The organism is Lentzea sp. NPDC054927 (assembly GCF_053610285.1).
Genome location: NZ_JBSGXZ010000004.1, coordinates 57,672 through 115,342, shown reverse-complemented (window position 1 = coordinate 115,342; position 57,671 = coordinate 57,672). Strand labels below are relative to the sequence as shown.

At 68.3% G+C, this 57,671-nt stretch carries 50 protein-coding genes and 1 pseudogene (2 of these 51 cut by a window edge); 19 read left to right on the top strand and 32 right to left on the bottom strand.

Going from position 1 to position 57,671, the window contains the following annotated elements; all coding sequences use genetic code 11:
• From ACWGE0_RS08655 to ACWGE0_RS08630, 6 genes are all read right to left on the bottom strand, one after another.
• On the bottom strand, positions 1 to 141 hold the start of the coding sequence (locus ACWGE0_RS08655) for a hypothetical protein (RefSeq protein WP_452260315.1). 600 nt of this gene lie to the left of the window's left edge; only the first 141 of its 741 coding nucleotides appear in the window; its start codon is at positions 139 to 141; its stop codon lies beyond the left edge, outside the window.
• Positions 138 to 755 carry an RNA polymerase sigma factor SigM gene (gene sigM, locus ACWGE0_RS08650; RefSeq protein ID WP_319964737.1) on the bottom strand — a complete coding sequence of 206 codons (618 nt, stop codon included), beginning with the start codon at positions 753 to 755 and terminating at the stop codon, positions 138 to 140. Before sigM ends, ACWGE0_RS08655 begins: the two co-directional genes overlap by 4 nt.
• A gap of 171 nt (positions 756 to 926) precedes the next feature.
• Positions 927 to 2,444 carry a protein kinase family protein gene (locus tag ACWGE0_RS08645; RefSeq protein ID WP_452260314.1) on the bottom strand — a complete coding sequence of 506 codons (1,518 nt, stop codon included), beginning with the start codon at positions 2,442 to 2,444 and terminating at the stop codon, positions 927 to 929.
• Between the two features lie 37 nt (positions 2,445 to 2,481).
• A complete protein-coding gene (murJ, locus tag ACWGE0_RS08640; protein ID WP_452260313.1) occupies positions 2,482 to 4,122 on the bottom strand; it encodes a murein biosynthesis integral membrane protein MurJ in 1,641 nt (546 codons plus the stop codon).
• On the bottom strand, positions 4,119 to 6,413 hold the full coding sequence (locus tag ACWGE0_RS08635) for a DUF6049 family protein (protein ID WP_452260312.1): 2,295 nt from the start codon (positions 6,411 to 6,413) through the stop codon (positions 4,119 to 4,121). The genes murJ and ACWGE0_RS08635 overlap by 4 nt, the downstream gene beginning before the upstream one ends.
• On the bottom strand, positions 6,410 to 6,925 hold the full coding sequence (locus ACWGE0_RS08630) for an NUDIX hydrolase (protein ID WP_452260311.1): 516 nt from the start codon (positions 6,923 to 6,925) through the stop codon (positions 6,410 to 6,412). The genes ACWGE0_RS08635 and ACWGE0_RS08630 overlap by 4 nt, the downstream gene beginning before the upstream one ends.
• A 42-nt stretch (positions 6,926 to 6,967) precedes the next feature.
• Between ACWGE0_RS08630 and ACWGE0_RS08625 the strand changes: the two genes are divergently transcribed.
• Together ACWGE0_RS08625 and ACWGE0_RS08620 are read left to right on the top strand one after the other, a co-directional pair.
• On the top strand, positions 6,968 to 8,404 hold the full coding sequence (locus tag ACWGE0_RS08625; protein WP_452260310.1) for a CCA tRNA nucleotidyltransferase: 1,437 nt from the start codon (positions 6,968 to 6,970) through the stop codon (positions 8,402 to 8,404).
• Positions 8,405 to 8,499: 95 nt separating this feature from the next.
• Complete coding sequence (locus ACWGE0_RS08620; RefSeq protein WP_452260309.1) at positions 8,500 to 8,754, top strand: LuxR C-terminal-related transcriptional regulator; 255 nt, start codon at positions 8,500 to 8,502, stop codon at positions 8,752 to 8,754.
• Here ACWGE0_RS08620 and ACWGE0_RS08615 read toward each other — a convergent pair.
• Complete coding sequence (locus ACWGE0_RS08615; protein ID WP_452260308.1) at positions 8,683 to 10,017, bottom strand: MFS transporter; 1,335 nt, start codon at positions 10,015 to 10,017, stop codon at positions 8,683 to 8,685. The genes ACWGE0_RS08620 and ACWGE0_RS08615 overlap by 72 nt on opposite strands.
• Positions 10,018 to 10,254: 237 nt before the next feature.
• Here ACWGE0_RS08615 and ACWGE0_RS08610 point away from each other — a divergent pair, with 237 nt between their 5' ends.
• Positions 10,255 to 10,833 carry a YqgE/AlgH family protein gene (locus ACWGE0_RS08610; protein WP_452260307.1) on the top strand — a complete coding sequence of 193 codons (579 nt, stop codon included), beginning with the start codon at positions 10,255 to 10,257 and terminating at the stop codon, positions 10,831 to 10,833.
• Between the two features lie 32 nt (positions 10,834 to 10,865).
• Here the strand turns inward: ACWGE0_RS08610 and ACWGE0_RS08605 are convergent, their stop codons facing one another.
• Entirely contained in the window at positions 10,866 to 11,270 is a 405-nt protein-coding gene (locus ACWGE0_RS08605; protein ID WP_452260306.1) for an SdpI family protein, read from the bottom strand.
• 251 nt (positions 11,271 to 11,521) lie between these two features.
• Here ACWGE0_RS08605 and leuS point away from each other — a divergent pair, with 251 nt between their 5' ends.
• The gene (gene leuS, locus ACWGE0_RS08600) at positions 11,522 to 14,299 is read left to right on the top strand and encodes a leucine--tRNA ligase (RefSeq protein WP_452260305.1); all 2,778 of its coding nucleotides are present in this window, start codon (positions 11,522 to 11,524) and stop codon (positions 14,297 to 14,299) included.
• A gap of 375 nt (positions 14,300 to 14,674) precedes the next feature.
• Here leuS and ACWGE0_RS08595 read toward each other — a convergent pair whose 3' ends face one another.
• Entirely contained in the window at positions 14,675 to 15,400 is a 726-nt protein-coding gene (locus ACWGE0_RS08595; protein WP_452260304.1) for a TetR/AcrR family transcriptional regulator, read from the bottom strand.
• Positions 15,401 to 15,512: 112 nt separating this feature from the next.
• Between ACWGE0_RS08595 and ACWGE0_RS08590 the strand changes: the two genes are divergently transcribed.
• Positions 15,513 to 17,636: an MMPL family transporter gene (locus ACWGE0_RS08590; RefSeq protein ID WP_452260303.1), complete on the top strand. Its 2,124-nt coding sequence runs from the start codon at positions 15,513 to 15,515 to the stop codon at positions 17,634 to 17,636.
• Here the strand turns inward: ACWGE0_RS08590 and ACWGE0_RS08585 are convergent.
• Positions 17,567 to 18,649 carry a hypothetical protein gene (locus ACWGE0_RS08585; RefSeq protein ID WP_452260302.1) on the bottom strand — a complete coding sequence of 361 codons (1,083 nt, stop codon included), beginning with the start codon at positions 18,647 to 18,649 and terminating at the stop codon, positions 17,567 to 17,569. The genes ACWGE0_RS08590 and ACWGE0_RS08585 overlap by 70 nt on opposite strands.
• 121 nt (positions 18,650 to 18,770) lie before the next feature.
• Positions 18,771 to 20,681 carry a DUF2339 domain-containing protein gene (locus tag ACWGE0_RS08580; protein ID WP_452260301.1) on the bottom strand — a complete coding sequence of 637 codons (1,911 nt, stop codon included), beginning with the start codon at positions 20,679 to 20,681 and terminating at the stop codon, positions 18,771 to 18,773.
• Between the two features lie 112 nt (positions 20,682 to 20,793).
• On the opposite strand from ACWGE0_RS08580, the gene ACWGE0_RS08575 reads away from it, so the two are divergent.
• The 5 genes from ACWGE0_RS08575 (at position 20,794) to ACWGE0_RS08555 (ending at position 26,136) form a co-directional block, all read left to right on the top strand.
• Entirely contained in the window at positions 20,794 to 21,759 is a 966-nt protein-coding gene (locus ACWGE0_RS08575) for a LacI family DNA-binding transcriptional regulator (protein WP_452260515.1), read from the top strand.
• Complete coding sequence (locus tag ACWGE0_RS08570; protein WP_452260300.1) at positions 21,756 to 23,165, top strand: sugar ABC transporter ATP-binding protein; 1,410 nt, start codon at positions 21,756 to 21,758, stop codon at positions 23,163 to 23,165. Before ACWGE0_RS08575 ends, ACWGE0_RS08570 begins: the two co-directional genes overlap by 4 nt.
• Positions 23,162 to 24,067, top strand: coding sequence for an ABC transporter permease (locus ACWGE0_RS08565; RefSeq protein ID WP_452260299.1), 906 nt, complete (start codon positions 23,162 to 23,164; stop codon positions 24,065 to 24,067). Before ACWGE0_RS08570 ends, ACWGE0_RS08565 begins: the two co-directional genes overlap by 4 nt.
• A gap of 30 nt (positions 24,068 to 24,097) precedes the next feature.
• Positions 24,098 to 25,015, top strand: a complete 918-nt coding sequence (locus ACWGE0_RS08560; RefSeq protein ID WP_452260298.1) for a substrate-binding domain-containing protein — start codon at positions 24,098 to 24,100, stop codon at positions 25,013 to 25,015.
• A 242-nt stretch (positions 25,016 to 25,257) separates the two neighbouring features.
• Complete coding sequence (locus ACWGE0_RS08555) at positions 25,258 to 26,136, top strand: ribokinase (RefSeq protein ID WP_452260297.1); 879 nt, start codon at positions 25,258 to 25,260, stop codon at positions 26,134 to 26,136.
• On the opposite strand, the gene ACWGE0_RS08550 is transcribed toward ACWGE0_RS08555, so the two are convergent.
• Both ACWGE0_RS08550 and ACWGE0_RS08545 read right to left on the bottom strand, forming a co-directional pair.
• Entirely contained in the window at positions 26,114 to 26,788 is a 675-nt protein-coding gene (locus ACWGE0_RS08550; protein WP_452260296.1) for a hypothetical protein, read from the bottom strand. The two genes, ACWGE0_RS08555 and ACWGE0_RS08550, sit on opposite strands and share 23 nt — an antisense overlap.
• Positions 26,785 to 27,996 carry a right-handed parallel beta-helix repeat-containing protein gene (locus ACWGE0_RS08545; RefSeq protein WP_452260295.1) on the bottom strand — a complete coding sequence of 404 codons (1,212 nt, stop codon included), beginning with the start codon at positions 27,994 to 27,996 and terminating at the stop codon, positions 26,785 to 26,787. The genes ACWGE0_RS08550 and ACWGE0_RS08545 overlap by 4 nt, the downstream gene beginning before the upstream one ends.
• 47 nt (positions 27,997 to 28,043) lie before the next feature.
• Between ACWGE0_RS08545 and ACWGE0_RS08540 the strand changes: the two genes are divergently transcribed.
• Together ACWGE0_RS08540 and ptsP are read left to right on the top strand one after the other, a co-directional pair.
• Positions 28,044 to 28,889, top strand: coding sequence for a Dyp-type peroxidase (locus tag ACWGE0_RS08540; RefSeq protein ID WP_452260294.1), 846 nt, complete (start codon positions 28,044 to 28,046; stop codon positions 28,887 to 28,889).
• Between the two features lie 48 nt (positions 28,890 to 28,937).
• Positions 28,938 to 30,569, top strand: a complete 1,632-nt coding sequence (gene ptsP, locus ACWGE0_RS08535) for a phosphoenolpyruvate--protein phosphotransferase (RefSeq protein WP_452260293.1) — start codon at positions 28,938 to 28,940, stop codon at positions 30,567 to 30,569.
• Here the strand turns inward: ptsP and ACWGE0_RS08530 are convergent.
• From ACWGE0_RS08530 to ACWGE0_RS08515, 4 genes and pseudogenes are all read right to left on the bottom strand, one after another.
• On the bottom strand, positions 30,546 to 30,710 hold the full coding sequence (locus ACWGE0_RS08530) for a DUF397 domain-containing protein (RefSeq protein WP_452260292.1): 165 nt from the start codon (positions 30,708 to 30,710) through the stop codon (positions 30,546 to 30,548). The two genes, ptsP and ACWGE0_RS08530, sit on opposite strands and share 24 nt — an antisense overlap.
• Positions 30,711 to 30,718: 8 nt before the next feature.
• Positions 30,719 to 31,312 (bottom strand): annotated as a pseudogene (locus tag ACWGE0_RS08525) (Scr1 family TA system antitoxin-like transcriptional regulator); the annotation flags it as partial.
• 75 nt (positions 31,313 to 31,387) lie between these two features.
• On the bottom strand, positions 31,388 to 32,236 hold the full coding sequence (locus ACWGE0_RS08520; RefSeq protein ID WP_452260291.1) for a LysR family transcriptional regulator: 849 nt from the start codon (positions 32,234 to 32,236) through the stop codon (positions 31,388 to 31,390).
• A complete protein-coding gene (locus tag ACWGE0_RS08515; RefSeq protein WP_452260290.1) occupies positions 32,233 to 33,135 on the bottom strand; it encodes an oxidoreductase in 903 nt (300 codons plus the stop codon). Before ACWGE0_RS08515 ends, ACWGE0_RS08520 begins: the two co-directional genes overlap by 4 nt.
• A gap of 65 nt (positions 33,136 to 33,200) precedes the next feature.
• On the opposite strand from ACWGE0_RS08515, the gene ACWGE0_RS08510 reads away from it, so the two are divergent.
• Positions 33,201 to 33,791, top strand: coding sequence for a TetR/AcrR family transcriptional regulator (locus ACWGE0_RS08510; RefSeq protein WP_452260289.1), 591 nt, complete (start codon positions 33,201 to 33,203; stop codon positions 33,789 to 33,791).
• Positions 33,792 to 33,795: 4 nt separating this feature from the next.
• Here the strand turns inward: ACWGE0_RS08510 and ACWGE0_RS08505 are convergent, their stop codons facing one another.
• From ACWGE0_RS08505 to ACWGE0_RS08470, 8 genes are all read right to left on the bottom strand, one after another.
• Entirely contained in the window at positions 33,796 to 34,812 is a 1,017-nt protein-coding gene (locus ACWGE0_RS08505; protein WP_452260288.1) for a hypothetical protein, read from the bottom strand.
• Positions 34,797 to 35,273: an RNA polymerase sigma factor gene (locus ACWGE0_RS08500; protein ID WP_452260287.1), complete on the bottom strand. Its 477-nt coding sequence runs from the start codon at positions 35,271 to 35,273 to the stop codon at positions 34,797 to 34,799. Before ACWGE0_RS08500 ends, ACWGE0_RS08505 begins: the two co-directional genes overlap by 16 nt.
• 78 nt (positions 35,274 to 35,351) lie before the next feature.
• Positions 35,352 to 35,714 carry a hypothetical protein gene (locus ACWGE0_RS08495; RefSeq protein ID WP_452260286.1) on the bottom strand — a complete coding sequence of 121 codons (363 nt, stop codon included), beginning with the start codon at positions 35,712 to 35,714 and terminating at the stop codon, positions 35,352 to 35,354.
• An 18-nt stretch (positions 35,715 to 35,732) separates the two neighbouring features.
• Entirely contained in the window at positions 35,733 to 36,344 is a 612-nt protein-coding gene (locus ACWGE0_RS08490; RefSeq protein ID WP_452260285.1) for a hypothetical protein, read from the bottom strand.
• A 12-nt stretch (positions 36,345 to 36,356) separates the two neighbouring features.
• Positions 36,357 to 36,932: a hypothetical protein gene (locus ACWGE0_RS08485; RefSeq protein WP_452260284.1), complete on the bottom strand. Its 576-nt coding sequence runs from the start codon at positions 36,930 to 36,932 to the stop codon at positions 36,357 to 36,359.
• Between the two features lie 24 nt (positions 36,933 to 36,956).
• Positions 36,957 to 39,032, bottom strand: coding sequence for a N,N-dimethylformamidase beta subunit family domain-containing protein (locus tag ACWGE0_RS08480; RefSeq protein ID WP_452260283.1), 2,076 nt, complete (start codon positions 39,030 to 39,032; stop codon positions 36,957 to 36,959).
• Between the two features lies 1 nt (position 39,033).
• Positions 39,034 to 40,353 carry an FG-GAP repeat domain-containing protein gene (locus tag ACWGE0_RS08475; RefSeq protein WP_452260282.1) on the bottom strand — a complete coding sequence of 440 codons (1,320 nt, stop codon included), beginning with the start codon at positions 40,351 to 40,353 and terminating at the stop codon, positions 39,034 to 39,036.
• Between the two features lie 19 nt (positions 40,354 to 40,372).
• Positions 40,373 to 41,677, bottom strand: a complete 1,305-nt coding sequence (locus ACWGE0_RS08470; RefSeq protein ID WP_452260281.1) for an FG-GAP-like repeat-containing protein — start codon at positions 41,675 to 41,677, stop codon at positions 40,373 to 40,375.
• 135 nt (positions 41,678 to 41,812) lie between these two features.
• Between ACWGE0_RS08470 and ACWGE0_RS08465 the strand changes: the two genes are divergently transcribed.
• The 4 genes from ACWGE0_RS08465 to ACWGE0_RS08450 all read left to right on the top strand — a co-directional run bounded on the left by ACWGE0_RS08465 (position 41,813) and on the right by ACWGE0_RS08450 (position 46,936).
• Positions 41,813 to 44,731: a BTAD domain-containing putative transcriptional regulator gene (locus ACWGE0_RS08465; RefSeq protein ID WP_452260280.1), complete on the top strand. Its 2,919-nt coding sequence runs from the start codon at positions 41,813 to 41,815 to the stop codon at positions 44,729 to 44,731.
• Between the two features lie 105 nt (positions 44,732 to 44,836).
• Positions 44,837 to 45,235 carry an XRE family transcriptional regulator gene (locus tag ACWGE0_RS08460; protein WP_452260279.1) on the top strand — a complete coding sequence of 133 codons (399 nt, stop codon included), beginning with the start codon at positions 44,837 to 44,839 and terminating at the stop codon, positions 45,233 to 45,235.
• Positions 45,222 to 45,764 carry a hypothetical protein gene (locus ACWGE0_RS08455; RefSeq protein ID WP_452260278.1) on the top strand — a complete coding sequence of 181 codons (543 nt, stop codon included), beginning with the start codon at positions 45,222 to 45,224 and terminating at the stop codon, positions 45,762 to 45,764. Before ACWGE0_RS08460 ends, ACWGE0_RS08455 begins: the two co-directional genes overlap by 14 nt.
• On the top strand, positions 45,761 to 46,936 hold the full coding sequence (locus tag ACWGE0_RS08450; RefSeq protein WP_452260277.1) for an MAB_1171c family putative transporter: 1,176 nt from the start codon (positions 45,761 to 45,763) through the stop codon (positions 46,934 to 46,936). The genes ACWGE0_RS08455 and ACWGE0_RS08450 overlap by 4 nt, the downstream gene beginning before the upstream one ends.
• 84 nt (positions 46,937 to 47,020) lie before the next feature.
• Here the strand turns inward: ACWGE0_RS08450 and ACWGE0_RS08445 are convergent, their stop codons facing one another.
• Genes ACWGE0_RS08445 through macS form a run of 6 tightly spaced genes read right to left on the bottom strand, consistent with a single transcriptional unit; the run spans position 47,021 to position 53,107 of the window.
• Positions 47,021 to 48,199, bottom strand: a complete 1,179-nt coding sequence (locus tag ACWGE0_RS08445) for a glycine C-acetyltransferase (protein ID WP_452260276.1) — start codon at positions 48,197 to 48,199, stop codon at positions 47,021 to 47,023.
• Complete coding sequence (gene tdh / locus ACWGE0_RS08440) at positions 48,199 to 49,230, bottom strand: L-threonine 3-dehydrogenase (RefSeq protein WP_319964778.1); 1,032 nt, start codon at positions 49,228 to 49,230, stop codon at positions 48,199 to 48,201. Before tdh ends, ACWGE0_RS08445 begins: the two co-directional genes overlap by 1 nt.
• A gap of 36 nt (positions 49,231 to 49,266) precedes the next feature.
• The gene (locus tag ACWGE0_RS08435; RefSeq protein ID WP_452260275.1) at positions 49,267 to 50,721 is read right to left on the bottom strand and encodes an SDR family oxidoreductase; all 1,455 of its coding nucleotides are present in this window, start codon (positions 50,719 to 50,721) and stop codon (positions 49,267 to 49,269) included.
• Positions 50,722 to 50,757: 36 nt separating this feature from the next.
• Positions 50,758 to 51,267: a DUF1707 SHOCT-like domain-containing protein gene (locus ACWGE0_RS08430; protein WP_452260274.1), complete on the bottom strand. Its 510-nt coding sequence runs from the start codon at positions 51,265 to 51,267 to the stop codon at positions 50,758 to 50,760.
• 20 nt (positions 51,268 to 51,287) lie between these two features.
• The gene (locus tag ACWGE0_RS08425; protein WP_319964781.1) at positions 51,288 to 51,950 is read right to left on the bottom strand and encodes a response regulator transcription factor; all 663 of its coding nucleotides are present in this window, start codon (positions 51,948 to 51,950) and stop codon (positions 51,288 to 51,290) included.
• Positions 51,947 to 53,107 carry a MacS family sensor histidine kinase gene (macS, locus tag ACWGE0_RS08420; RefSeq protein ID WP_452260273.1) on the bottom strand — a complete coding sequence of 387 codons (1,161 nt, stop codon included), beginning with the start codon at positions 53,105 to 53,107 and terminating at the stop codon, positions 51,947 to 51,949. The genes ACWGE0_RS08425 and macS overlap by 4 nt, the downstream gene beginning before the upstream one ends.
• 124 nt (positions 53,108 to 53,231) lie before the next feature.
• Between macS and ACWGE0_RS08415 the strand changes: the two genes are divergently transcribed.
• Positions 53,232 to 54,428, top strand: a complete 1,197-nt coding sequence (locus ACWGE0_RS08415) for a diguanylate cyclase (protein ID WP_452260272.1) — start codon at positions 53,232 to 53,234, stop codon at positions 54,426 to 54,428.
• Here the strand turns inward: ACWGE0_RS08415 and ACWGE0_RS08410 are convergent.
• Complete coding sequence (locus ACWGE0_RS08410) at positions 54,425 to 55,576, bottom strand: AI-2E family transporter (RefSeq protein WP_452260271.1); 1,152 nt, start codon at positions 55,574 to 55,576, stop codon at positions 54,425 to 54,427. The two genes, ACWGE0_RS08415 and ACWGE0_RS08410, sit on opposite strands and share 4 nt — an antisense overlap.
• Positions 55,577 to 55,653: 77 nt before the next feature.
• Between ACWGE0_RS08410 and ACWGE0_RS08405 the strand changes: the two genes are divergently transcribed.
• Positions 55,654 to 57,671 carry the 5' portion of a hypothetical protein gene (locus ACWGE0_RS08405; protein ID WP_452260270.1) on the top strand. Its footprint extends 160 nt past the window's final position, so the window shows 2,018 of its 2,178 coding nt (coding positions 1–2,018); the start codon lies at positions 55,654 to 55,656; the stop codon falls past the right edge of the window.

Here is a 57,671-nt window from a genome sequence, read left to right as displayed (position 1 = left end):
GATCTCCCTGGCGTCAGCGTCCGCCTCGACCCTCGGACGCAGCTGTGCGGCGACCTCAGGGGGCAGCACGCCCGCGTGCAGGTCCGCGATGAGGTCAACAGACCACGGCGGACCCATCGGCACGCGCTCCATGCCGGTCATCGGCCCTCCCACTGACGTTGCTCTTGCACATTCACACCGTCAGCTGGGACGTTCGCATCTGCGATTCGGTTCCTGAGGTGCCCGAGAACTTTGGCGAGCTTGGCGCGACCTCGCGCACACCGGCTCTTCACCGTGCCTTCTGCGATGCCGAGCATCTTCGCCGTTTCGGCGACCGAATACCCCTCGACGTCGACGAGCACGATGGGCGCCCGCTGCTCCTCAGGCAGCTCCATCAACGCCTGCTGCACCATCAGACTGGTCTCGCGGTCGCTCATCGCGTCACGGGGCGCGACGGGCTCGCCGGGACCGGCCTCGGGCAGCGGCACTGTTGGTCTTGTTTGTCGTCGTCTCATCCGGTCGAGGCACGCGTTGACCACGATCCGGTGAAGCCAGGTGGTGACCTGTGACTCCGCGCGGAACGTCGAAGCCGCCCGGAAGGCCGAGATGAACGCCTCCTGGAGGGCGTCCGCCGCCTCCTCCGGGTCACGCAGCGTCCGCAACGCCACCGCCCACATCCGATCGCGGTGCCGTTTCACCAGCTCCGAGAACGCGTAGGGGTCACCTGCGGCGTGGGCCGAGATGAGATCGGCGTCCGAGCTGGCTGCGGCGGTCACGCTGGGAGGATAGCGAGGCTGATCACAGATCATCCGGCCGGGATCGCGAGTTCGTGCCGGTCGTCCGGTCACCTCTTCGGGTCAACCGCCGAAGGCGATTCGGGCCGAAGCGGTGGCCGGACGACCGGCTTCCAGACGAACTCGCCGCCGTCTGCGAAGCAGCGGCCAATGTCACTGGGCTCGCGTGTAAAGGATCTCTCGGATCTCGGACTGGTTCTTGCCGCCGCCCGAGTTCGTCAGCTGCGTGATCCAGATCAGCACGTGCCCGGTCGGTTCGTGCTCGTTGAGCTGGATCTGCGTCTGCCCGTCGGACAGGTCCGCGACCCCGATGACCTTGGTCTCCTCCAGCGGGGCGTCGAGCGAGGATGCCACCCTGATCTCGACGTGCGTGCCCTTGCTGGGTGAGGTGATGGTGATCGAGGCGAGCCGCACCGGTTCGGCGAACGACCCCATCAGGCCGATGCCCGGCTTCAGGGCCGGGAACTGCTGGAAGTAGTTGTCGGTCCGCCAGAACGTGGTGGCGTTGTTGTCGACCGCCCGGCTCGCCTGGTTCGCGTTGTCCGGCTGGTTCGTCACGTCGTAGACGCCGATCTGGCCCGGCTGCACCGGTCCGGCCGGCGTGGGTGCGGGCGCGGTCTGGCCGTTCGACCCCGGCTGGTTGATCACCACGGTCGGGCCGCCGCCCTTGGACGGTTCGTCGCTGAAGAAGCCGACGATCTGCACGCTCAGCCACACGATCACGGTCAGCGTGGCCACGGCGAGCACGCCGACGCTGATCCACAGCTTCTTCTTCTGCTGCTTGTCCTGCCGCGGACGCTGTGTCGTCCACACGACCTGGTCGTCGTCATCTTTGGCCGGCGACACGGCCGGGATCAACGAGGTCTGGGCTTCCTCGGCCGCGATCTGGTCCAGGACCTGCAGGATTGCCGCGGACGTCCGGATGCCACCCACCGAGGTGTCTTCCAGCGAACGCACGGCGACGGACGACAGGTCGTGCGGCAGGTACGGGTGCAATGCGTTCGGCGCGACCACGGATCCGTCCGGACCGGTCGGGGCGAGCGGCACGCCCTGGGGGCCGCCCGGCAGCGCCCACCGGCCGGTGAGCAGCAGGTACAGGATCGCGCCCAGGCCCTTGACGTCGTCGCGCGCGATCGCGTCCGGCCGAGGACCGGGGAACGCGAGGCGCAGGCGGCCGTCCGAGGTGACCCGGATGCGCTGCGGGTGGTCGGCGCCCAGCACGAGGCCGGCGTGGTGCGCGCCCTCGATGGCGGCGCCGAGCGGTTCGAGCAGGCGGGTCGCGGCGCCCGCCGGCAGCGGGCCCTCCGCGATGAGGTCCATCAGGTCGGTGCCCTGGGTCCACTCGGCGATGACCATGCCGAGGATGCCCTCGTCCTGGCGAATGCCGGTGCCGGGCGTCAACACGTCGATCACCCGCGAAACGCCGGGGTGCGTGAACGACGCCGCGTGCATCGCGCGTTCGACCGTCCGGCGGGCGCGGGCGGCAGCGTCGTTGTCCGCGAGATCGCCGAGCAACACGGTCACCGCGACGTCGCGGTTGAGCTGACCGTCTCTGGCGCGCCACAACTCCGCGTTCGACCGGGCGTCCGCTCCTGATTTCGCGAGCAGGCGGTAGCGGCCATTGCCGATGACGCCGCCGGGAACCAGGGCGGCGTGAACTCCGCTACTCACGGGCACGAGGGTACGGGACGACAGTCACGGGCCGGAGTCACCGCCGCCGCACCAAACGGTTGATCTTGTCGATGGCCGGCTTCATCTCGGGTACCCGGAATGCCGCCAGAAGGCCGAACGCGAGCGGCAAACCGATCAATGTCACCAGAACGACCTCGAACCAAGCGGCTACAACCGGATTCGAGAACCCGATCAGGTCCAGGACCAGCATGTTCGCGCCCTTGGCCACCGCGAACGCCAGTGAGGACGCCACCACGGTCAGGCAGACGGTCCAGATGGTGAAGCCGGTGCGGAGACGGCCGAGCCGGATCCGCAGCCACACCTGACCGACGATCGCGCCGAACACGAAGCTGAGCGACATCGCGATCGACACGCCGACACCGAGCTGTTCCGGCTCGGCCACCGCGACGAAGAAGTAGATCAACCCGATCCGGACCGCCACGATCAGCGCCTGGATCAACGTCGGCGTGCGGGCGTCCTTCATCGCGTAGAAGACACGCAGCTGCAGCAGCGTGATCGCGTACGGCACGAGGCCGAACGCCGACATGGCGAGCGCGATGCCGATGCCGCTACCGCCCTCGACACCCGACTTGCCGAACCCGAACGCGGCCAGACCGATCGCCACACCGGACACGGTCATCAGGGCGCTGAACGGCATCAGCAGGATCGTCGACATCCGGTTGCCGAACAGCAGGTCGCGGACGATCTGGTCGTTGTCGCCGTGCGCGGCCGCCCGGCTCATCTTCGGCATCAGGGCCGTGAGCAGCGAAACACCGAGCACGCCGTAGGGAACCTGAGCGATCAGCCACTGGAAGTTGAACGCGGTGAGCGCGCCGCCGGCCTCGGTCGCGGCGTTCGTCAGCACGGTCATGCTGGCGAAACCCAGCGCGACGTAGAGCAGCACCCAGAACGCGAGCCCGCCGAACTCCGACAGCCGAGAGTCCCAGCCGAACCGCCACTTGAACCGGAAGCCGGTCTTGCGCAGCGCCGGGATCAGCACGGACGCCTGAACGGCGACACCGAGCGCGGTGCCGAGACCGAGCACCAGCAGGTGCGTGTCGGTCATCCGCACGGGGTTGATCGTGAGGTCGCCCGGCAGGAGCGCGTAGACGGCGAGCACGCCGATGACGACGACGTTGTTCAGCACCGGCGCCCAGGTGGGCAGGCCGAACACGTGCCGTGCGTTCAACACGGCGCTGATCAGTGCCGTCAGGCCGTAGAACACGATGCCCGGCAGGATCAGGTACGCGAACGCGGTGACGACCTCGGGCTTCGCGTCGCCGCCGTCGGAGATGAAGAGGTCCGTCAGCAGCGGCGCGCACGCCACGGCGATGATCGTGCCGACACCGAGGATCGCCGTGCCCATGCTGATCAGCCACTGGGCGTACGACTCGCCGCCGTCACCGTCCTCCTTCTCGGCACGGACCAGCAGCGGGATCGCCACGCTGGTCAGGATGCCGCCGAGGAGCAGTTCGTTGATCATCGTCGGCAGCGTGGACGCCGCCTGGTACGAGTCGCTGAGCCAGCCGGCGCCGAGGACGGCGACCAGCAGCACCTTCGACAGCAGGCCTGTGACACGGCTGACGATCGTCGCGATCGCCATCGAGCCGCTGGCCCTGGCTACCGAGGGTTCCTGCTTCTGCTGCTCTGGTTCGGTGGTCGTGGCTGTCTCGCTCACGCGCTCGACTTCTCCGGTGTGACGTTCTCGATGGACGGTGCGTCACCGTTCTCGCCGTTGCGAGCGCGGACCCGCTTGTAGATGCGCCGCCCGGAAAGCAGGACGAGCGCGATCCCGGCGATCACGGTGATGATCACCGTGATGGTGCCGTAGGCGGACGACGACACCTCAAGCTTGACAGTGTCACCGAGAGCGACGCCCTCGGGAGTGGTCAGGCGGACGTTGACCGGGAACCTGCCGGACCGCAGCACCTCGACGGGCACCCGCACGACCCGCTCGCCACGGGCGGGAAGCACCTGGTCGGCGAGGTCGAGCTTCTTGATCCCCGGGGTGTCGGCCAGCGTGATCCGCACGGTCACCCGGACGTCGAGCTTGTTCGTCAGGGTCACGGGGATCGGGCTGTCACCGGAGCCGAGCAGGATCGGGCTGTTCGGCTGCGTCACGCCGACCATGCCGGTCAGGCCGTTCAGCTCGCCCTGGCTGACCTCGGCCGCGGACCTGGCGCCCTGCTCGTTGGACCGCCACGCGCCGGACATCGCACGCAGCAGGCCGAGCCACAGCGGGTCGGCCAGGTCGGCGGGCGACGCGTGCTGGGTGTCCTCCTGCTGCATCGCCGCGACCAGGCCGTTGAGCTGCGCGCTCTGGTTCGTCACGGAGTCGGCGATGACCGTCGAGATCTCCCGCGCGCCTGCCTCCGGCGGGTAGGCGACCTTGGCGTTCGTCACCGCGGGGGTGGCCTTCGTGAGCTCCTCGAGCCCGGTTTGGGCCGCGTAACCGCCGGCGAGCAGCGTCTGGGACGCCGTCAGGAACTCGGTGATCTCCGAGAGCGGCGCGTTCCACCGGCGCGGCGGCGCGACCAGCACGTTGCGGCCGTCGCCCTGCCATCCGGCCCGGAACACCAGCACGGCCAGCGCGTTCTGCACGGACACCGGCTGGTTCTCGAACGGCGCGGTCACGCCGGACAGCGTGCGCGGGCGCGAGTCACTGCCCTGCAGCGCGTCCGAGACCATCGAGTCGATCTTCACGGCCGTGACCGGGCGCTGGCCTGCGATGGTGACCGGTGCGGTGCCGGGCGCGTCCGCGAGACCTGTCGGGTCGAGCAGGACCGACTTCATGCCGGTGTTGGGCTTGTCCGGCAGCGGGGTGACCAGCTCGTCGAACGTCGACTGGTCCAGCACGCCGTCCTCGGGCCACACCAGGTTCGGCAGCGGCTGCACGGACAGGATGTCCTGGATGAGCTTGGGGCCGTCGGTCACCGCGAGGGTGCGCATCGAGGCGAGCTTCGCCCTGTTCAACGCCACGAGGTCCGCGTCGGCGTACGGCAGCGCGATCACGCAACGGCCGCTGACGGCGAGCTTGAGCCGGTCCAGCCACAGCCTGGCCTCGGTCTTGCCCTTGCCGTCCGCGCCACCGCGCACCTTGTAGCCGGTGCTCATGGCCTGGACGGTGCGCAGCAGGTCGGGGTCGATGGCGACGCACATGGCCGTGCTCATCGACGAGATGACCTGCTCGTAGGCCTGCAACAGGCCGTACAGCCGGCCGTTGACCGAGAGCGACGTCGCGAGCTCGTCGTCGATCAGCTCCGACTGACCCTCGCCGCCGAGCCGGACCAGCCGCGGCCGGTCCGCGATCGGCCACAGCACGGTGAGCTTGGCCGGTGTGGCCGTCTTGCCCTTGGTCTCGCCACCGGGCACGCCGAGCACCGGCAGCAGCGTGGACAGCGCCGCGAGCCGCGCCTGGCCGCCGAAGTCCGGCTTGCCGTTGACGTTGGCGAGGATCGGGTAGATGCCCGGCTGCTCGATCTCGAGCGAGGTCGGCTCGGTGCCGCGCAACGGCACCTCGAGCGTGAAGTCCTTCTGCTGGCCAGGCTCCAAGGCCTCGGCGACCGGCGTGAAGTTGGGCTGCACGGACTCGGCGGCCGCCGGTTCCCGCAACGCCTTGCGCAGGTCGTCCTCCGCGGCGAGCGGCTCACCGCGCTCCAGGCGCAGCACGATGTCGGAGACCTTGCGGTCACCGATGTTGGCGATCGTGCCGGTGATCTTGACCGTGGCCGGCGAGTCGCTGGTCACGAACCGGGGGGTGAGCTGGGCGATGTCGAGCCGCAGGAACTGCGGCGTCTGCTGGCCCGGCTGGGCGGACAGTGATCTGGTCGCCCACACCTCGGTGGCGGGCAGGAACGGCAGCGCGTCGACCCCGTCCGGTGGTGACTGCTCGACGGCGCCCGCGGGCGGCGTGGCGATCACCAGGAACGTGGCGACAGCGGCTGTGCAGACGAGCTTCCTCAGACTCACGCCGACCCCGCCCCGTTGCGGCAGCGGTCGGCGAGCAGTTCGGCGGCTCGGCGGACCAGGCGGCGCTCGTCGGCATACGCGAGTCGCTCGTCCAGTTCGCCGAGTGGCACCCACGCCACCTCGGTGACCTCCACGTCTTCGTCGGAAAGCTCTCCCCCCAGCGCTTCGAGGAGGAAGTGGTGAACCGTCTTGTGCACCCGGCGGTCGTCAGCGACGAACCAGTAGTCGATCGACCCCAACGGGCGAAGCACCCTGCTATGAATACCGGTCTCCTCGGCGACCTCGCGCACCGCGGTCTGTTCCGCGGTCTCGCCTGCCTCGATGTGACCCTTCGGCAAAGACCACAGCAACCGGCCGCGCCGGTCAAGTCTGCCGATCACCGCGGCCCGTTGTTCCGCGTCGAGCACCAGGCCACCCGCCGACGTCTCGTCGACCGTTTTGAGCCTCCTGCCCCTGCGCCTCTTCCGGCGCCCCGGCTTGGGACTCCCGGAACGTGCGGCTGACGGGGACATACGGCCGATCGTACTTAGATCCGATGAGTACGCTGGTTTCTCGTGTCTCGATCGCTCCAGCAGAATGCGGTGGTGGAACAGCCCGCTATCACGCCAGTCGTCGCCGAACTCGCCGCCCGGTTCGCAGCCGGGGGCAAGCGCCTCTACCTCGTGGGTGGGAGTGTGCGCGACGCCGTGCTGGGGCGCCCGACGAACGACTTCGACTTCACCACGGACGCGCGACCTGCGGAGATCCAGAAGCTGCTGAGCGGCTGGGCCGAGGCGCAGTGGGACACCGGAATCGCCTTCGGCACGGTCGGCGCGTCGAAGCAGGGCGAGATCATCGAGATCACGACCTTCCGCGCGGACGTCTACGACGGCGTCACCCGCAACCCCGAGGTGACCTTCGGCGAGAACATCGACGGTGACCTGGTCCGTCGTGACTTCACGGTCAACGCCATGGCGTTCGACATCGCGGCGGGCGAGTTCGTGGATCCGACCGGAGGCCTTCAGGCGGCCCGTGACGGTGTGCTGGACACGCCGGCGACCCCGCAGGAGTCGTTCGGTGACGACCCGCTGCGGATGTTGCGCGCCGCGCGGTTCGTGTCCCAGCTCGGCTTCACGCCGGCGCCGCGGGTGGTCGAGGCGATGCGATCGATGGCAGGCCAGCTCACCCGCATCACGCCGGAGCGCGTGCAGGTGGAGCTCTCGAAGCTCCTGTGCGGGGCGCACCCCCGCCGCGGCATCGAGCTCATGGTCGAGACCGGCCTGGCAGACGTCGTGCTGCCAGAGCTCACGGCCATGAAGCTGGAAATCGACGAACACCATCAGCACAAGGACGTCTTCGACCACTCGCTGGTTGTGCTGGAACAGGCAATTGATCTTGAAGATGTTGATCAATCACCCGATCTGGTGCTGAGGATCGCGGCGCTCCTGCACGACATCGGCAAACCGGCGACCCGGAAGTTCGAGCCGGGCGGTGGCGTCTCGTTCCACCACCACGAGGTCGTGGGCGCGAAGATGGTCCGCAAGCGCTTGCGGGCGTTGCGGTACTCGAAGGAGATCACCGAGGACGTCGCGAAGCTCGTCTACCTGCACCTTCGCTTCCACGGCTACGGCAACGGCGAGTGGACCGACTCGGCCGTGCGCCGGTACGTGACCGACGCCGGCGACCTGCTGACGCGGTTGCACAAGCTCGTCCGTGCCGACTGCACGACCAGGAACAAGCGCAAGGCGAACCTGCTGAAGCGGACCTACGACTCTCTCGAGGAACGCATCGCGCGCATCGCGGCCGAGGAAGACCTCGCGCGTGTGCGGCCGGACCTCGACGGCAACGAGATCATGAAGCTGCTCGGGCTGCCGCCGGGTCCGCAGGTCGGTGCCGCGTGGAAGTTCCTCAAGGAGCTCCGGCTCGACAACGGGCCGATGGACCGCGACGAGGCGGAGGCGGCGTTGCTCGGCTGGGCGCGCGAACAGGGGATCGCACCACCCGCCATGTGACGCATTGTGAGCGGATGAAATCCCCGCGTTAGCGAAGTGTCAGCGCGGGGTTGCACCATGGGAAGTGCGCTAGGGGGCGCATGGGGGTGGTGCAGATGTTCGCTTGGGGACTTTCCGCAGGTCCGGCCGTTCACGACTTGGACGAGCTGACCGATGACCAACGGGCCGTGCTGAGGTGTCTCGCGCGTGGTCACGCAGACCACGAGATCGCGCGCGTGCTCGGTCTCGCGCAACAGCGGGTGGCCGACGAGGTCGCCGACATCCTGCGGCGTCTGGACCTACCTGATCGGGTGGCCGCCGTCGTCTTCGCGCACGAGGCCGGCATGTTGCACCTGCCGTTTCCGCGCTAGCAGGTAACCGGCCAGGCCGACCAGGTAAAGACCCGCGGCGGCGATGACGAGACCGGGCGCGCGTCCGTCCAGTGGGACCAGCGTCGCCGTGACGGACACCGCGGTGACCTGCGCGATGTTGAACAAGGTGTCGTAAAGGGAGAAGACCCGGCCGCGCACCTCGTCACCGATGTCGTGCTGCACCGCGGTGTCCACGCACAGCTTGACGATCTGACCGGTGAAGATGATGACGAAGCTGGCCGCGAGGATGCTCGGCAGCGTCATCGGCAGCCCGAGCCCGATCTGCGCGGCCGCGGCGAGGATCAGCGCGCCGCAGATCGTCCGGGAGGTGCCGAACCTGTCGACGACCCGGTCGGTGAGGATGCCGGCGAGCAGCACACCGGCGCCGCCCGCGACGGCGACCTCGCCGAGCCCGCCGATGCCGGCCTTGAGGATGCCGACGTCCTCCAGGCTGTAGCGCATCAGCAGCAGCGTGATCATGAGGCTGATGCCGAACGCCGCCCGGTGGGCGAGGACGGCGGCGAGCGCGGCGATGACGCTCGGCGTGCGCCAGGCGGCCTTCGCGCCGTCCAGCAGACCGCGAGCCACGGCCGTGACCGCGTTGTGCGGCTCGTCGACCTCGTCCGGTCCGAGCACGCCCGCCTTGAACCGGCTGGCGATGAACGCGCTGAGCAGCAGCCCGACCACGGCGATGGTGGTGGTCCACGCCGAGCCGCCGTCCCCGGCACCGAGCAGCGTGCGGAACCCGATGGCGCAGGCGGCGCCGACCACGGCCATGATCGCCCCGGCCGTCGTGGCCAGCGCGTTCGCCTCGACCAGGTGGTCTTCCGGGACGACGTGCGGCAGGGATGCGCTCAGCCCGGCCCCGACGAACCGTGCGATGCCCATGACGATGAGAGCGGAGACGTAGAGGGGCAGCCCGCTCAGCCCCGCTCCGACCGCCGCGGCGGTGAGCAGGACGAACACGGCGCGCGTGAGGTTCGCCACGACAATGACTTTTTTGCGGTCCCACCGGTCGAGCAGCGCGCCCGTGAACGGGCCGATCAGCGAGTACGGCAGCAGGAGAACCGCGAACCCGGCGGCGATGGCCACCGGATCGGCCTGGCGCTCGGGGTTGAAGAGCACGGCACCGGCGAGCCCGGCCTGGAAGAGGCCGTCACCCCACTGCGACGCGAGGCGGGTGGCGAGGAGCCTGCGGTACTCGGGGATGCCGAGGAACCGGCGTGATCCCCAGTGGTGCTTCTCCACCGCAAGCGCTGTCACCGTTGCACTGTAGGCGCGTGGTGGTGAAAACCACGAAAGCCGGACCTCACGGTCCGGCTCTCTTGGATCGGATGCCAGGTCGCCTCACGGCGCGGCGCACTACGCGGCTCCAGCCGAACGGTATTCCGCGAAGGCGGTTGTCTGTTGAGCCCGGGGGACACAAAGACATCCGACACTTGAGTCTAACGGGGTGCGGCCCTGAGTTGTTCCGGCGATCACGGGTGATTTCATGGTGACGTGCGTCCCGATGACGAAGTCGAAGTCGAGCCAGGTTCCCTGTTGGTTGCCGCTCCGAGCCTCAACGACCCGAACTTCACGCGCACCGTCGTTTACATCATCGATCAACGTCCAGAGGGGACCCTCGGTGTCGTGCTGAACCGCCCCTCCGAGGTGGCGGTGCTCGACGTGCTGCCACCGTGGGGTTCGCACGTCACGAAGCCGCAGTGCATCTACATAGGCGGCCCGGTCGAGCAGAAGACGGCGTTGTGCCTGGCGGCGCTGAAGCCGGGCACCGATCCGTCCGCAGTGGAGGGCCTGGTCGGCGTGCAGGGCCCGGTGGCGCTGATCGACCTGGACGCCGAACCGGACGACCTCATGCCGCTGGTGCGCGGCCTGCGGGTGTTCGCGGGCTACGCGGGCTGGGGCGAGGGTCAGCTGGACGGTGAGATCGAGCGCGGCGACTGGATCGTCGTGACCGGACTGGCCGATGACGTGCTGGTGGGCGCGAACGTCGACCTGTGGGGCCGCGTGCTGCGCCGGCAGGGCATGCCGCTGGCGCTGCTGTCGACCTATCCGAAGGACGTCCGCGAGAACTGATTCACGCTTGATTCACGTGAAACGTTGAGGCTCTAGAGACCGGCGAGCGGCGAGCAACCGCCGCCACCGCAGGCGCAGCCACCGCAGCCCTTGGGCTTGACCGGCTCCGGCAGCGCCTCGGCCGCACGGCTGCCCACGAGCCCACCGGCGACTGCGATCGCGAGCGCGCCGATCAGTCCGATGATCCCAGCGGTGACGGCCAGGTCGGCCATGACGAACGCCATCGCGCCCGACACGATCGCGACCACACCGGCCGCGACGTTCGGCACCCCGGCAACCCGGTTGGCCAGCGCGAACGTCTCCTCGTCTCGCAGCGCCGCCGCCGTGCGCACACCGACGTAGCGGTTGCGTCGCAGCTTGCCCTGCAGACCCAGCAGACCGACCGCGCCGAGAGCGACGCCGAGCACACCCAGGACGACCGACAGCACGATGTTCACCCCATGAGGGTAAGACGGAACCGCGGTTCACCGGAAAGTCACCCCGGTCTGGTGTGCCCCACGCCACCGCCCCGTGCATGGCACTTGCGGTGCGCTGATACCGTTGACGACATGAGCACGGCCCGCCTGCTCCTTATCTAGCCGCGACGACCTGATCGAAAGACGGTCGGCGCGGCCGCCCTCCATGCCCTTTCTGGGCTGGGGGGTTTCGTCATGTCAGGGGCAGGATCGATGTGAGAGGGACGCCTGAAATGAGCACGGACGCGGCGGAAATCCCCGCCTACCGCTACACCGCCGACCTGGCGAACCAGATCGAGGAGCGGTGGCAGCGGTACTGGGAGAACCACGGCACCTACCACGCGCCCAACCCCGTTGGCGCGCTCAAGGGTGACGTGCCCGCGGACAAGCTGTTCGTGCAGGACATGTTCCCGTACCCGAGCGGTGCCGGCCTGCACGTCGGGCACCCGCTGGGCTTCATCGGCACGGACGTGTTCGCGCGGTACCACCGCATGAACGGCCGCAACGTGTTGCACACCATGGGTTTCGACGCGTTCGGTCTGCCCGCCGAGCAGTACGCGGTGCAGACGGGCCAGCACCCGCGCAAGACCACCGAAGACAACATCAACACGTACCTGCGCCAGATCCGCCGGCTGGGGCTGGGCCACGACGAGCGTCGCCGCATCTCGACGATCGACCCCGAGTACTACAAGTGGACCCAGTGGATCTTCTTGCAGATCTTCAACTCCTGGTACGACGTCGACGCCCGCAAGGCGCGTCCGATCGCCGAGCTGATCTCCCAGTTCGAGTCTGGCGAGCGGGACGTCGAGGGCGGTCGCAAGTGGTCTGAGCTGTCTTTTGCCGACCAGCAAAGGATCTTGGGCGAATTCCGGCTGGCCTACATGTCGGAGGCGCCCGTCAACTGGTGTCCCGGACTGGGTACTGTGCTGGCGAACGAAGAGGTCACCGCGGACGGTCGCAGTGAACGTGGCAACTTCCCAGTGTTCAGGAAAAGCCTGCGCCAGTGGATGATGCGCATCACCGCGTACTCGGACCGGCTGATCGACGACTTGGACCGGCTGGACTGGCCGGACAAGGTGAAGGCCATGCAGCGCAACTGGATCGGGCGCTCGCATGGCGCCCGAGTCCGATTCGCGGTGGGAGACGAGAGCATTGAGGTCTTCACGACCCGGCCGGACACGTTGTTCGGCGCGACCTACATGGTCCTGGCACCGGAACACGAGCTGGTGGACCAGATTGCGACGCCCGATCGCGTGGCAGACATCGCCGCGTACCGGCGCGCCGCGTCCCTGAAGTCCGAACTGGACCGTCAGGAGAACAAGGAGAAGACCGGCGTCTTCATCGGGGCGTATGCGACAAACCCGGTGAACGGCAAGGAAATTCCGGTCTACATCGCCGACTACGTGCTGATGGGCTACGGCACCGGCGCGATCATGGCCGTGCCCGGCCAGGACCAGCGCGACTGGGACTTCGCGAAGAAGTTCGACCTGCCGATCATCCGCACGGTCCAGCCGTCTGCAGGCTTCGAGGGTGAGGCCTTCACCGGCGACGGACCGGCGGTGAACTCGGGCTTCCTGGACGGCATGGCGATCGACGACGCCAAGAAGACGATGATCGGCTGGCTGGAGGAGAACGGCCACGGCCACGGCACCGTCCAGTACAAGCTGCGCGACTGGCTGTTCAGCCGCCAGCGCTACTGGGGCGAGCCGTTCCCGGTCGTCTACGACGAGGCCGGCACCGCGATCGCGCTGCCGGAGTCGATGCTGCCGATCGAGCTGCCCGAGGTCGACGACTACTCGCCGCGCACCTTCGACCCGGAGGACGCGAACACCGAGCCGTCGCCGCCGCTGTCGCGCGCCACCGAGTGGACGACGATCGAGCTGGACCTGGGCGACGGCCTGAAGACCTACCGCCGCGACACGAACACCATGCCGAACTGGGCGGGTTCGTGCTGGTACCAGCTGCGCTACGTCGACCCGGTCGAGACCGAGCGGTTCGTCAACCCGGAGAACGAGAAGTACTGGCTGGGCCCGCGCACGGCCGAACACGGCCCGACCGACCCCGGCGGCGTCGACCTGTACATCGGCGGCGTCGAACATGCGGTTCTGCACCTGCTGTACTCGCGCTTCTGGCAGAAGGTCCTGTTCGACCTGGGCCACCTGACCGGCGACGAGCCGTACCGCCGCCTGTTCAACCAGGGCTACATCCAGGCGTACGCCTACGTCGACCCGCGCGGTGTCTACGTGCCGGCCGACGAGGTCGTCGAGGAAGACGGCAAGTACATCTACAACGGCGAAGAAGTCCGTCGTGAGTACGGAAAGATGGGCAAGAGCCTGAAGAACGTCGTCACGCCGGACGAGATGTGCGAGAAGTACGGCGCCGACACCTTCCGGTTCTACGAGATGTCCATGGGCCCGATGGACGTGTCACGTCCGTGGGCGACCAAGGACGTCGTTGGCGCCCAACGGTTCCTGCAGCGTCTGTGGCGCAACCTGGTCGACGAGACCGACGGCTCGTTGCGCGTCACCTCCGAGGAGCCCTCGGTCGAGGCGTTGCGACTGCTGCACAAGACCATCGCCGGCGTGCACGACGACTACGCCAACCTGCGCTACAACACAGCAGGCGCGAAGCTGATCGAGCTGAACAACTTCGTCACCAAGCACTACGCCGCCGGCACGCCCCGCGCACTGGCCGAACCCCTGGTGCTGATGCTGGCCCCGCAGGCCCCGCACGTGGCCGAGGAACTGTGGGCGAAGCTGGGCAACGACGGCACGCTGGCCCACGGCCCGTTCCCCAAGGCCGACGAGCAGTACCTGGTCGAGGACACCGTCGAGTACCCGATCCAGGTCAACGGCAAGGTCCGCTCGCGGGTCGTCGTCTCGGCGTCCGCGTCGCAGGACGAGATCAAGGCGGCGGCACTGAGCGAGGAGAAGATCGCCGAACTGGTCGCCGGTGGCGAACCGCGCAAGGTGATCGTCGTTCCGGGCCGCCTGGTGAACGTCGTTCTGTAGCAACTCTGAAGGGGCTGGTGCTGTCCTCCGGGCAGCGCCAGCCCCTTCAGCACCGAGCCGAGGTCGAGTGACGGGCCGGCCACCTGCGCCGCCCGCAACGCTCCCGCGAGCACGGTCATGAGCATCTCGACGACCATGTCCGCAGCGAACGCGCTGCGTGTGACTGGCGGCGACGTTCCTTGTGGGCACGGACACGCGGTCCTCGACGGCCAGCCTCACCAAGCTCCCCCAGAACGGCGAGATCTTCCGCAGGGACATCGCGGCGGAGACGTGAAGCGCTCGCGAAGAGGCTCAACGGCCGCAACCTCGAAGGCCGGATCCGCAGCTTCGAGCTGCTCGGTGCTGCCCCGCAGGTTCCGCGACTTCGTCCGCGACTCAATGAACCGCTGATTCGTCCTCGGAGAACCCGATGTCCGTCAGCATCTGGTCCAGCATGCTGTCGAACATCGGCTCCGGGTTGCTCACCGCGAACGGGAACCGCCCGAACACCTCCAGCGCCACGTGCCCGTACAGCCGCACCCACGACTGCACCACGTGGTAGATCTTGCCCAGGTTGAGCACGGAGTCCTCGACGACGACGCCGTGCACGGACACCGCGTCCATGAGCACCTGTTGGAATCGCACCAGGTCCTCGTGCAGCACCTCGGGCACGTCGTCGTCCGCGTGGTTGGCGACCAGGTTCGAGGCGATCAGCTGCCCGGCCAGCTGCAGGAACACCGCGCCGAACTGGTCGGCGCCCAGTGGGTCGCGGGGCGAGGCGAACACCAGCGCGAACTCCTGCGGGTGGGCCAGTGCCCAGCGGCGGAAGGCGTGGCACACCGCCCTGACTTGGCATCCCACCTGGCCTGACGTGTCTGCGGCCAGGTCCGCGTAGAGCGCTGAGGCCATGTCCGCGCAGATGTCGTCGCAGAGCTGCCGCAATAGCGCGTCGTGGGAGTCGTAGTAGCGGTAGAGGGCGGGCGCGGTGATGCCTAGTTTGCGCGCGATGGCACGCAGGGTAACCGCGTCGCGGCCGCTTTCCACCAAAAGGGCGCGGGCCGCCTGCCGAATCTCACGCTCGGTCTCAGCGCGGAGACGTTCTCGGCGAGTGGCCTCGGTCATATGTCACTCCATCGGGTTGTAGACCCTGTCCACGGCCCCGTACGGTTTCAGTGAACGGTGTTTACAAGAGTTCACGGGATTTACAGCACGGTAACCCAGGAGGCCGTCGTCGATGTTCGCGAAGTGGGGCTCGATCGCATATCGCCGCCGGTGGGTGGTCTTGGTCGCGACCGTACTGCTCACCGTTCTCGGCGGTGTTTGGGGCTTGGGCGTGTTCGACAAGCTCAGCCAGGGTGGCTACGAGGCTCCCTCCAGTGAAGCGGCGCGGGCCGACAAAGTAGCCGAGGAGGCGTTCGGGCGGCAGAACGGTGATGTGATCGTCATTTACCGCGGCGATTTCGCCAACCCGCTCGAGATGAAGAAGGTCGCCGACCACATCAGCGGCTTCCCCAAGGACGACGTGCTCAGGGTCAACGGGCCGGTGCCGTCCGACGACAAGCAGCAGGCGCTGGTCGCGATCACGCTCACCAGTGGTGATTCGAACGAGCAGATCAAGCAGTTCGAGGACATCCAGAAGCAGCTGAGCATCGACGGCTTCACCCAGCAGGTCGGTGGGCTCGTGCCCACCCAGAAGGCCATCAACGACATGTCGCAGGAAGACCTGACGCGCGCGGAGATGTTCTCGCTGCCGCTGGTCCTGCTGCTGCTCGTGATCATCTTCGGTGGACTGGTGGCCGCCAGCCTCCCGGTCGTCGTCGGTGGTCTCGCGATCATGGGCGCGCTCGGCGTGCTGCACGGCGTCGCGCTCTTCACCGAGGTCAACTCGTTCGCCGTCAACGTCGCGTCGCTGCTCGGCCTGGGCATGGCGATCGACTACGGGCTGTTCATGGTCGGCCGGTTCCGCGAGGAACTCGCCCAAGGACGCACGACCGAACAAGCAGTTGGTCGCACCGTCGCCTCAGCAGGGCGCACGGTCGTGTTCAGCGCGACGTTGCTGGTCATCGCGTTGGCCGGGCTGCTGCTCTTCCCCCACGGCTTCCTGAAGTCCCTCGCGTACGGCGGCATGTCGTCGGTCGCGATCGCCGCGGTGGTCTCGCTGACGTTGCTGCCCGCGTTGCTCGGCGTGCTCGGCCACCGGGTCGACAAGCTCGCCATGCCGTGGCGCAAGAAGGAGCCGAGCGAACGCGGCTGGCGCAAGCTGAGCGGCAAGGTCATGAAGCGGCCGCTGCTGTTCGCCATCCCGCTGATCGGAGTCCTCGCGGCACTCGGCGCGCCGTTCCTGAACGTGCAGTTCGGCCAGGTCACCGAGAAGGTGCTGCCGGAGGGCAACACCGTGCGGGTGGCCACGGAGAACATCAACCAGAACTTCTCCGCGCTCTCCAACACCGGCTTCAAGATCGTGGTCAAGGGCGGTGACCAGGCCGTGGTCCAGGAGTACCTGGGCAAGGTCAAGGACGTGCCCGGCGTCGGCGAGGTCCAGCCGATGGGCGCGGACAAGGGCGTCACGGTCGCGGCCGCCGGGCTCGAGCAGGACGCGCTGAGCGACGAGTCGAAGCAGGCGCTGAAGGACGTCCGGGCGATCACTCCCCCGCCGAACGCCGAGGTGCTGGTCGGCGGCAACACCGCCACGGTCAGCGACTCGCTCGACGCCATCGCGGCCGGGCTGCCGTTGATGATCGCGTTGCTGGTCGGTGCCACGCTGATCCTGATGTTCCTGGCGTTCGGCTCGGTCGTGCTGCCGATCAAGGCCGTGCTGATGAGCGCGCTGTCGTTGTCCGCGACGTTCGGCGTGCTGGTCTGGATCTTCCAGGAGGGTCACGGCGCGGACTGGCTCGGCGTCACGCCGGGGCCACTCGAGTCCGGCATCGTCGTGCTGATGGCGGCCATCGTGTTCGGTCTGTCGACGGACTACGAGGTCTTCCTGCTCAGCAGGATGGTCGAGGCCCGTGGTCAGGGCGCGACCACCGAGGAAGCCGTGAGCACCGGCCTGGCCAAGACCGGCCGGGTGATCACCTCGGCGGCGCTGCTGCTGATCGTGGTCACGGGTGCGTTCGCGTTCTCGCAGGTCGCGATGATGCGGTTCGTCGGCGTCGGCATGATCCTGGCGCTGGCGCTCGACGCCACCGTGGTCAGGATGCTGCTCGTGCCGGCCGTGCTCAAGCTCCTCGGCAACGCCGCGTGGTGGTCACCCGGTCCGCTCAAGCGGATCCAGGAACGCCTCGCGCTTCACGACGAGCCGGTGGACGACTTCGACGACTGGGACGACGAGATCCGCGAACCCGCCAGGGTGGGCTGACCGGAGGCGAAGGCGATCATGGCCGCGTCGAACTGGCGCGGCCTCGCCTCCTCCAGCTCGCCCGACCGCATCCGGTAGGTGGCGAGCACCGCGTTGGACGTGTCCAGCACCGTCGTCGTCGCGCCGGTCGCGAAGAAGACCCTCGGGTCGCCCGGCGCGATGGCGACACCCGGCGTGTTGATGGGCAAACGTTCGCGCACCGTCATGGTCGCCGTGTCGACGACCACGACCGAGCTTTCTTTCGGCAACGTCAGGTAGACCGTGGCGCCGTCCGGGGTGACGGCGATGCTGCCGGCTCCCCTGCCGACGTCCAGCGAGCCGACGACCTGGTTCGTGGTCGTGTCGATCACCGACAACGTGCCGGGCGTCTTGTCACCGAGGCGCATGCTGCTCACGTAGAGGCGCTTGCCGTCCGGTGAGATCGCCAGGAACTGCGGCAGGCCGCCGACCTGGACCGTCGAGGTCTGGAACGCCGTCGCCGTGTCGACCAGACCGACCGTGCCGTCCTGGGCGTTGGCCACGTAGAGGACCTGGTTGTTCGGGTGGACGGCGAGACCCTGCGGCTGGCCGGGCACCTTGACCGCGGCGACCAGCCGGAAGTCCTGCGGGTCCACCACCGCCACGCCGCCGCTGGCCGAGACGTAGAGGCGCTGCCCGTCCGGGCGCATCGCCGCGTGCGAGAGCTGGACCTGGGTGAAGATGCGGTCGAGGATCGCGCCGGTCTCCGGGTCGACCACGGTGATCGCGCCGGTCCACCCGTTGATCACGTAGAGCCGCTGACCGTCCGGGGACACGGCGACACCCGTCGCGCGGCCGCCGGTGTCCGCCTGCGCGAGAACCGTGCCGCTCCGGGTGTCGACGACCTGTACGAGACCGGTCTTGCCCACCACGTACGCACGCGGGGAAACCGATGCGGAGGAAGTGGTCGTGTACTCGTGCCCTTGGTGAACACCCGTCGCCGCGAAGGCCGCTGAGAGCGCTAGAACCGCGGCCACGAGGCGTGGCTTTGCCATACGCCCGATGGGACCACTTCCGGGTGCTTTCGATCTACTTCCGTCACTCTGTCGAGGGAAATCTTTGCCTGGTTGTAGTACGACCGTCGCCCGCGACGGCGGCGCGGGCGACGGTCGTCAGTCAGTAAGAGGGCGGAGCCAGCGGTGCGGATTCGTGTGGCTCGGGACTTTTCGCCGTGGCCACCAATTTGGCGTAACGGGTGCCCGCGGTGAGCAGCACCAGACCGGCGCCGAGGAAAGCCAGCACACGGGCGATGCCGTCGAGCGCGGCCAGGTCGAACAGCACCAGCTTCACCACCGCGGCGGCCACCAGGATCAGGCCCGAGATCCGCAGCGCCTTGTTGTTGATCCCCTTGACCAGCAGGAACAACGCGGCGATCGTCCACGACACCGTGACCACCGAGTGTCCGAAGAGGAATCCGGTCTCGTCCGGCGACACCAGCAGCGCCGTGCACAGCACCGCGCCCGCGGCGCCGTAGAGCAGCACGAGCCCGGCGAGGATCCACGGGAACGGGTGCTTGGCCGGCTCACGCAGCACCTGCATCTTCAGCGCCGCCCACGGCAGGGCAGCCGCGAAGACGCCCAGCACGACCGCCGTGACCAGGCCCGCCGCGTAGTCGCCTGGCTGGATGTCGTTGAAGAAGCGCGGCTCGTCCAGCAGCCACGTGATCGGCACCGCCTGGCCGATCGTCATCAGGAACCCGACGACGCCGAACACGATCGACCCGACCAGCGCGCTCTTCTTGTTGAGCCGGGCCGCGAGGAACGCCAGCAGCACCGCCTCGGCCAGCACGATCGCCGTGCGCACGTTGCCGTCGAGCGCGATCACGGTCGTCTGGAACAACGCGAGCATGCCCGTCGCACCGGCCGCCGTCGTGAACGCGCGGGGCAGGTCCGGGACCATCCAGATCGCCAGCAGCACCGCGGCGACCGCACCGGCGAGCACCGAGTTGGCCGGGTCGTTCAGCAGCGTGGTCGCGAACATCGACGGCAGCGCCGAGCCCGCGATCAGCGCGATCGAGACGATGTCGTCCGGACGCTTGCGGATCGTCAGCAGCGCGACCGCGATGCCGACGACGGTCGTGGCACCGGCGACGCCGACCACGGTCCACTCGAAGTCGTTGGGGATGGCGTTCGCGGTGGTGAGCAGCGAGGCGAAGATCGGCATGAAGCCACCGGCGATTGCGAGACCCGGCCAGTTGCGCTGGATCTGGACCGGCGTGCTGGCCATCTTCAGCACCAGCAGGAACGCCACCAGCAGGACCGTGAAGCCGTCAGTCAAGATCGGCGAGCAGATGGCACAAGCTGCGACAACGCCGACCGCGAGCGTTTGCGAGTCCCAGCGCAGCGCGAGCACGACACCGGCCGCGGCGACCGCGAAGCCGACCACGAGACCAACGCCGGACGGGAAGTACCCGTACAGGCTGGTGGCGGCGATGACGTCGAGGTAGAGGCCCGCGAAACCGGTGGCGGCCAGCGCGAACGCACCGGTGCGACCGGCCGGGTTGCGGTGCAGCCACATGCCGATGCCGACGAGCGCGCCGCTGAACACCGCGCCGCCGATCACGCGCGGCATCGGGCCGAGCCAGCCGCGCTGGATGGCGAGGACCAGCAGCAGCACGAAGCCGAGCACGGTGATCGCGCCACCGACCCAGGCCAGCAGCTTCGCCCCGGCGCCGTCCTTGCCGAGCTTCTCGAACAGGCTCTCGCGCGGTTTCGGTGCCGGCCACTGCGGCGGCGGCTGCTGCCACTGCGCCGGGGGAGGCGGCTGCTGCGGCCACTGCCCTTGCGGCGGTTGCTGCATCGGCATCTGCTGCGACCACGGGCTGGGAGGCGGGGCCTGGATCGGAACCGACACGGGCGTGGTGGGAGTCGGCGGCGGCGCGATGACCTCGGCCACGGCGGCCACCGCGGTCGCGGCGGCCGGAGCCTGCGACCGCATCTCCGTGCTGATCGTCACCAGCCGCTGCCCGATGGCCGCGAGCTCCAGCGAGAGCCGCTGCTCGTACCCGAGGCGATCCTGTCCGTCCATGTGATCAGAGTGAGGCAGACCACGCCCAGTGACATCCGTACACCTACTCATCCCCTGATCTCAGCTTGACTACATACATGTGTAATCGATTAACTACGCCCTCGTGACGACCATGAAGGACGTCGCGCAGCACGCCGGCGTCTCCACGGCCACCGTGTCGCGCGTGCTCAACGGCCATGCCGCGCCGACTCCCGAGACCCGCGTGCGAGTGCTCGCCGCGATCGAGGAACTCGGCTACCGGCCCAACGCCCTCGCGCGATCCCTCAGGACCACCAGCACCCAGACCCTCGGTCTGGTCATCAGCGATCTGCTGAACCCGTTCTTCGCCGAGATCGCCCGAGCGGTCGAGGACGAAGCCCGGTCACACGGCTACTGCGTCGTGATCGGGAACGCCGACGAGAGCGCCGAGCAGGAAGCGACCTACGTGCGCACCCTGCTCGACCGCCGGGTGGACGGCCTCCTGCTGTGCCCCGCGACCGACGACCCGAGTCTGGTTCGTGAAGTGAGCGCAGGCGGCGTTCCGCTCGTCCTGCTCGACCGGACGGTCAGGGGCGCGACATGCCCAGTCGTCCGCGCCGACGGCAGTGAGGCATTGACCTCGCTCGCCCGGCGGCTCGTCGGCGCCGGCCACACCCGCATCGGAGTGATCGCGGGCCCGCCGAACACCTCCACTGGAAGAGAACGAACCGACGTGCTCACGGGGTCGCTCGGCGGTCTCGCGCAGGTCGTGCACGGCGACTTCCGGCAGGAGAGCGGCAGCCAGGCGGCCGCCAAGCTGATCGACGACGGTGCCACGGCGCTGGTCGCGATGGACAACCTGATGGGCCTCGGCGCGTTGGGCGAGGTCAGGGCCCGCGGCCTGCAGATCCCGCACGACATCGCGTTCGCGGTGTTCGACGACCAGCCGTGGTTCCCGCTGCTCGACCCGCCGATCACGGTCATCGCGCAGCCGACCGTCGAGATGGGCAGGGCCGCCGCGCGCAGCCTGCTCGCCCTGATCAACGGCCAGCAACCCGACGACGTCCGCCTCACCGCGAAGCTCGTGCTGCGCGGTTCGCTCGGGGAGGCCGAGCTGTGAAAGCACTCATCACGGCCCGTGGGATCACCAAGCACTTCGGCGCCACCAAGGCGTTGGACGGCGTCGACCTCGACATCAACGCGGGCGAGGTCCACGTCCTGCTCGGCGAGAACGGCGCGGGCAAGTCCACGCTGGTCAAGGTCCTCGCGGGCATCCACAGCCACGACGCGGGCACGATCGAGGGCCACGCCAGCCTCGCCGTGATCCACCAGGAGCTCGCGCTCGTCCCGGAGCTGACGGTCGCGGAGAACCTGTTCCTCAACCGGCTTCCGCGCAGGTACGGGTTCGTCGACCGCGCCGAGATGCGCCGCCGTGCCCCCGCGCTGCTCGACCGCGTCGGCCTGCACGTCGACCCGAACGCCAAGGTCAAGGACCTCGGCATCGCCCAGCAGCAGATGATCGAGATCGCCCGCGCGCTCGACAAGAACGCCGGTGTGCTGATCCTCGACGAGCCGACCGCGGTGCTCACCGACACCGAGACCGACCGCCTGCTGGAGATCATGGCCCAGCTGCGCCACAACGGCGTGGGCCTCGTCTTCATCACCCACCACCTCGACGAGATCCAGCGCATCGCCGACCGCATCACGATCCTGCGCGACGGCAGGAGCGTCGGTGTCCTCGGACCGCGCGCCACCACCCAGCACATGATCGAGCTGATGGTCGGCCGCCCGATCGACGAGCAGTACCCGCGGGCGCAGCAACGTCCAGGTCAGCCCCTCCTCAGCATCTCGGGTCTGACCAAGCGCGGTGTCTTCGAGGACATCACCATCGAGGTCCACGCGGGCGAGGTCGTCGGCATCGCCGGCCTGGTCGGCGCCGGACGCACCGAGGTCGCGCGCGCCGCGTTCGGGGTGGACGACTACGACCACGGCACGGTCCAGGTCGACGGGAAACCGTTGCGCCGCCACGACGTCCAGGCCGCGATCAAGGCAGGCCTCGGCCTGGTGCCGGAGGACCGCAAGGGCCAGGGCCTGGTGCTGACGGCCACGGTCGGGGAGAACCTCGAGCTGGTCACGCTGGACAACCGCGACCGCAAGCGCCTGACCGGCATCGCGGGCAAGCTCCGGATCAAGGGCCGCGTCGAGCAGCCGGTGAAGGAACTCTCCGGCGGCAACCAGCAGAAGGTCGTCATCGGCAAGTGGCTGCTGGCCGACCCGAAGGTGCTGATCCTCGACGAGCCCACCCGCGGCGTCGACGTCGGCGCCAAGGTCGAGATCTACGAGCTCATCAACCGCATGACCGCGCAGGGCCGGGCCGTGCTGCTCGTGTCCAGCGACCTGCCCGAGGTGATCGGGATGAGCGACCGCGTCGTCGTGATGGCCCACGGCCGGGTGGCCGGTGAGCTGCCCAAGGGCGCGACCCAAGACCAGGTGATGGCACTCGCCGTGCAGGAGATCTCAGCGTGAGCACGATCAGCATTCGCAAGTACGCCAGCGAAAACGGGGCCCTCGCAGGGCTTCTCATCCTCGCCCTGGTCATCGCGCTCATGCAGCCGGCGTTCCTCAACGCGCAGAACCTGCTCAACGTCGGCGTGCAGGCCGCAGTGATCGCGATCATGGCGTTCGGCATGACCTTCGTGGTCGTCGCGGGCGGCATCGACCTGTCCGTCGGCAGCATCGCCGCGCTGGCAGCGATGGTCGGCGCACTCACCGCCGGACCGCTCGGCCTCGTCGTCGGCGCGCTGTGCGGGCTCGTCAACGGTGCGTTGATCAGCTACGGCAAGCTGCCGCCGTTCATCGCGACGCTCGCCATGCTGAGCGTCGCCCGCGGTCTGACGCTCGTGTTCTCCGAGGGCCAGCCGCACGAGACGGACGCGCTGGTCACGTTCCTCGGCTCGAACCTCGCACCGATGGTTCCGCTGCCGCTGCTGCTGATGCTGGCGTTCTTCGGCCTCACCGGACTGATCCTCACGCGCACCAACCTCGGCCGTCGCATGTACGCGATCGGCGGCAACGAGGAGGCCGCGAAGCTCAGCGGGATCGACGTCCGCAGGCAGAAGCTCTGGATCTACGCCCTTTCCGGCCTGTTCGCCGCCGCCGCGGGCCTCGTGCTCGCGGGACGGCTCGGGTCCGCCGGTCCGCAGGCAGCGGTCGGCTACGAGCTCGACGCCATCGCCGCGGTCGTCATCGGCGGGGCGTCGCTGTCCGGTGGCGTTGGCCGCGCCACCGGGACGTTGGTCGGCGCACTTGTGCTCGCCGTCCTGCGCAACGGCCTCAACCTGCTGCAAGTGCCGCCGTTCTGGCAGCAGGTCGTCATCGGCGCGGTGATCGCTCTTGCCGCGTTGCTCGACTCACTTCGCCGTCGCTGAGAAAACTCGCAACAGGTAAGGAAGACACCAATGAAGGTGACCCGACGGATCGCGCTGACTCTCGGTGCAGCGGCATTGCTGGCGACCGGGTGCAGCGGTACAGGGGCGTCCGGAGGAAGCGGCATCACCATCGGCCTCGCGGTGTCCACTTTGAACAACCCGTTCTTCGTGGAACTGCAGCAGGGCGCCCAGGAGATGGCGGACCAGCTCGGCGCCAAGCTGACCGTGATGGACGCGCAGAACGACGCGACGAACCAGATCAACCAGGTGCAGACGCTGGTGACCCAGGGCGTCAAGGCGATCATCATGAACCCGGTCGATTCCAAGCAGTCCGCGCCCGCCGCCAAGGCCGCCGAGACGGCGAACATCCCGCTGATCTCGGTCGACCGCTCGGTCGAGGGCAAGGTCGCCGCCGAGGTCGCGTCGAACAACGTCTCCGGCGGCAGCCTCGCGGCCATCGAGCTCGGCCGCGCCACGTCCGGCGAGGTCGCGCACCTCAAGGGCATCTCGGGCGCGTCGGCCTCCCGTGACCGCGGCCAGGGCTTCGAGCAGGGTCTGAACAGCGGCAACATCAAGGTCGTCGCCTCTGCCGTCGCGGACTTCGACCGCGCCAAGGGCCTCAACGAGACCACGAACCTGTTGCAGGGCCACCCCGGCATCAAGGGCATCTTCGCCGAGAACGACGAGATGGCGCTCGGCGCGATCAAGGCCCTCGGCGCTCGTGCCGGCAAGGACGTCGTGGTCGTCGGCTTCGACGGCACGCCGGACGGCCTGAAGGCGATCCAGGACGGCACCCTCACCGCCACCGTCGCGCAGCAGCCGAAGCTGCTCGGTTCCAAGGCCGTCGAGCAGGCGGTCAAGGCCGCGAAGGGTGAGGCCGTTCAGCAGGTCGTGGACGTCGAGGTGAAGGTCATCACGAAGCAGAACGTGGCAGAGTTCATCAAGTGAGCGGACGACTGTTCACCTGATCGAGGACGCCTGCGGCCAGCTGTTAGTTTGGTGGTGCCGGTTGAGATGCTCGACCGGTCTACCGCCGGGCTGGCGGAATGTCAGGTCTGTGGAGCTTGTGTAAGACCGTGGGCGGTACACCGTCCCTTCGCTGGTAGCCCAGGCGGCAACGGGCCGTGAAGCAGAAAGATCCAACCGCGAGGATGGAATCCCAGGCATCAGCCGTGGGTGGAGGTCAACAAGTGACGACGACTCTGCTTGTCCTCGGGTCCGCCAATGCCGACCTCGTGGTCGAGGTCGGCAGGCGGCCCGCCGGCGGTGAGACCGTGCTCGGCGGCGACACCGTCGTGCTGCCCGGCGGCAAGGGTGCGAACACCGCCGTTGCCGCTGCTCGCGTCGGTGCTTCCGTTGCTCTCGTTGGTGCTGTTGGAAACGACGGGTACGGCTCGCTGCTGCGTGAGTCGCTGGAGTCGTCCGGTGTCGACTCGTCGTTGGTGAAGACTTCCGAACGGCCGACCGGCATCGCGTACATCACCGTGACTCCGGACGGCGAGAACTCAATCGTCGTGTCGCCCGGTGCCAACGCGGACGTGTCACCGTCCGATGTGGACGCTCTCTCGTTCGACGGCGTCAGCGTGCTGACCTGCTCGCTGGAAGTGCCGCTCGAGACGGTGATCCACGCGATCGACGTGGCCGCGCGGGCAGGCGTCCGGACCGTGCTGAACCTGTCGCCGGTCGCGGAACTGCCGGCGGAGACGTTCAAGCAGCTCGACACGTTGATCGTGAACGAGCACGAGGCCGCCGAGCTCGTGTCGGACTGGCGGCACCTGCTCCGGCTCGGCCCCAAGACCGCGATCGTCACGCTGGGATCGCGCGGCGTCGCCGTCGTCCTTCCCGCCGGGGTCAAGGAAGTGCCGTCGATCAAGGTCGACGAGGTGGTCGACACGACCGGCGCCGGTGACGCCTTCGCCGGAGCCTTCTCCGCGCGGCTGGCCGAGGGCGACCGGGTCGTCGTCGCGGCGGAGTACGCGGTGAAGGTCGCCGCGCTGTCCGTCACGAAGGCCGGTGCGCAGCCGTCGTACCCGACCGCGGCCGAGGTCAGCTCGCTAGCGGCGGAATGACCTGCACCGGCTGCGTCGAGCCGGTGAAGTCGAAGACGGCGAACTCCTCCTGGTTGCCCAGCTTGGCTTCCAGCCTGCGGAGTTTGCCGTCGGCGTCGAGCCAGTAGTGCAACCGGGAGTCGGCCGCGTCCTTCTGCTTCGGTCCCTCGAAGACGTCGACGGTCGTGTCGCCGATCTTCTCGGAACGCAGCCAGCGCGCCGAACTCTGCAGCAGCAGCTGGGAGTTCTCCGGCCGGTCCGAGCCGAGGTTCACCAGCAGCCGGAGCGCGCCGTCCAGCTCCGAGCCGCGTTCCCGCAGTTCCCTGACCTGCCAGCCGACCGCGGGCACCGGGTCGATCGCCTTGGTGGACGGCGTCATCGCGAACGCCATCCGGCCGAGGTTCCACTGCACCAAGCCCTGTGACGACTCGTCCGAGCGCCCGTCCGTGCGCATGCCCGCGTAGCCGTGGTGGTTCACGAAGTCGACGCGCCCGTCCAGCACGAGCTTGCCGCCGGGCGACGGGACGGACGCGGTGAACGCGCTGACGCCGGTCGTGTAGTTCGAGAACCTGACCAGCGCCAGGCGTTCTGCCTCGGAGATCGACAACGGGCGCGGGTCGGGCGTGGAGCTGCAGGCGGTCAGGACCAGCAGCAGAGCGAGTGCCTTCTTCACGACCTCACCGCCGCGCGGTCGTGGAACAGGTCCTCGGTCGGCACCGCGTACTTCTCGACGTTCGGTGCCTTGTCCGGCAGCGGGCCATCCGGCATCTCGGGCTGTGCGGGCGGTGCGGCGACCTGGTTGAACGGGATTCCACGCGGTGCGGCGGGTTTCTTCATCGTCTCGCCAACGCCGTCGTAGCAACGGTCTTCGACGCAGTTGTTGCGGCCCGGTGCGCGCTTCGAGGCCGCGTACAGCACGTCCTGGCCGTTGCGGGTGATCACGTTGCCCTCGAACCGGTTGTCCAGCGGGGCCAGGTCCTCGCTGGACGCCAGGGCGATGCCCGTGCCGGGGTTGCCGGTGATCAGGTTGCGGGACACGAGGTTTCGCGTGCCGCCGGCGATGCCCATGCCGAGTCCGAACGCGCCGTCGGCCTGCGCCGGGGAGAGCCCCTCGGCGTTGTCGGAGATCAGGTTGCCGACGATGGTGGCATCCTCCTGCGGCAGGAACGCCTCCTGGTAGTCGGAGTTCGAGGTCAGGCCGACGCGGTTGCCGCTGAACCTGTTGCCCAGCACGTACATCTGACCGGAGGCGTTCGTGCCCTCGTAACCGACGGCGTTGCGTTCGGCGACGTTGCCGCGCACGACGATGTCGCACGGCTTGCATTGGCCGACGTAGAAGCCGGAGTCCGCGCTGCCGCTCGCGTAACTCTGCTCGATCACGCCGTGCTGGGCGTCGAACGCGTAGATGCCGTACAGCGCGTTGTTGCTGGCCGTCACGTACGAGACGCGGAAGCCTTGCAGCGGCGGGAACTTCTGCGTGTCCAGCTTGGTGTAGCCGTTGCTGCCGCGGCCCATCCCGCCGTTCTCGGAGAGCCCCGTGACCAGCACGCCGTTCAACGTGTGGTTGCGGACGGTCAGGTTCTGCACCGACACGTCCGGCGCCATCACCACGATCCCGTTGGCGCGCTTGACCTCGCCGTCGATGATCACGCTGTCGCGCCGTGCTCCCCTGATCGTGAGGCCCTTGGTCCTGACCTGCACGGTCTCCTTGTAGACGCCGGGCGAGACGACGATGGTCGCGCCTTCCGCCGCCTCGTCCACGGCAGCCTGAATGGTGCTCAGCTGCGCCGGGACGTTGATCTCGGGACCGAGCTTCGGTTGCGCCGCCGACGAGCATCCGGCGACCAGAAGCACTGCTGCGATGCTGTACGGAACGTGCACAGCCGGGCACCGTACTGCTCCGTTCGGCCTACTGTCACACTGCCCCTGTGGTCCAGCTCTCACGACGCCGCCTGCTCTACGGCGCTGCTGCCATTGGGCTACTCGGCGGCTGCGGTTCGCCCGAACGGCAACTGGGCGTCGCCACGCCGCAGCAGCTGCACGCGGACATCTCGGTGTGGGACGCGTCCGTGCCGCCGTCTGCGCAGGTCAGCTCGTCGGTCACGGTGACGCACGGGCACGGCATCGGCGGTCTGCCGGAGTTTCCCGGTGACGCGGTGCGGCCGCAGGACCTGGGCGGACAGCTGTTCCTGCAGATCTGCGGCGACGATCCCGAGGCTGTCCGGGACGCTGCTTCCCGGCTGCGGCCCGATGGGCGGTTGCGGTGGCGTGAACAGGGGTTTTGCCACGCCGATCGCACGAACGTGCTGGGTTTCAAGGACGGCATCGTCGTGCCCAAGACCGCCCAGGAGTTCGACCAGGAGGTCTGGCTGCCGGACGGGTCGACCATCGCCGTCGTGCGCCGGATGAAGCTCGACGTCCCGGCGTTCACCGCGATGCCGGTGGCCGATCAGGAACGGGTGTTCGGGCGCCGGAAGCACGACGCCGTACCGCTGTCCGGTGGCGACGAGGTCGATTTGTCGGCAAAGACCCCCGACGGCGAGTACGTCATCCCGGCCGACGCGCACGTGCGGCGCGCGCATCCGTTGACGGCGGGCGCCAGCCTGATGCTGCGCCGCTCCTACAACTATGCCGAGGGTCTGCTCTTCATCTCCTACCAGCGCGAACTGAAGACGTTTGTGAACACGATGTATCGGATGACCGACGGAGATGCCCTGTTGCGTTACGCCACGACGACCAGTTCGGCGGCGTTCCGCGTTCCGCCTCTCGATTAGTCACACTGAGCTGTTGGTCGTTCCCGGTGGAAGGGTATGGTCTAGACCATGTCGAGCGCGCGGCTGAGCGGTGTCGGTGTGAGCAGCGGCCGGGCAACCGGCCCGGTGGTGAGGGTTTCCGAGGCCCTGCCAGAACCTCCCGCGGGCCAGCGAACAGCGGATACCAAGATGGAAGCCTCTCTCATCCGGCCGGCGACGGAGGTCGTGGCGCAGCGCCTGATGGAGCGCGCGAAGACGGTCGAGGGTGAGGCCCGCGCCGTTCTGGAGACCACCGCGGCGATGGCCGGCGACCCGGCGCTCATCAAGGCAGCCGAGAAGCTCGTCGTCGACGAGTCGCTCACCGCCGCCCGCGCGGTGCACCAGGCCGCCCAGAAGTTCATCTCCGCACTGCAGGCCGCCGGTGGCTACATGGCCGAACGCGCCCGCGACGTCCAGGACGTCCGCGACCGCGTGGTCGCCGAGCTGTTGGGCCTGCCCGCTCCTGGCGTTCCCGACCTGACTTCGCCGTCTGTGCTGGTGGCGCGCGACCTCGCGCCCGCCGACACCGCCGGTCTCGACCCGACGAAGGTTCTCGCTCTCGTCACCGAGGAGGGCGGCCCCACCTCGCACACGGCGATCCTCGCGCGGTCGTTGGGCATCCCGGCGGTCGTGGCGTGCCGCGGCATCCTGGCGTTCGAAGGCGCCGCTCTCGACGTCGACGGCGACACCGGTCAGGTCCGCGAGTCGGACGGCAAGGTCCGCGCGGCCGGCACCGGCAAGAAGGCGACGTGGAACGGCGTCGGCGTCCTCAAGGACGGCCTCCGCGTGAAGGTCCTCGGCAACGTCGGCTCCCCCGCGGACGCCGCTGCTGCCGCGGCGGCCGGTGCGGAAGGAGTCGGCCTGTTCCGCACGGAGTTCTGCTTCCTGGACGCCGCAGAGGAACCGACCGTTGCTGAGCAGACTGCTGCTTATGAGGCTGTGCTGGCGCCGTTTAAGGGCAAACCCGTTGTGGTGCGCACCCTCGACGCGGGCGCGGACAAGCCGCTGGCGTTTCTGAACCCGGACCCCGAGCCCAACCCGGCCCTGGGCGTCCGCGGCCTGCGCGTCGCCTTCGACCGCCCCGAAATCCTGGACCGCCAGCTCGAAGCCATCGCCGCCGCGGCTGTCTCTTCTGGCGCCGACGTCTCCGTCATGGCTCCGATGGTCGCCACCGCCGCCGAGGCAGCCTGGTTCGTCGAGCGCGCCCGCAAGGCAGGCATCAAGCGCGTCGGCGTGATGGTCGAGGTTCCCTCGGCTGCCTTGTCGGCGAAGGAGATCCTGCAGGTCGTCGACTTCATCTCCATCGGCACCAACGACCTGGCCCAGTACGTCTTCGCCGCCGACCGCCAGCTCGGTGGGGTCGCGGCTCTGAACGACCCGTGGCAGCCCGCGTTGCTGCGCCTGATCGCCCTGGTAGGCGAGGCGGCGACCGCGACCGGCAAGCCCGTCGGCGTCTGCGGTGAGGCAGCGGCCGACCCGCTGCTGGCGTGCGTGCTGATCGGCATGGGCGTCACGTCGCTGTCGATGAACCACACGGCACTGGCCGATGTCGGCGCCAGGCTCGCGACGTCCAGCATGGACATCTGCCAGCTCGCGGCCCGTGGCGCGCTCGCGGCGGGCGACCCGGCGACGGCCAAGCTAGCTGCGCGGGCTCCGCACTAGTTCGAGGAACGCCGACCACGCCTTGTCCGACACGGGCAGGTGCGTGGTCGGCGCTTTGCTGTCCCGGACACCGACGCCACGTCCGACCTCGACGCAGTCGTTCGCGTTGATGCTGTAGCTGCTCTTGCGCCAGCTCGACATGCGGAGTAGACGGCAAGGGACGCTTTGTCTTCGATGAAGAGGCTGGAGTTCTCGCCCTCCAAGTAGACGGCTGGCTCGAACTTCTCGTACTCGAGCTGCATGAACGAGCCGGCATGTGCGCCGATGGCGGTCGGCACGACCTGCACCTCGACGCAGGAACGCTGTGTCATCGCCAAGAGGTGGACCAACTGATCCTTCATGACGTGGACCAGCTGATCTTTCGTCACTTCCGGCGGTCCCACCGGCAGCCCGCAAGGCCTGCTCGTGGAGGTAGACCAGACCACGATCTTGTTGGCCAGGCGCTCCTGTTCCATGAGGCTCCGTGTGGAGCTGGGCATCTGGAGATATCCGTTCTCACGCGACTCGTGGAACAGCGCGAGCAGGCGACGGACCTCTTCCGGCTTGACGCGGCAGAACCCGAGCAGCTGTTTCAGGTCGCTCTCGCTGACTCCACCCTTGCCTCGTGCGAGGTCGGAGAGCTTGGCCGGGTCCCAGTCCAGTGCTTCAGCGAGCGCGCGGTGGGTCAGGCGGGTCTGCTCGATGGCGTGCCGGACGCCCTCGCCGAACTCCCGTCCCGCCAAGCTGGAAATTCGTCGCGGCATGGCGATGAAGTTAGGAGTCCTGGTCCAGTCCCCTTCGCTCCATCGTTTCCGCCCGAATATCCCTGAAGGAAGTAGTTATTGGAGGCGGTTCAATTCTTCGAGCACTGCCTGGATCAACGGGTGGTCTTCTGTCCCGCGCCGTACGGCCGCAACGACGCGTCGTAGTGGTGGCACGCCCGCGACCGGCACGCCACGAACGGCGTTCCGCGGCGCCAACGCCACTCCAGCACCGGCGGCGACGAGGGCCTGGATCGCGCGGAAGTCGTCAGACGTGTGCCTGATGCGCGGCGTGAACCCGGCCTGCGCGCACGCCATCTCCACGACGTCCCGCAGCGGGTTGCCCGGCAGCGTCACCACCCAGTCCTCGTCGGCCAGCGCGGTCAGCTCGACCGGTCCGCCGTTCAGCGCGTGGCCCGGCGGCAGCACGACGTCGAAAGGCTCGGTGTAGAGCGGAAAGCGGGTGAAGCGGTCCGTGGCCCGGTGTTCCTCGGTGATCGCCACGTCGATCTCGCCGTCCAGCAACAGCCGCACGCTCTCGTGGCCCTCGGCGTCGCGCACGGACAGTTCGATGGACCGTTCCCGCAAGGCTGCCAACGCAGGCGCCACCACCTGCGTGATCGCCGACGCGAACGCGGCCACCGCGACCCGGCCGGACGAACCGGAGGCGAGAGCGTCCAAAGTGGCCTGTGCGCGTTCCAGTTCGGCCGCGACGACATGGGCGTGCGCGACGAGCAGTTCGCCGGCGGGGGTCAGCGAGACCCGGCGCCCCTTGCGCAGCAACAACGGATGCCCTGCCTCTGACTCCAGGGCGACCAGCTGCTGCGACACCGCTGACGGCGTGAGGTGCAGTGCAGCAGCAGCGGCCGTCACCGTGCCGTGGTCGGCGAGTGCGCGCAGCACCCGGAGCCGTCGAGGATCGATCACCGCTCAATCATGGGGGATGACAGGGGGAAGGTGACGCCGGTGAGCTGCTCGGAGACCGTCCACAGGCGACGCGCGCTGTCGTCGTCGCGGGCGTTGCCCGACCGGCCGACCAGCTTCGGTGCGCCGCGGCTCTCCATGAAGCCCTTCGGGCCGGCGTAGCTGTTGCCGGGGATGTCTGCGACGGCGGCGTACAGGGTGGGCAGCGCGCCGCTTTCGTCGCTCTGGGCGAGCAGGTGCACGACCCTCTCCTGGATCGACTCGATCAGGGGCCGTTTCCCGGACGGGCGCAGGAGGCTCGTGGCCGCCATACCGGGGTGTGCCGCAGTCGCGAGGACAGGCGAGCCGGCCTCGGCGAGCCGACGTTGCAGCTCGGCGGTGAACAGCAGGTTGGCGAGCTTGGACTGTCCGTACGCCGCCAGTGCCCGGTACGGCCTGCGCTCCCAGTTGAGGTCCGCGAAGTCGATCGAGCCTGCCCGGTGGGCGCTGGAGGAGACGGTGACCACCCGCTCCCTGATCCGGGGCAGGAGCAGGTTGGTCAGCGCGAAGTGGCCCAGGTGGTTGGTGCCGAACTGCAGCTCGAAGCCGTCGGCGGTGCGGCCGAGCGGCGGGATCATCAGGCCCGCGTTGTTGATGAGCAGGTCGACTGGCTGGTCGAAGTCGTCGGCGAACGCGCGGACCGACGTGAGGTCGGCGAGGTCGAGTCGGCGGACTTCGAGGTCGCCGGTCATCGTCGCGGCAGCCTCACGGCCTTTGGCGAGGTCTCGCACCGCCAGCACGACTCGTGCTCCCCTGGCGGCGAGCACGCGGGCGGCGACACGGCCGATGCCGCTGTTCGCGCCGGTGACGATGACGGTGCGGCCGGTCATGTCGGGGACGTCGGCCGAGGTAAATGTAGTCATGAGCAACAATGTAGACGCCGACAACAATGTCGGCAATGGCAACAAGTTTCGTATACGATCCCGAGGTGCCCGAACGGCCCTATCACCACGGACAACTCCGCTCCGCCCTGCTCGCCGCCGCCGAACGCAGCCTGCGCCAGCACGGTGAGGAGCAGCTCTCCCTGCGCGAACTGGCCAGGGAACTAGGCGTCAGCCATGCCGCACCGCGGCGCCACTTCCCCGACCGGCAGGCCCTGCTCGACGCATTGGCCGAGGCGGGGTTCGGGCGCTTGGACGCGCAACTGCGCGCCGCGTGTGCCGAAGCGGGAGACGACTTCGCGCGGCGCCTGCAGGCGACAGTGGCGGCGTACATCCGGTTCGCCACCGAGGACGCGGCGCTGCTCCAGCTGATGTTCACCAGCAAGCACCGGCCGGGCGCGGACTGCGTGGTGGTGGCGGCCGAGTCGGCGTTCGCCCTGATGCACGAGTTGATCGTCCAGGGTCAGGAAGCGGGAGCACTCGCCGTCGGAGACCCGGAACGCGTGGGAATCGTGTTGTTCGCCCTGATGCAGGGCATTGCCACCCTGATGAACGGCGACATGGTCAAGCCTGAACTGCTCGACGGCCTCGTGGAGACAGCAGTCGAGCAGTTCCTGCGGGGAGCCCGCCCGGCCTGAGGGCTCACCGCGCAATGATGGGGGATTCCACTTCGCCGTTCACGGGGACGTCCTGCGGCACGATCGGGTCGATGGTCGTCCGGTCCAGCAGGAGGTACTTCTCCTCCGAGATGGGCATCATCGCCGGCAGGCCGTACTGGGGAGTGGTGACGACGTCCCGCTTCATGATCGGCAGACCGGTTTCCGGGTTGATCACCAGCTGGGTCTCGACGTTGGAGAACTGGAACGTCGGCGGCGCGGCGATAGCCACCCCGATGCCGTAGCGGTCTTCCTGCACGTTCACCCGGTCGAGGAAGCGCACCCCGTCGAGCGTCTTGAGCAGCTCGAACGCCGCTCGTCGCTGGTCGTCGCGCACGTTGGACGTCATCAGACCCATCGCGAGGGACGCGATCCGGTAGGGAGTCTTCTCCGCGGTGAGGGCTTCCAGCGTCTTCTTCAGCTCCGCCGGATCCGTGGGCAGCGAGTCGAACGAGTCGAGGCGCACGTAGCTGTGGAGAGACATCTGGAACCCGGCGACGCTGGTCTTCTGCACGGCGGGCTTCATCGGGCCCATGCGCACCGCGTGGCTGCCTCCGACCTGAGGCACCGTCGCCGGCTTGCCCGCCTCCTCCCACCAGTTCCGGGCTTCCAGCAAGAAGGGCTCCACGGTGCCGTCCTTCTGCACCACGCTGACCTGGCTGTTCGCCGACAGCCACTGGTCGGTCTTGGAGCCGAACCGCACGAGGCGCGGGCTCGCAGCGTCGCCCACGACCATCAGCGACCACTGCTCCGTCAACACGTGCCACCACTGTGCGGGCGCACCGGGCTGCACGGTCGGAGTGGGCCGCGGCAACACGATGACTGCCAGCGCGATCACCGCCGCCACCGCCACCAGCGGGGCAAACCGCTTGAGGAACTGCTTCCTCGCGATCCGTTCTCTTGGCAGCGCGGTGATGCGCACCAGGTCGCGTTCCATCCGGTCGCGCTCGACCTCCGGCGCGGGCGGCGCTGCCTGAGCCAGCTCCTTCATGAGGTCTTCCATGACTCCCTCGCCCGGTCGATGTTCGATGTAGAGAGAGCAGCCTTCAACCGCCGTCGAGCGCGATGCAGCCGCACGAAGTACGCCGCCGTGGTGCACCCGAGCACCTGCGCGGCCTCCGCCGCCGGCAACCCGTGCCACGCGATCAGCGTGAGCACTTCCTGATCGAACTCCGACAAACTGGCCAGCGCCGCCCGCAACTCCACGACCCGAACGAAGTCATCGGTGATCGGCACGTCGTCGATCTCGTCGTGCCACACCTGCCTGCGCGACGCTCTCACCAGGTTGCGGGCAATGCCGAGCAACCACGGCAGCGCGTTGGACGGCATCTGGTCGAGCTTGCGCCAGGCGATCGTGAAGGTCTCGCTGGTGATGTCCTCCGCGAGCCGCGCCCCCGCGTGGCTCGCGGCATAGGCGAGCACCCGCGGGTAACACTCGCGGTAGACATCGGAGAAGTCCTCCACGATCGCCCCTCCCTCTTCACGAGGTAGTGCGCTGACCGCCCAGATTCTTACTCTGCTGTGACCTGAGTCACAGTGTCATCAGAACGCTCGGCAGATCGCCGACTGGTAGTTCACTCCCTGGAAGGTGTACGGAACGTCCCAGTAGACGGCCTGACCGGCGCCCACGAACGCGCAGTACTGAGGGTAGGTGCTGACCTGACCGCCGCCGTCGACGAAGCCGACCGTGACCGAGACGCCGGAGGAGTTGCAGTTCTTGTAGTACTGCCTCATCGGCCCGCCGTTGGGGTTCGACGGGTTGAAGGACGTCCAGCACGGAATGTCCGCCGCCACCGAGGCTTCGGTGATCTGCACGGCCTTCGACGGTTCCGCCTGGGAGGAAACCGTGCTCATCGCCACCAGGGCCAAGCCGCCCAGTGCTGCTGCCATCATCTTCTTGCGCATTTGACACACCTTTCTTGTTCAGTTGGGATTGAGGGTCAATTTGGAGGTCGAGTAGTTCACGCCGATTTCGGTGCGCTCGAACTCCCATTTCCAGGCCGTACCGACGGCGACGAAAACGGCTCTGTCGACGAGTACGGTGATTTGGCCGCCGCTGTCCACGTACGCGGGGGTCACGATCTGGGGATTCCCGGCCGAATTGCAGTTGCGGTAGCGCTGCGTCATCCGGCCACCGTTGGGTGCCCCAGGAACGAAGGATGTCCAACACGGTGCGTCAGCGGTTTCCGTCGCTTGGGCGACGGGAGCGGCCCATCGACAGAGAACCGTCTTGTAGTTCACGCCCGGCAAGGTGCTCGACCAGTTCCAGACCGTCCATTCGCCGGGGAGCACGCGCCGGCAGTTTTCGGCGATCGCACGGTGGTGTACTTGTCCACTCGCGTCGGTGAATCCGATGCTCACGTCCACGGCGTGCGAATTGCAGTTCCGGTAGGTCTGAGTCATCGCGGCGCCTTGAGGAGCGGGCGGGTCGAAGGTGGTCCAGCACCGCGGTGGCGTCGGGTCGGCCTGCGAGGAAGTGGCCCCGATGAGCGTCGCTGCGATCGTTGTCGCGGCTATCAGAAAGGCTCTGATCATTTTTTCCCCCAGTCACTGCGTGAGGTTGCAGATCGCGGTTGAATAGTTGACGCCTTGGACGGTCAGGTCGAAGTCCCATTTCCAGACCTCGCCGGGCTGCACCCGTTTGCATCTGTCCTTGATGACGGTGATCTGGCCGCTGCTGTTCGTGTGGACAGGTCCGACGTTGATCTCGAACTCGTTGCAGTTGCGATAGCGCTGCGACATCCGGCCACCGTTGGGTGCTGCTGGGAAGAAACTGGTCCAGCACGGCGCCTCTGCAGGACCAGGCGCGCTGTAGACCCAACCAACGAAGGCGCAGAGCACCGTCTGGTAGTTGCTGCCCGGCCTCGTGATCTGGTGATCCCAGAAGATCCAGTTGTTGACCGTCGCGGGGCGGCACCCGTCGTTGTAGTTGATTTGCCCGCTGCTGGTCCTGAATCCGGTGTCCACCACCACGTCGAACGGATTGCAGTTCCGGTAGTACTGCTTCATCGGGCCGCCTTGAGGAGCCGGCGGGTTGAAACTCGTCCAGCACGGCGGATCGACTACGGCCTGTGCGGAGATTCCGGTGAAACTCGCCACGATGGTGATCGCGGCGATCAGCAAAGCCCTGAGCATGAGTTCCCCCTTTCAGCGCAGAGCGAGCGTGAAGACGTTTCGCAGGATCTGGCGAATGGCCGCGTCATGCGGCAGAGCGCCGTTGAACGACATGGACGAAGCGCTGAAAACCCAGCCCCCGTTGGGTTTCGGCCAGAACACCATGTCCGCGCCGTTGTCGTCGTTGTTGGTGCCACGGGCGATGTGCTGCACGCCGGACATGGCCGGGTTCAGCGCGTCGACCTCCCAGCCGCTCGCGGCGCCGTTGTCGGCGTAGCTGCCGAACGTGTTGCCAGGCTTCAGTCCTGTGCCTGCCAGCAAAGGGTGATCGGCGACGACCTTGTACGGGTGGAAGTTCATGTACGCGCCGGTCAGGGCGACGCCGAGGATCTGCGACTCGGACTTGCCCAGTGCGTGGTACTCGTCGCGGCCACCGGTCGAGTTGCGGTGGGTTGCCGCGGTGCCGTTGGCGTAGCTCATCCGCTCGTACATGCCGTTGCCACCGGTGTAGATCAGCCGGCCGCCGCCCGCGAGGTAGTCGACGACGCGTTGGCGCATGCGTTCTGACCAGTACTCGGGGTGGCTGCCGAGCACGAGCGCCTTGTACTGCCGAAGCCACGTTCCGTCGGCGTCGAGGTCGCCGTCGATGTAGGTGTCGTAGCTGAAGCTGTTGTCCTCCATCCACTTCAGCAAGAACATGTCGCTGTACAGCAGGTGGTCGATGCGCCCTGGCGGGTCGACCGGGATGGACGTGCTCGGCCGCATGAACGTCAGCTGGCGCTGGCGTCCGTCCTCGCCGTTGGAGTACTGGTTGTGCCCGCCCCAGGTGTTGTAGGCGTTGTAGGTGTTGGTGGGCAGGAGGAACGCGATCTTCGAAGTCGGTGCCGTCGGCCGCACCACGAACGGGATGTGCCTGCGCAGGCCACCAGGCGACTTCATCTCCAGCGCGTACACGCCGGTCGGCCAGGAGACGGTCGCGGAGACCCGTTCCGCCCAGCCGCATCCCGCGGTCCGGTAGTTCGCGGGCAGCGTCTGGAGTCCACTTGCGATGGTCAAGCCGCTCGACACGGCCTGTTTGCCGGGCAACCGGATCACCGACGCCGTCACGCCGGTGAGGCTCGTCGAGATCGGGAACCCGATCCGCTCACCGGCACGCACCGTCAGCGAGCTCGCATAACCCTGCAGCGCTCCGGTCGCCTCGACCGAGAAACCGTTGCCGACGACCTTGAAATCGCCGTCGAACCAGGCCGGGCCGCCGTCGGCGGGCACCGTTCGCGCGTTCATCAGGCGATACCAGTGCAACGTGTCGTCGTTCGCCGGAATCGAGCCCTCGTCGAGGCGGACCGCGTAGACGCAACCGGCGTTGTCGGAGAACACCTGCTTGTGGATGCCTTCGCCCCAGCCGAAGCCGATCTCCCAGGGATTGCCGCCGTTGGCCCACGTGGCGGTGTCCGAGTTGTAGCGGAACCAGTGCAGGTTGGTGCCCTGACGGACGCCGTAGATCACGCCGTCCGGGCCCGCGGTCAACGTCTGGTACTGCTTGAAGCCGCTGCCGATCTTCACTCCGGCGCCGCCGTTGGCCCAGCCGTTCTGGTAGCGGTACCACCAGAGTCCGCCGTCGGCGTCGACGCCGTAGATGACGCCGTCCCAGCCGCCGAAGATCCGCGGGAACTGCTGGAAGCCGTCGCCGATCTGCGTGCCGCCGCCGTCGGTCCACTGCCCCTCACCGGTCGCAGGGTTGGACACGGCGTAGTGGTAACGGCGGATGGCGCCGGAACCGGTGCGGCAGAAGAACGTGCCGTCCTTGTCCGCCAGCACGTCCTGGAACTGGTTGAAGCCGTTGCCGATCGGGTGGCCCGCACCGGGCGACCAGGAGGCGCTGCCGTCGGCCCAGCCGGTGTGCCGGTAGTACAGCAGCGTGCCGTCGGCCTGAAGTGCGTAGATGACGCCGTTGCCGGCGGGGATGAGCTTGAGGAATCGCTGACGCGGGTCGAACGCCGCCTCGGCGGCGGAAGCGGTGAGGCTCCCGCCACCGAGGAGGCCGGCGCCCGCGAGCAGTGCCGCGCCCTGCAGCACCTGCCTGCGTCCGTAGGCCTGTGGTTGGTTCATGTCACACGACCGCGCTGAACATGTTGAAGCCGACGCCGATCTGCGTGCTCGTGGTGTACGGACGCCCGCCGGGGTTGGAGTTGATGTTGTTCGGGAAGTAGTGCAGCGTGCCGTCCGGTTTGCGGGCCATCAGGTCGGCGTAGCCGTCGCCGCTGAGGTCGCCGGTGATGATCTCGTTGAACGGCAGGAAGCCGCTGCCGATGTTGATGCTGTCGCCGTACGGCCTGCCGCCGGGGTTCGAGTTGATGTTGTTGGGCAGGTAGTGCAGTGAGCCGTCGCCCTGGATGCCGATGAGGTCGGCGTAGCCGTCACCGCTCACGTCGCCGGCGCGCAGTTGCGTGAAGGCCTGGAACCCGACGCCGATCTGCGTGCTGGTGGTGTACGGCCTGCCGCCGGGGTTGCTGTTGATGTTGTTCGGGAAGTAGTGCAGGGTCCCGTCCGGCTTGGTGGCGAGCAGGTCGGCGTAGCCGTCGCCGCTGACGTCGGCGAGCAGGATGTTGTTGAAGATCTGGAAGCCGCTGCCGATGTTGATGCCGTTGGTGTACGGCCTGCCGCCGGGGTTGCCGTTGATGTTGTTGGGGAAGTAGTGAAGTGATCCATCGGTTTGCACGCCGATGAGGTCGGCGTACCCGTCGCCGCTGACGTCGGCCGAGCGCACCCAGTTGAACGGCCCGAAGCCCTCGCCGATCTGCGAGCCGCTGGTGAACGGCTTGTTGCCGGGGTTCGAATTGATGTTGTTCGCGTAGTAGTACAGCGTGCCGTCCGGCTTGACCGCGGTGAGGTCCGCGTAACCGTCGCCGCTCACGTCACCGATGCGGTCGCCGCGACCGGACGTCGTGGCCACTTCGGCGAGCAACTGCCGTGCGGTGGCCTCGAACTGGTCGTAGCGCTCGGGGTGCCCGGAGATCTGCACCGCCTGCGCGATCTGGCCCGCGGTGTAGCCGGGGTTCGCCCGGTCGACGTTGACGGCCCTGGTGAAGAACTGAGTCGCCGCGTAGTCGACGTTCCTGATCTGTTCCGGCGTGCCCCAGCCCTGCGAAGGCCGCTGCTGGAAGACCCCGAGCGAGTCGCGGTCGCCGCAGTCCAGGTTGTTCATGTGCGACTCGACCCAGCCGGTCTCGAAGCCGGCGAGCATGACCTTCGGCGACACGAGGTACCGCTTGCCGACCTCGTAGACCTTCTTGGTGACGTTGAGATCGCGTGGTGGCAAGGGCATCGGGCACTCCGCGGCGGACGCGACCGGCTGCAACGCGGTCATCGCGCCGGTGACGAGCGCGGCCGTTGCCAGGCCGAGAACGAGTCTTTTCGCTGCTGTACGCATGGTTGTCCCCCCAGGACTGTTAGAGGATCGAGCTGAAGACGTCGAAGCCGACGCCGATCTGAGAGCTCGTCGTGTACGGACGGCCGCCGGCGTTGGAGTTGATGTTGTTCGGGAAGTAGTGGACGGTCCCGTCGGACTTGCGGGCCATCAGGTCGGCGTAGCCGTCGCCGCTGAGGTCGCCGGTGACGATCTCGTTGAAGACCTGGAAGCCGCTGCCGATGTTGATGCTGTCGCCGTACGGCCTGCCGCCGGGGTTCGAGTTGATGTTGTTGGGCAGGTAGTGCAGCGAACCGTCTGCCTGCACACCGATCAGGTCCGCGTACCCGTCACCGCTCACGTCGCCCGCGCGCAGCTGCGTGAAGGCCTGGAACCCCACACCGACCTGCGTGCTCGTGGTGAACGGGCGCCCGCCGGGGTTCGAGTTGATGTTGTTCGGGAAGTAGTGGAGCGTCCCGTCCGGCTTGGTGGCGAGCAGGTCGGCGTAGCCGTCGCCGCTGACGTCGGCGAGCAGGATGTTGGTGAAGACCTGGAAGCCGCTGCCGATGTTGATGCCGTTGGTGTACGGCCTGCCGCCGGGGTTGGTGTTGATGTTGTTGGGGAAGTAGTGCAGGGAACCGTCCGATTGGGCGCCGATGAGGTCCGCGTACCCGTCACCGCTGACGTCGGCGGAACGCACCCAGGTGAACGGCCCGAAGCCCACACCGATCTGGGTCCCGCTGGTGAACGGCTTGCCACCATTGGTGTTGATGTTGTTCGGGTAGTAGTGCAGCGTTCCGTCGGACTTGAGCGCGGTCAGGTCCGCGTAGCCGTCGCCACTCACGTCACCGACGTGGTCGGTGCGGGGCCGTCCGGGAGCCCCGTCGTCGACGATGTTGTTGTAGCGCATCGCCGTGAACGGGTTCGCCCACGAAGCGGGCCACACGCGCTCCTCGGCGACCTGGCCGTCCAGGTACTCCTCGCGCACGATCGGCCTGGTCTTGGCGTTGTCGTCCCACCCGACGAACAACGCGATGTGCTGGATGTTGTCGTTGTGCTGGAAGAGCACGTCACCCGGCTTCAGGTCGCCGCGCGGGATCGTGTGCATGATCTGCGGGAGGTCGAAAGTGGTGCGGGACCTGCTCAAGGCCCACGTCATCGAGACATAGCCGGAGCAGTCCGTGCGATAAGTGCCGTACTGGTTCGAGTACGAGGCGTTCTGGTTGTACGGAACGCGTGCGGCGATCCACGACTGCGACCGCGTCAGCACCTCGGACCTGGTGATCGGCCCATCCACCACGGCCGCGGACGCGGGCGAAGTGAACAGCCCTGCAATCAATGCGCTCACGGCAACCAACAGGGTTGTTCTAAGCGTGCTTTTCATGCGACGAGGTTCGCGAGGGGGACTACACGGGCAGGCACACGCCGCTACACAAACCTGTGTAGAACGGACCCTGTTCGTGTGAGTTTGTGAGGGGCGGGGATGGACTTCCGGGTGCTTGGCCCGCTTGAGGTAAGGCCGGACAACGGGCGGCCAGCAGTTCCGACGCGCCGCAAGCAGAGGCTGCTGCTCGGCATGCTGTGCCTGCACTCCAACGAGGTGATCTCGCGCGACACCGTCGTCGACTGGTTGTGGGGCGAGGCGCCGCCGGCCTCGGCCGTCGCGAACCTGCAGTCGTACGTCTCGGAGCTGCGCAAGCTGATCGGCAAGGACAGGCTGTGCACGAGCAAGGACGGCTACCTGCTGAAGATCGCGGACGACGAGCTCGACGCGGCGAACTTCGAACGGCTCGCCCGTGACGGCAAGGCGGCCGTGCGCGCCGGACGCCAGGTGGTCGCCGTGCAGCAGTTCGCCCAGGCGCTGGCGTTGTGGCGCGACGAGGTGCTGTGCGGGCTCGCGTTGCCCGATGCGGGACGAGCGGAGGCGGCGCGCCTCGACGAACTGCGGCTGGCAGCCGAGGAGGACCACGTCGAGGCACGGCTCGAGCTCGGCCTGCACCACGAGGTGGTCGGCGAGCTGCGGCGGTTGATCGACCGGCATCCGTTGCGCGAAGGCCTGTGGGCCCAGTACGCGCTCGCGTTGTACCGCTGTGGCAGGCAGGCCGAGGCGTTGGAGGCGCACCGCGAGGTGCACGACCTGCTCGACCGCGAGCTGGGTGTGCGTCCCGGCGTGCGGTTGCGGGATCTGCAGCAGCGCATGCTCCGCGCGGATCCCGATCTCGACCTGCGGCCGGTGATGACTGCGGTGTCGGTGCCCAGGCAGCTGCCGGCGTCCGCGCGGGGGTTCATCGGCAGGCAGTCCGAACTCGCTGAACTGGACGCGCTGCCTGACGGCGCCGGGGTCGGGTTGCTGACGGGTGCTCCTGGTGTCGGCAAGACGGCGTTGGCGTTGTACTGGGCGCATCGTGTCCGGGATCGCTTTCCGGATGGCCACCTCTACGCGAACGTCCACGGCGGTGTCGCACCGATCGACGTGATCGGCCGCTTCCTTCGCGCGTTGGGTGCTGCTCCCGAACGGGTGCCGACCCACGTCGACGAAGCGGCGTCGGTGTTGCGCACGTTGCTGGCCGACCGGCGAGTGCTGATGGTCCTCGACAACGCCGAGACAGCGGACGACGTGCGCCCGCTGCTGCCGGCGAGCAACGGCTGCTTCGCGCTGGTGACCAGCAGGGATCGGCTGGACGGGCTGGTGGTCGCGGACGGGGCGCGCCGGATGACGCTCTCCGTCCTCCCGGCGAAGGAGTCGACCGAGCTGCTGGTGGAGGCGCTCGGCGAACGACGAGCCGCCGCCGAACCCGACGCCGTCGCCGAGCTCGCCGAACTGTGCGGGCACCTGCCGCTGGCGCTGCGGATCGCCGCCGCCAACCTCGCCAACGTGCCGTTCCGCACCCTGTCCGACGGCGTCCGGGACCTCGCCGACGGCGGCCTGTCGTCGCTGGAGGTGCTCGGATCCGGCGACCTCGCCGTGCGCAGGGCGTTCGACATGTCCTACCGTGCGTTGTCGCAGCCCGCGCAACGACTGTTCCGCAGGCTCGGCCTGTTGCCGGGCGGGTGGTTCTCCGTCGAGTCCGCCGCGGCGCTGGCGAGTACGGCGGTGGGGGACCTGCGCACGTTGCTCGACGAGCTGGCAAGCGCGCACCTCGTCGTTCAGTCCGATTGGGAGCGGTTTGTCATGCACGACCTGTTGCGGATGTACGCGGCGGAGCTCGCGGACGCGTTCGACGACGCGGAGGACCGGGCGGCGGCAACGCGTGCGCTGGTGGGTGCCTACGTGACAGCCGTCGAACGGGCCGCGGCCGGGATCGCGTCCGCCGATCCCGATGAACGCGACCAGGCGATGCGCTGGATCGAGGCCGAGCTGCCGAACCTGGTCGCGATCGCGGAGACCGCCGGTGCCGTCGGTCGACCGGACGCCGCCTGGCGGATCGCCGAACAGCTCGGCGGCTACTTCTGGTTGAGCCGGCCCGTGTCGCACTGGTTGCGGCTGGCCACCGCCGCCCAGGAGAGCGCTCAGCAGGCCGACGACAAGCGCGCGCTCGCGTCGGCGAAGCGGCTGCTCGGCGAGGCGCGGCACTGCCTCGGCCAGAACGAGGAAGCGATCGTGCACCTCGCGGACGCGCTCGCGCTGGCACGTGAGTCCGGAGACCGCGTCGCCGAGGCGGCGAACCTCATGTTCCTCGGGCTGGTCGAGCAGGACCGCGGCAGCCTGCCCGATGCCGAACGGCACTTCAACGACTGCATCGACATCGCCCAGGACGACCGGCTCATGGCGGCGGGAGCCAAGGGCAACCTCGGCTACGTCCGGCAGCTGATGGGTCAGTACGACGTCGCGGACGACCTCTACCGGTGGGCCCTGGCCTGCTACGACGAGATCGATCCGCCGCTCGTCGGCTCGGCGTACAACATGCTGGCCCTCCTCGCCCACGAACGCGGCCGGTACGACGACGCCATGGAGCACGTCTCAATGGCGCTGTCACGGAGCCAGGGCTACGACCGAGGCGTCGAGGCCCACGCGCTGGACACACTCGCTCGGGTGCAACGCGACACCGGTGAGCTCGACGCCGCACTGGCGACCGCGCAACGGTCGACCGAACTCGCGGGAAAGCTCGCCGACCTGCGCGCGGAGACCGACGCGTTGAACACGCTCGGCTCGATCGAACTGCTCGCCGGCCGGTTCGCCAGGGCGGCCGAGCGACACACCAACGCCGTTGCGCTGGCTCGCAGGTCAGGGGTCGTGGTGCAGCAGCTGGAGTCTTTGCTCGGCGCGGCCAGGGCGAACCTCGCGATGAGCGAGACCGAGGCTGCCGGCGAGCTGCTGCGTGACGTCGAAGAACGCGCGGTCGACGGCGGTTTCGCCGTACTGGCTGCGAGCGCCCGCGCACTGCGGGTGAGCGTTAACTGATATTGACGCTCTCGCTCGGGCTGTGCCAATCTGAGCGAGCAGCATCTGGGGGGTGTTTTGCAGGTGGCCGAAGACGGGACAAGTCTGTCCAGCAAGATCAGTTTCTTGTTCAGCACGGTGCTGGGGCCGAACGGCGAGCTGTTTACACCGCGCACGCTGGCCGCTCACATCCAGGAGCGGTTCGACGTCAAGATCTCGCACACGTACCTGTGGCAGTTGCGCACGGGTGAGCGGGACAACCCGACGAAGCAGCACATCGAGGTGCTCAGCAGCGCGTTCGGCGTGACACCCGCGTACTTCTTCGCCGACGACGAGGCCTATCTGGCGCGCGTGCGCAACCAGGTCCAGGCGTTGCAGGCCATGAAGACCACGAAGGTCGACGCGTTGCAGGCGCGGGTCATCGAGCTCAACGACGCCGAACCCGAGGTGCGCGACAGGATCGCCCAGCTCATCAACCTCGCGCTCAACCTGCATCGTGACGGGGGCCGCGATGAGACTGACTGAACGATCCACTGTGGACCGCCGGGCGCTGCGCGGGAGGATCGCGAAGGCCATCGACGGTGTGGAGATCCCCCGCCCGTTCGAGATCGGCGAGTTCGTCCGGAGGCTCGGCGAGCACCGGGGCCGGCAGATCCACCTGTTCGCCGTCGACCTGTCCGCGGCGAGCGACGTGCGCGGACTGTGGCTCGCCACCGCCACCGAGGACTTCATCTTCCACGAGCTCGGCACGTCCAGGCTGCACCAGGAGAACACGATCCTGCACGAGGTCGCGCACATGCTGCTCGACCACCGCGGCAACGGCCACCTCGACGAGGCACAGGCACGGGTGTTCTTCCCCGACCTCGACCCTCAGGCGGTGCGGGACGTCTTCGGCCGGTCCGCGTACAGCCGTGTGCTGGAGCAGGAGGCGGAGTTCGGCGCGGCCGCGCTGTGGGACCTCATCGGCAGAAGGCTGGTCCCCGGCCGTGACCTGGACCCGGCCTCGGCGGCCGTCGTCGACAGGTTCGACGAGGTGCTGGGTGAGGTCCGGTGATCGTCAACCAGGTTCTGCACATCACGATCTGTGTCCTGTTCACGGTGCTGATCGCGTACAAGTTCGCCGACCTGCTGCGCCGGCCCACCAACCCGGCCATGTGGGGCCTGTGGGGCGCGCTGGCCGGCTTCGGGTTCGGTCTCACCGTCGGCGTCGACGTGGTGTTCAAGGCGATGGACCGAGTGGTCCCGGGAAGTCCCTGGTGGCTGCAGCACGTCCTGCTGTGCGGTGCAGGGTGGGCGTTGCAGGTGTTCTTCATCTACTCGATCGACGAGGGCCGTGCCGCTCACCGGCGCATGGTCCGATGGGGTCTCGTGTACCTCGCTGGACAGGTGCTGATCACCGCGCTGTACGTGCCGGCCTACCTGCGCGGTGACGTCGCCGCGATGTTGCGGCAGGACTTCGCGAACGCCCCGCTCGCGGTGCTGATGAACCTCGTTTTCGTCGCTCACGTCGGTGTCGTGATGATGACGATCACGCGCATGGCGTGGACGTGGACGAAGGTGGCCGATCGGGTGTGGCTGCGGCGGGGCCTGCGGTTGATCGCGATCGGTTCGGCGTTCGCCGCGTTGCTACCCGTGCACAAGATCGGTTATGTGTCGGCGGTGTACCTCGGGTACCAGCCGCCGTGGTCGGAGTTCCGCTGGAGCTTTTACCCGATCATGATCGGCGTCGCGCTGGCGACCGTCGGCGCCCTGTTGCCGAGGTGGGGGCCGAGGTTCGACGCGATGTGGCAGTGGGCACTGCACTACCGCTCGTACCGGCGACTCGCTCCACTGTGGACGGCGTTGGTCGGTGCGTTCCCCGAGGTGCAGCTGGAAGCGCCGTACCGGCTCGTCCGCGACGGCTACCGGCTCGACGACCTGCGGTACTTCGTCTACCGGCGGGTGATCGAGATCTGGGACGCGCGGCGTGCGCTGCGCCCGTACACCAGCCGGTCGCACCGCGACTCCGCGATCGCTTCCGCACGGGCGGCGGGGTTGAGCGACACCGAGATCACCGCGGTCGCCGAGGCTGCGAGCGTGGCGGAAGGGTTGCGTGCGCGCAAACACGGCCGTGATCGCAGCGAAGACGACTACGCGCCGAAGATGCCTGGCGGATCCGACCTCGCCGCCGAGGTGGCGTGGCTGGAGCAGGTCGCCGGCGCGTTCATCCGTGCGGAGGCGAGATGACCCCGCTGGCCGGACCTTCGCCGTTCCGCCCGCCGGTGCGGACGGGCGAACCCGAACCCGCACCGGCGGACGACCAGGCGTCGGCTACATCTTCGCGCGAGCGGCGACGAACGCGTCCACCGCGCGGTTCACGTCGTCCGTCGTGTGCGCGGCCGACATCTGCGTACGGATCCGCGCCTTGCCGTGCGGCACCACGGGGTACGAGAAGCCGATGACGTAGATGCCCTGCTCCAGCAACAGGTCGGCGAGCCTGCCCGCCTCGGCCGCGTCACCGATCATCACCGGGATGATCGGGTGCTCGCCGGGCAGCAGGTCGAAGCCCTCCTCCGTCATGCGCCGGCGGAACAGCTCGGTGTTCTCCCTGAGCTGGGTGAGCAGCTCGGACGAGGACGACAGCATGTCCAGCGTGGCGATCGCGGCGGTGGTGATCGACGGTGCCAGCGAGTTCGAGAACAGGTACGGGCGCGAGCGCTGGCGCAGCAGTTCGACGATCTCCTTGCGGCCCGACGTGTAACCGCCGGACGCGCCGCCCAGCGCCTTGCCGAGCGTGCCGGTCACGATGTCGACGCGGTCCTGCACGCCGAAGAGCTCCGGGGTGCCGCGACCGGTCGGGCCGGTGAAGCCGACGGCGTGCGAGTCGTCGACCATGACCAGCGCGTTGTACCGCTCGGCCAGGTCGCAGATCTCGTCCAGCGGCGCGAGGTAGCCGTCCATCGAGAACACGCCGTCGGTCGCGATCAACCGGTAGCGCGCGTCGGCCGCGTCCTTGAGCTGGCGCTCCAGGTCGTCCATGTCGCGGTTCTTGTAGCGGAACCTGCGAGCCTTCGACAGCCGGACGCCGTCGATGATCGACGCGTGGTTCAGCTCGTCGGAGATGATCGCGTCCTCGGCGCCGAGCAGCGTCTCGAACAGACCGCCGTTCGCGTCGAAGCACGAGCTGTAGAGGATCGTGTCCTCGGTGCCGAGGAACTCGCTGAGCTTGCGCTCCAGTTCCTTGTGAGGCTCCTGGGTGCCGCAGATGAACCGCACCGAGGCCATGCCGAAGCCCCAGTCGTCGAGCGCCTTCTTGGCGGCGGCGATCAGCTGCGGGTGGTCGGCGAGACCGAGGTAGTTGTTGGCGCAGAAGTTCAGGACCTCGTCGCCCTGGCCGACTCGGACGGCGGCGTTCTGCGGGGTGCCGATCACGCGTTCGGCCTTGTAGAGCCCGGCCTCCCTGATCTCCCCGATCGTCTTGAGGAGATCGTTCTTCAGCTCGCCGTACATCAGGCTCCCGTCCAGTCGAGGATGACCTTGCCGCACTTGCCTTCGCGCGCGGTGGCGAACGCCTCCGCGTGCTGCGTGTGGTCGTACCGGTGCGTGATGACCGGTGCGAGGTCGAGGCCGCGCTGCAGCAGCACGGTCATCGAATACCAGGTCTCGAACATCTCGCGGCCGTAGATCCCCTTGATGTGCAGCATCTTCAGCACGACGCTGCTCCAGTCGACGGGGAACTCCTCCGCCGGCAGCCCCAGCATCGCGATGCGACCGCCGTGCGCCATGTTCGCGATCATGCTCTGGAGTGCCGACGGCTTGCCGGACATCTCCATGCCGACGTCGAAGCCCTCCGCCATGCCGAGTTCGGCCTGCGCCTGCTCGATGGTCTTCTCGGCGACGTTCACCGCGAGGTCGACGCCGACCTTGCGCGCGAGGTCCAGCCGGTGCTCGGAGACGTCGGTGATCACGACGTTGCGCGCGCCCGCGTGCTTTGCGACGGCGGCGGCCATGATCCCGATCGGACCGGCGCCCGTGATGATCACGTCCTCGCCGATCACGGGGAAGCTCAGCGCGGTGTGCACGGCGTTGCCGAACGGGTCGAAGATCGCGGCCACGTCCAGGTCGACGGCCGTGCGGTGCACCCACGCGTTCTGCTCGGGCAGCACGACGTACTGCGCGAACGCGCCGTTGGAATGCACGCCGAGACCACGCGTGTTCGCGCACAGGTGCCTGCGCCCGGCCTTGCAGTTGCGGCAGGTTCCGCACACGAGGTGGCCCTCGCCGCTCACCAGGTCGCCGACCTTGACGCCGGTGACGCTGTTGCCGACTTCGGCGACCTCGCCGACGAACTCGTGGCCGAGGACCAGCGGCGCCTTGATGTTCTGGGCGGCCCAGTCGTCCCACGAGTCGATGTGCAGGTCGGTGCCGCAGATGCCGGTGCGCAAGACCCTGACCAGCACGTCCGTCGGACCCGGCGTGGGGTCGGGGACGTCGGTCAGTTCGAGGCCAGGCCCGGCGGCGACCTTGACGAGAGCCTTCATGCGGGAAGTCTCACCCTTTGCGGCTTGTGCAGTCCATCAGGACTTTCTGAAGTTCTTGTGCAGCTCAGCTTCATTGGCGATGTTGCGCACCATGCCGCCGAACACCACGCCGTGGAACGGCCAGACGACCGCCCAGTAGAGGTGCCCGGCGAGCCCTTTGGGCACGAACACGGCGCGTTGGCGGTAAGTGGACCCGTGTCCCTCGTTGCCCGCCACTCGAAGCTCCAGCCAGGCCTGACCCGGCACCTTCATCTCCGCGCGCAATCGCAGCAGCCTGCCGCGTTCGAGCTCCTCGACCCGCCACCAGTCGAGCGCCTCGCCGACGTTCAACCGGTGCGGATCCCTGCGGCCCCGTCGCAGGCCCACCCCGCCCGCGAGCCGGTCCATCCACCCGCGCACGGCCCAGGCCAGCGGAAACGAGTACCAGCCGCGTTCGCCGCCGATGCCCTCGACGACCTCCCACAAGCGCTCCGGACTCGCGTTGGTGCGGCGTTCGCGGTCGTCGGTGTAGACGGAACCGCCGGACCAGTCGGGGTCGCTCGGCAGCGGCTCGCTCGGCGCACCGGGGACGGAGGCCCCTGACCAGCGGGTCTCCACGTCGGCGTCGCGGATCTTGGTCAGCGCGAGCTCGACCGCCTTGTCGTAACCGACGTTCTCACCGGGCAGCACCTCGCGGATGTCGTTCTCCCGGCACACCACCTCGTGCACCAGCGACTCGATCAACGGCTTCGCGATCGACCGCGGGACGGGCGTGACCACGTTGACCCAGTGCGACGACAGGCCTGGCGTCAACACGGGCACGGGCAGCACGCGTCGTTCGGGCAGCCCGGCCACCCGCGCGTACCGCAGCATCATCTCCAGGTACGTGAGCACGTCCGGTCCGCCGATGTCGAACGTCCGGTTCGCGCCTTCGAGCGTGGTCGCGTCGACCAGGTACCGCAGCACGTCCCGGACGGCGATCGGCTGGATCCGGTTGTGCACCCAGCGCGGCGTGACCATGACCGGCAGCCGTTCGGTCAGGTACCGCAGCATCTCGAAGCTCGCCGACCCGGACCCGATGATCACCGCGGCCTGCAGCACCACGGCGGGGACCTCGCAACGCAGGAACACCTCGCCGACCTCCTTGCGGGAGGCCAGGTGAGGTGACAGCTCACCGGTCGCGGGGTGCAGCCCGCCCAGGTAGACGATCCGCCGCACGCCCGCGCGTTCGGCGGCCTCGGCGGTGTTCTGGGCGGCCTTGCGGTCCGCGTCGGCGAAGTCCTTCGAGTTCAGCGAGTGCACGAGGTAGTGGACGACCTCGACGTCCCGCATGGGTTCGTCGAGGTCGCCGAGCACGTCACCTTTGACGATCTCGACCTGGCCTGCCCACGGAACGTCGCGCAGCTTCTCCGGTGAACGCACGAGGCAGCGCACCTCGTGACCTTCCGCCAGCAGCCTGGGCACGAGCCGCCCGCCGAGGTATCCGGTCGCACCGGTGACGAGACATCGCATGCCTCGATCCTCGGTGCTGAGGTGAGCAGCCGCAGATCAGCGCTTGCGCTTGATCACCACGGTTCCGCCGCGCACCGAGCCCTTGAGCTGGAAGTGCGGGTTGCCGACGGAGTTGTGGACCTTGTCCTTGAGCTCGCCGGCGGTGATCTCCACGCCGTCGGCGTTGACCGACGACCCCGCGGGCAGCAGCAGCTTCACCGTGCCCAGCGACACGTCCAGGTCGACGTTGACGACCGGTGGCACGTCGGCGGCGGTGAAGTCGAGGTTGGTGGTGCCGAGGGTGTTGCGGATGACGAGCTCGCGCGGCACGACCCAGTGGCCCTTGCGGGTCGTGGTGCTCATCGTGTTCTTCAGTTCGGTGCGCGCGTGGGCGAGCTCGTTGTTGACCATGCCGGGCAGGTCGAGCAAGACGGTGTTCAGATCAGCCCTGGTCACGGCGGCGAGAGCGGTGTCCGTGCGGGCCGTGAACTCGTCGAGCGAGATCATGCCGCGGCCCACCGCCTTGTTCAGCAGGCTGACCACGTGCTCACGTTCCGCATCGGACACGCGTAACTCTCTGGGGTCTGTCATTTCTCTGCCTCCGGTTCGGCGTCGAGACCGTGCTCGATGGCATAACGCGCCAGCTCCACCCGGTTGTGCAGTTGAAGTTTGCGCAATGTCGATTGAACGTGGTTTTCGACCGTGCGGTGGGAGATCACCAGACGGTTGGCGATCTGTCGTGCGGTCAGTCCCTTGGCCACCAGTCGCAGCACCTCGGTCTCCCGATCGGTGAGCTGCGGCTTCTCCTCGGAGTCGTCGGGCGCGGCGGCCATCCGCCGGTACTCGCCCAGCACCAGTCCCGCGAGACCGGCGGTGAACACGGCGTCCCCGGCGGCGGTCCTGGTCACGGCCTCGACCAGTTCCTCCGACGACGCGGACTTCACCAGATAACCGGACGCGCCCGCCTTCACGGCCTGCAGCACGTCGTCGTGCTCGCCGGACGCGGACAGCACCAGCACGCGCGTGTCCGGCAGCTCACTCGTGATCATCAGCGTCGCGTCGACGCCGGAGAGCTCGCCGAGGTTGAGATCCATCAGCACCACGTTGGGCCGCACGGCCTTCGCGATGCGCACGGCCGAGGCGGCATCACCCGCGGTCGCCACGATCTCGAAACCGCGCTCCTGGAGATCGCGTGCGACGCCTTCGCGCCACATCGGGTGGTCGTCCACGACCATCACCGAGACCGTCATCTTGCCGCCCCCTTCCTGAACACCCGAACCTCCCATTCCGTGCCCTCCCCCGGCCCGGTCTGGAGTTCGAGCGTGCCACCCAGTGATTCCACCCGGCCTTTGATCGACTTCTCGATCCCCATCCTGCCTTCCGCCGCGGCGGAGGCGATGCGGCCGTCCGGGATCCCCGGTCCGTCGTCCCGGACACTCAACACGATTTCTTCCCCGAGATCTTCGAGCAACACCCAGGCCCGCGCGTCCTCACCGGCGTGTTTGTCCACGTTGGACAGTGCCTCGCGGACGAGCGAGGTGAGTTCGCCGGCGGCCGGTGCGGCGAGCATCACCTGGGTGGCGGGGGTGGAGACCTGGATCTTCGGCGTGGCGAGCAGTTGCAGGCCGGGCCGCAGGTCGATCTCGCCGTCCACAGTGGAGTCAGTTGGTGCGGCGGCCACTAAATTCCGCAGCGCCACCTCCTGTTCGCCGGCGAGCTTGGCCAGTTCCGCGGCCTCGCCACCGACCTCGAGGCCGCGTTTGCGCACGCGGGCGAGGACCTGGAGCACGCTGTCGTGGATCGAACGGGCGAGCCTTTCGCGTTCGGACGTCGCGGCTTCGGCCCTCAAAGCCTGTGCGAGGAGCACCGCGGACCGCCGTGCCGTGGCGGAGGCCATGCCGACGACCATGCCCGCACCGGCCAGCAGCACGACGTCGCGCAGCAGGTCGAGACTCGGCACACCCTTCGACAGATAGGTGAAGAGGCCGACCGCCATTCCGCCCCCGAAGCCGGCCGCCGCCCCGCCGAGCGCGCCCAGCGCGACCGCCGGAACGCACGCCCAGATCGTCGTGATCAACGGGACGTTCAGGGTCAGCAGCTGGTGGTCGGACATGATCAACGGCGACAACGACATGAGTCCGCAGGTCAGAGCCAGGTCGACCAGCACGATCGGCCAGCGCCTGCCCCACGTCGTGCTGTACGCGCGGCTGGTGAAGACGGACCACAGCGCCATCACCCCGAGCGTGGTCCACGCGAGCCACGGACGAACGTAACCGGATTGGTTCGCGATCACGTTGGCCGCCGCGAAGAGGAATGTGACTATGCGTAGCGCAATGGTCCCGCGCCACAGCGGTGTGGCCGGGTCGTCGATCACCTTCGTCACACGTTCGGCAGGCAGTTTGCGCACGCTGTGCTCCTTTCGGACACCATCCTGCCGCGTGAACGTGCGCTAGCTAACCCCCAGGTGGCCGTCTTCTGCCGAACGGAGGAATGTGCGACGCTCTCCGGGTTCAGGTGGGGAGGGCGTACAGGTGCGCGACTGGCCGTTGTGGACACTGCGACGGCCCGCGCTCTGCTATTGGCTGTTGATCGACCTGGTGGCGCTGGCCACCATCACCGCGGTGATCGTGTGCACCCCGACGCCGTCACCCTCCGAAATCGGCAGGTTCGCGGCCATCGCGGGTACAGCGGGCGCCGTGATCATCGGCAGCTCCATCTACAGCCACCGCCTGGGCGAGACCGAGCGCAACCCGTGGGCAGCCCACCTGTCGTACCTGACCGCGGGCATCCTCGCCCTGCCGCCGAACCTGATGGTCCTGCTGCTCTTCGGCCCCGCCCTGCACTGCCTGCTGGCCCAACGCCCCGAGACGCACCGCTGGATCTACACCCTCAGCGCCACGACCCTCGCCGTCTTCGCCACCCGCTACCTGCTCGGCTGGTCCAACCCCCACGCCAGCCTGCTGATCATGGTGCTCGGCGCGGCCGTCCTGCTGACCCTCAGGGCGGCCCTGATCGCGTACGGCCTGAAGCTCCGCACCCCGTCCGCGACGTTCGAGGAGAACGTCGGCGAACCCATCGACGTGGTCCTGGGCATCGTCGCGGTGTCCATCGGCGGCCTCATGGGCTGCGTGGCCGAGTCCAACGCCATCCACGCCCTGATCGCCGGCCCACCCCTGGCCCTGCTGGAACGAGCCGCCCAACTCCCGCAGTGGCGCCGCTCGGCCCAGCGCGACGCCAAAACCGGCCTCGCCAACGCCGTGCACTGGGACAGCCGAGCCCGCTACGAACTGACCAAGGGCGCCGAGCGCACCCGCCCGATGGCCGTCATGCTCCTCGACCTCGACCACTTCAAGAGGGTCAACGACGAGGTGGGCCACCTGGCAGGCGACGCCGCCCTGGCCGCGATCTCGTTGCTGCTCCGCGGCACCGTCCGCCGCGGCGACCTGGTGGGCAGGTTCGGCGGCGAGGAGTTCGTCGTGCTGCTGCCCGAGGCCACCCCGGACGAGGCCGAGTTCGTGGCTGAACGGGTGCGCAAGGCCGTGGCGGCGCTGCGGGTGCCGACGATGGCCACCGACGGCAAGCCGCACGAGCTGCACGGGCTCACCGTGTCCATCGGCGTGTCCACCACGACGCGGTTCGGCTACGAGCTGTCGGACCTGCTGGTGGCGGCCGACGCGGCGCTGCTGGCCGCGAAGGCGTACGGCCGCAACCTCGTGTCGATGGCCTAGAGCTCCTTCACCCGCTCGCCCTTGTCGTCCTTCGGCGCGGTGTCCTGCGGATTCAGCACGTCCACCTTCTCCGGCTTCTCCACCGCGTCCGCGTCCGAGATCAGCGACCGGATCCCGGAGTTCAGCACCGCCAGCAACGGCACCGCGAGCAGCGCACCGGCGATCCCGCCCGTGACCAGCCCTCCGGCGATCGCCAGCACCACGGCCAACGGGTGCAGCTTGACCGCGCGGCCCAGCAGCAGCGGCTGCAACACGTGCGACTCGAGCTGCATCACGCCGATGAGCACGGCCAAAACCACCAGCGCCGCGATCGGCCCGTTGGTCACCAACGCGATCAACACAGCCACAGCGCCCGTGAACACGGCACCGATGATCGGGATGAACGCACCGAGGAACACCAACGCGGACAGCGGCACCACGAGTGGCACGCCGATGATCGCCAGGCCGATGCCTACACCGACGGCGTCCACGATCGCGACCACGGCTGTGGCACGTACATAAGAAACGAGAGAGCCGAACCCGCGACGGCCGGCTACGTCGACACGCTGGCGCACGTCGCGCGGCACCGCACGCGTCACGAACCGCCAGATCCCGTCGCCGTCGTGCAAGAAGAAGATGAGGGTGAACAGCGCGAGCAGCAGTCCGGTGAGCGCCTCGCCGACGGTCGCGGCGGTCGTCAGTGCACCGGACGTGATCTCGGCCTGGTTCTCCTTGATCGTCTTCACGATGTCGTTGAGGTAGTTCTGCAGCTGCTGGTCGGAGAGGTGAGCCGGCCCGTCCTTCAGCCACTGCTGGATCGTGTCGAGCGACGCGCCCACCTGGGTCTGCAGCTCGGGCAGACCGCGGGAGAACTCGCTGATCACGAACGTCAGCACGCCGCCGAGCACGCCGATGCCGAGGATCATCATCACGGTCGTCGCGACGCCGCGCGGGACCCGCCACTCGACGAGCTTCGCCACGCCGGGCGAGAGCAGGGCGGCCAGCAGCAGCGCGATTGCGACGGGGATCACGATCGACGCGAGGAAGCCGAACACGTACGCGACCACGTACAACGCGGCCACCACAACGACGAACCGCCAGCTCAGCGCGGCACTTACCCGTAGCAGCAGCGGAACACGACTGCTGATCTCCGACTCCGGTGCGCTCACGTACCTCACGTTAACTGTTCAGCCCCTGGTAAAGCCGGAACCTGATGGGATGATCCGTTCGTCAGGGGAGGACGAAAGTGATCAAGCCGGAAGACTTGACCGACGTAGAACGCCAGGTCGCCGGAGCCTATGCGGGCGGCACCGAGATCGATCTGACCGGGCAGAGCGTGCGCGGCGAGGTGCTCACCGGGTTGCTGACCGGGATGTACCGGGTGCCGCGCAAGGGATTGCCAGCCCTGCGGCTGCGAAACGCACGAATCACCGGCAAGTTCGAACTGGAGGGCACCCGCGTCACGCGGGTCATCGACCTCACCCACTGCACCTTCGAGGAGTCGCTCGACCTGCGCATGGCCCGTCTCATCGGCCTGCGGCTGCGCGGCACCCGCGTGCCAGGACTCCAGGGCCGCAACCTGAGGGTCTTCAGCGACCTGGTCCTCGAGGCCGGGTTCACCTGCACCGGCACCGTCGACCTCACCGACGCCGCCGTCGACGGCACGCTGCGGCTGGCCGGCGCGGTCCTCCGGTCCAACAGCGAGCACGCGTTCCTCGGCGCCCGGCTCAGGGTCAGCGGATCCGTCCAGGCCATCGCGCTGCGGGCCAACGGCGAGGTCCGGCTCCGGGGCGCGGCGATCGGCGGCAGCGTCCACCTGGGCGGCGCGCGGCTGATCAACACCGGCCACGACGCGCTGGAGGCGTCCGGCATCGTGGTCGCGGGCAACGTCTTCTGCAACGCGGAGGGCGGCCGCTTCACCGCGGACGGGCGGGTGCTGCTCGACGGCGCGCGCGTCGGAGGCAACCTCGAGTTCACCGGTGCGCGGCTGAGCTCCAGCCACCGCGTCGACAACCAGGTGCTGGTGCTGCCGCACGGACTGGCCGACGAGGCGGCGACGCTGGTGGCCGACCGCATCAAGGTCGAGGGCAACGTCGAGCTCGACAACGGCTTCACCTCCACCGGCACCGTGCGGCTGCCGAACGCGATCGTCGGCGGCTACCTGCGGTTGTCCGGCGCGGTGATCGGGCCGCGGGAGGTCGCGGAGGAACTCGCCGGCGACGTCACCAACCGCATCCCCGTCGCCCTGCACGCGGACGGCATGCAGGTGCGAGGTGACGTCGAGGCCCGTAGCGCCGCCACGAACGGAGGCGCGCGCACTCCGCCGTTGCAGACCTACGGCCAAGTCCGGCTGTCGAACGCGACGATCCAGGGCAGCGCGAGCATGTCGGGAGTGTCGCTGCACGGGCCGGGCATCGACGTCCTGTTCGCCGACCGCCTGCAGATCGGCGGCACGCTCTTCCTGCGCGAGCTCAGGGCCAAGGGCTCGATCCGCCTGCAGAACGCGAACATCGGCTCCACCCTCGACATGTCCGGTGCCGAACTGACGTTGCCGCGGCTGAGGGCGAACGGCACGCAGAAGCCGTCGCTCGACGCCCGTGCCATCACGATCGGCAAGGACCTCCTGTGCAGCCGCGGGTTCAAAGCCGTCGGCGGCGTGCGGATCCGGCTGGGCGAGGTCGGCAAGATGGCGACGTTCAGCGACTCGCACCTCGGCTCGACCACCGCGGACATCGCGCTCAACGCGTACGGCCTCACCGTGCACCAGTTCCGCCTGCACATCCCCGCGGGCCAGCAGCCCAAGGGCAAGGTCGTGCTGAGCCGGTTGAAGGCGGTGTCGGTCACCGACGGCCCTGGCCTGTGGGACGCGGAGGGCGGCGTCGCCGTCGACGACTTCGAGTTCGCCGGCATCACCGCCGATCCCGAGGTGCGGGTCGAGACCCGGCTGAAGTGGCTGCTCAAGGTGCAGCCGGACTTCGCACCTGGACCGTACGAGCAGCTCGCCGCCGTCTACCAGCAGGGTGGCGAGGAGGAGCTCGCGCAGAAGGTTCAGCTGGAGAAGCAGCGCCGCCGGTACTCCGAACTCGGCAGGGCCGGGCGGGTCTGGGGCGTGGTGCAGCGGTGGACGGTCGGCTACGGCTACCGGCCGTGGCTCGCGATCTGCTGGCTCGGCGTGTTCTGGCTGGGCGGTGCGCTCTGGTTCAACTGGCATCCGATGGTCAAGCTCAACAAGGACGAGGACCCGGTGTGGAACGCCTGGCTCCT

Coding starts and splice junctions, on each gene's coding strand:
- ACWGE0_RS08630 (WP_452260311.1), bottom strand. CDS start 6,925: ATGTCCCCGTCAGCCGCACGTTCCGGGAGTCCCAAGCCGGGGCGCCGG.
- ACWGE0_RS08465 (WP_452260280.1), top strand. CDS start 41,813: ATGGACTTCCGGGTGCTTGGCCCGCTTGAGGTAAGGCCGGACAACGGG.
- ACWGE0_RS08575 (WP_452260515.1), top strand. CDS start 20,794: ATGAAGGACGTCGCGCAGCACGCCGGCGTCTCCACGGCCACCGTGTCG.
- ACWGE0_RS08475 (WP_452260282.1), bottom strand. CDS start 40,353: ATGCGTACAGCAGCGAAAAGACTCGTTCTCGGCCTGGCAACGGCCGCG.
- ACWGE0_RS08590 (WP_452260303.1), top strand. CDS start 15,513: ATGTTCGCGAAGTGGGGCTCGATCGCATATCGCCGCCGGTGGGTGGTC.
- ACWGE0_RS08495 (WP_452260286.1), bottom strand. CDS start 35,714: ATGCGCAAGAAGATGATGGCAGCAGCACTGGGCGGCTTGGCCCTGGTG.
- ACWGE0_RS08530 (WP_452260292.1), bottom strand. CDS start 30,710: ATGTCGAGCTGGCGCAAGAGCAGCTACAGCATCAACGCGAACGACTGC.
- ACWGE0_RS08620 (WP_452260309.1), top strand. CDS start 8,500: ATGTTCGCTTGGGGACTTTCCGCAGGTCCGGCCGTTCACGACTTGGAC.
- ACWGE0_RS08455 (WP_452260278.1), top strand. CDS start 45,222: ATGAGACTGACTGAACGATCCACTGTGGACCGCCGGGCGCTGCGCGGG.
- leuS (WP_452260305.1), top strand. CDS start 11,522: ATGAGCACGGACGCGGCGGAAATCCCCGCCTACCGCTACACCGCCGAC.
- ACWGE0_RS08580 (WP_452260301.1), bottom strand. CDS start 20,681: ATGGACGGACAGGATCGCCTCGGGTACGAGCAGCGGCTCTCGCTGGAG.
- ACWGE0_RS08490 (WP_452260285.1), bottom strand. CDS start 36,344: ATGATCAGAGCCTTTCTGATAGCCGCGACAACGATCGCAGCGACGCTC.
- ACWGE0_RS08505 (WP_452260288.1), bottom strand. CDS start 34,812: ATGGAAGACCTCATGAAGGAGCTGGCTCAGGCAGCGCCGCCCGCGCCG.
- ACWGE0_RS08560 (WP_452260298.1), top strand. CDS start 24,098: ATGAAGGTGACCCGACGGATCGCGCTGACTCTCGGTGCAGCGGCATTG.
- ACWGE0_RS08425 (WP_319964781.1), bottom strand. CDS start 51,950: ATGACGGTCTCGGTGATGGTCGTGGACGACCACCCGATGTGGCGCGAA.
- ACWGE0_RS08445 (WP_452260276.1), bottom strand. CDS start 48,199: ATGTACGGCGAGCTGAAGAACGATCTCCTCAAGACGATCGGGGAGATC.
- ACWGE0_RS08585 (WP_452260302.1), bottom strand. CDS start 18,649: ATGGCAAAGCCACGCCTCGTGGCCGCGGTTCTAGCGCTCTCAGCGGCC.
- ptsP (WP_452260293.1), top strand. CDS start 28,938: ATGTCGAGCGCGCGGCTGAGCGGTGTCGGTGTGAGCAGCGGCCGGGCA.
- tdh (WP_319964778.1), bottom strand. CDS start 49,230: ATGAAGGCTCTCGTCAAGGTCGCCGCCGGGCCTGGCCTCGAACTGACC.
- ACWGE0_RS08435 (WP_452260275.1), bottom strand. CDS start 50,721: ATGCGATGTCTCGTCACCGGTGCGACCGGATACCTCGGCGGGCGGCTC.
- ACWGE0_RS08480 (WP_452260283.1), bottom strand. CDS start 39,032: ATGAACCAACCACAGGCCTACGGACGCAGGCAGGTGCTGCAGGGCGCG.
- ACWGE0_RS08595 (WP_452260304.1), bottom strand. CDS start 15,400: ATGACCGAGGCCACTCGCCGAGAACGTCTCCGCGCTGAGACCGAGCGT.
- ACWGE0_RS08515 (WP_452260290.1), bottom strand. CDS start 33,135: ATGACTACATTTACCTCGGCCGACGTCCCCGACATGACCGGCCGCACC.